Source organism: Metabacillus litoralis (assembly GCF_007994985.1).
Classification (GTDB): domain Bacteria; phylum Bacillota; class Bacilli; order Bacillales; family Bacillaceae; genus Metabacillus; species Metabacillus litoralis.
Genome location: NZ_VOQF01000003.1, coordinates 173,014 through 230,684, shown reverse-complemented (window position 1 = coordinate 230,684; position 57,671 = coordinate 173,014). Strand labels below are relative to the sequence as shown.

Here is a 57,671-nt window from a genome sequence, read left to right as displayed (position 1 = left end):
AAAATCTACCAGCTTTATATGAAAAACTGGCTAGCATTTTTTCAAGAGAAAATAAGTTAACGAAAATGAGTGAAAATGTTTTTAATGAAGAAGCTGTATTTAATGATCTAAAAGATAACAAGTCTTTATCAATAAATTCAACAACAAAACCAGAATCAACAGTAAATGATCTTTTGAATTTAAATAGTCAAAAAGATAATGGTTTAAAATCAAACAAGATAATAGAAGAGCAATTTATTCTAAAGTTAGATAGATTTGTTGTTAACTATCAGGCAGATTCTAATGGTAATCAAAAATCAGAAGCAAATCTTCGTCAGGAGTTTACAAATCAGCTAGTAAATGCCTTTAAAAATAGTAGATTTGGGCAAATGCCTAACGGTGCTAATCAATTGGTCATTAAATTAAATCCAGTACATTTAGGTGCACTAACTGTTAGATTGGTTCAAAAAAATGGAGAGATGATAGCTCGGATTATCACTTCAACTAAGTCAGCAAAGGAATTGCTCGATCATAGTATTCATCAATTGAAACAAGCTTTACCATCAATACAGATTGAAATTGAGCGATTTGAAATTCCCACTGAGCAACAAGCAAAAAACCTGAAAGATCATTCTGAACAAAACCATAAAAATGAAAAAGAACAACAAAAATCGGAGCTAGAAGAACAGCAGGAGAGCGAAAAAAGCTTTATTGATAATTTGAAAGAATTATTAAACAAAACGGTATAAGGAGGGTTAAAAATGACATCAATTGATCCTAGTTTACTTATAGCTAATAAGCCATCAGCTACAAGAACAGGAAGTTCAAATCTTGGAAAAGATGAATTCTTAAAAATTCTAATGACACAGCTCCAAAATCAGGATCCCTTAAATCCCATGGAGGATAAAGAATTTATCGCACAGATGGCACAATTTTCTACACTTGAACAAACAACTAACATGGCAAGTATGATGGAAAAATTCATTAATGTTCAAAATCAAAGTGATTCAATTCTTAAATATTCCGAAATGATTGGTAAAAAAGTTGAGTGGAAGAACAGTGAAGCTGAGACAGGGATTGGTATTGTAAACTCTATTAAGAAGACTGAAGCAGGTATTATGTTAGAACTTGATAATGGTAAAGAAATTTCAAGTGATAATATAGTGAAAGTAACAAAAACTGAGTAAGTGAATAAGAAATGTCTATAAAAATTGACCATTTTCATTACCAGCAAATCAAACCTCAAAACCTGTCAAAAACTCAGAATGATTTTAAACAATTATTAAATAATGAACTTGTTAATTCAGAATTAAAAATTAGTAAACATGCACAAGAACGATTAATAGAAAGACATATAACATTAACTAATGATGAATGGTCATCAATAGAAGCAAAAATGACTGAAGCTAGAAAAAAAGGTGTGCAGGATTCACTAGTGTTAGTTAGTGAAGCAGCTCTAATTATTAATGCTAAAAGTAACACTGTCATAACCGCTATGGATCGTGAAGAAGCAAAAACTCAAATGTTTACTAATATTAATGGGGCAATAATTATGGATTAATGGCTGGACCTATATTGGAGGCCATAAGCTGTGGAATGATAGAAGCAGTTTACTATATGAAACTAAAGGGAGAGAAAAATAAATGTTACGTTCACTATATTCTGGAATCAGTGGGATGAAAAATTTTCAAACAAAGCTAGACGTAATTGGTAATAATATCGCTAATGTAAATACTTATGGATTTAAAAAATCACGTACAACTTTTGCTGACCTTGTTAACCAACAAATCTCTGGTGCTTCAGCAGCGACACAAACTCAAGCAGGTACAAATCCACAGCAAATTGGTCTTGGTTCGAAAATTAATTCAATTGATACTATTCATACATCAGGTTCAACACAGACAACTTCAAGAACATTAGATGTTGCTTTAGCAGGAGATGGATTTATACCAGTTGCTACAATAAATGACATTAGTAAAATCAATATTGATCAAGGAAATCAAGTTGGAAATAACTTAATCATTGGTGCCATTGATGGTGCAGTAGATATGAATTATACTAGATCAGGAAATTTATATTTAGATGATCGAGGCTATCTAGTAACAGCTGAAGGTATGTTAGTTGTTGGTGAAGCAGGTCAAAAGACTGTTCCAACTGCCCAAGCGATCACGAAATCTCAAAATGCATTGAATGGAATAGGTAATTTCACAACACCATTTGGTAATATGACAACAAGTTTAGAAGATATATCAAAGCAAGCCAATGATTTAATGAATGTTTATCAGGAATACAGCGATGCACAATCTAATTACAATAAAAATGAAGCACCTACAACAAATGGTCCTTTATATAACGTAATGGTTAGCTCATATAATGCATTAACTTCAGTATTAGGACAGTTTAACACAGCAGCCACTGGATTTAATACAGTTGCAACAGGATTTCGAACTAGTGTAAATGCTCCTAATCTAAATGGTGCAGTAACTACATTTAATAATGCCCAGCCAACAGGAGCGATCGTTAAAGAATTCACAACAATTGTAAATTCAATTGCTGGGACTTATCCAACTGCTGGACCAGGTCAAGGAAATGTAGTGCCTAATAATACATTAACGCAAATGAACGACTTAATTTCTACTTTAAATAATTACATGGTTGACTTAGAGAAAATCGGTCAAGGTGTAGTAAACTTTGAATCACTTGCTTCAGATCTACAAGATCCAAAATTTTCAAACAAACTTAGTGGTGATGCAGGATTAATTCAAATACCATTAGATGCTCAAAGCTTTAGTATTGGACCAGATGGTACTGTTACATTTGTTAACAAGAAGGGTGAGTTAAACCTAGCAGGACAAATTAGAGTTGCAATGTTTGCAAATCCAGGTGGTCTAGAAAAATTAGGTGGTAACTTATTTAAACAAACAGCAAATTCAGGCTCTATAGATAAAAACAATAACGGAATTCAGCTTAACGAATTAAATATAGCTGGACAAGATGGAGCTGCTTCTATAATTGCTGGTGCATTAGAGATGTCAAACGTTGATTTATCTGAAGAATTCACAGAAATGATTGTCGCTCAACGTGGGTTCCAATCAAATACGAAAATTATTACAACCTCAGACGAGATCTTACAAGAACTAATGGGCTTAAAACGTTAATAAGGGGGAAAGGGGCTGACCTACTTACAACAGTATGAGACAGTTCCCTATAAATCTATGATCCAATTAACTAGATTAAACGGCAAGTCATTTTCCTTAAATGCTTTATTTATAGAAGTTATTGAATCATTTCCTGATACAACGATTACTTTATCAAACAATCATAAGTATGTTGTAAAAGAATCTGAACAAGAGGTATGTAAAAAAATTGCTATATTTTATCATGAGATTAACGTTTTGTCGCTAAGGAAGGACTCGGAGGTATTGGACGATGAATAAGAAGCTTTTAAGTATTATGCTTGTCATTATCGTATCTATTACACTTATTGGGGTAACAGCACTAGTTGTTGTTATGAAATTTTTAGGAGATGAAGATGAGCACAAACAGCCGTCAGCAAAGGAAGTTGTTGAAGCATCTGTAGATATTCCAGAGATCACTACAAATTTATCCAGTGGTAATATAGTACGTTTGTCATTTAAGATTGAAACAGATTCAAAAAAAGCCAAGGAAGAATTAACACAACGTGAGTTCCAAGTTCGCGATATTATTATTTCTGAATTAGGCAACATGACAACTGAACAGATTGAAGGCAAAGAAGGCATGGACAAGTTTAAAGAATTAATTAAACAAAAAATAAATGAATTAATGCAAGAAGGCAAGGTCAATAAGGTTTATACCACTTCCTATATCCTTCAATAGAATATGACAATTATAATAGGAGGTGAAATCTTTGGCGGGTGATATCTTATCACAAAGTGAAATTGATGCCTTGCTGTCTGCTATTTCCACTGGTGAGATGGATGCAGACGAACTGAAAAAAGAAGAAACAAGTAAAAAGGTAAAAGTTTATGACTTTAAAAGAGCTTTAAGGTTCTCAAAAGATCAAATTAGAAGTTTGACAAGAATTCATGATAATTTTGCAAGATTATTAACAACGCATTTTTCAGCACAACTGAGAACTTATATTCAAATAGCTGTTGGATCAGTTGATCAATTGCCTTATGAGGAGTTTATACGTTCAATTCCTAAAATGACTGTTCTTAATGTGTTTGAGGTTCAACCTTTAGAAGGTCGAGTTCTTATGGAAGTAAACCCTAATATAGCATACGCAATGATGGATCGGGTTATGGGGGGGTTAGGTTCTAGTGTTAATAAAATTGAGAATTTAACTGAAATAGAAACAAAGATTATCTCTAATATTTTTGAAAAAGCTTTAGAAAATTATGCAGAAGCATGGGATTCGTTAATTGAAATCGAACCGATGATGTCGGAATTTGAAGTTAACCCACAGTTTCTACAAATGGTTTCACCAAATGAAACGGTCGTTGTTATATCACTCAATATTCAAGTAGGCGAAACTAGTGGAATGATTAATTTGTGTATTCCGCATGTTGTTCTTGAACCTATCATACCAAAGTTATCTGGACATTATTGGATGCAATCTGATAGAAAAGAACCAAAACCAAATGAAATTGAAGCTCTTAAAAAACAAATTCATTTGGCAGATCTTTTGATATCTGCTCAACTTGGCTCATCTGATTTGTCAATACAAGATTTTCTTCAGTTGCAAATAGGAGATGTTATCCAATTAGATAGCACCATCGACCAACCATTAGTAGTTAAAATTGGTGATAAGCCAAAGTTTACTGGACAACCAGGGAAATTAAACAAAAAAATAGCGGTTCAAATTATTGACCACTTATCGAGAGGTGACGAAGATGGTGAGTGATGGAATGTTATCACAGGATGAAATTGATGCTCTATTAAAAGGATCAAGCGATGATAATGACACCCCTGCTGTGACAAGTGAGAATAGTAGCGAAAATGATCAACTTAAAACAGAAGATTATTTTGATGCAATGGAAGAGGATGCTATTGGAGAGATAGGTAATATCTCTTTTGGAAGTTCAGCAACAGCTCTTTCAACACTACTACAGCAGAAGGTTGAAATTACGACTCCAAGTGTATCCGTTGTTCGAAAAAGCAAACTAGGAAAGCAATTTCAGCATCCATATGTTGCGATTGAGGTGAATTATACTGAAGGTTTTTCAGGAAGTAATCTCTTAGTCATTAAGCAAAGTGATGCGGCAATCATTGCTGATCTGATGATCGGTGGTGATGGAACAAATCCTGATGAAATGTTAGGGGAAATTCAGGTTAGCGCAGTCCAAGAAGCAATGAATCAAATGATGGGATCTGCTGCGACGTCTATGTCTACTATTTTTAATAAAAAGGTAGATATATCTCCACCTAGAGTAGAGTTACTTGATGCAAATGAAACAGATAATGCTGAAATACCTGATTCAGATTTGATGATCCAAGTTTCTTTCAGACTTAAAATAGGTACATTAATTGATTCAAATATCATGCAATTATTACCTTTATATTTTGCAAAAGATTTAATTGATCAATTAATTAATCCTAAGCAAGAAGCAGCAACGATAGAAGCTGTTAAAGAAGTTGTTGAAGAATCAACAACTCCACAGGCAGCTTACAGTCAGCAGCAAAATCAGCAAATTCCGCAACAACAACAGCAATATGATCAACAACATATGCATCAACCACAGCACATGGGACAACCTAGTCAGCCTATGTATACAGCTCCTCAGCAGTATACACAAAGAGAGCAACCAACAGTTAATGTTAAGCCTGCTGAATTTGCTTCATTTGAGCCTATGCAATATCAACAGCAGGAAATACAAAACCTTGATATGTTACTAGACATCCCATTAAAGGTGACTGTTGAATTAGGAAGAACTAAACGATCAGTAAAAGAAATTTTAGAATTATCATCTGGATCTATCATTGAATTAGATAAACTAGCAGGAGAACCTGTAGATATTTTAGTTAATAATAAAATAGTGGCAAAAGGTGAAGTTGTTGTTATTGATGAAAACTTTGGGGTTCGTGTAACTGATATAGCAAGTCAATCAGAGCGTTTAAACAAACTTAGATAAATAATTATTATTAGGAGTGGGGATATTATGGCACACAGAATTATGATCGTTGACGATGCAGCATTTATGAGAATGATGATTAAAGATATTTTAACGAAAAATGGTTATGAAGTAGTAGCTGAAGCTGCAGATGGAGCACAAGCTGTTGAAAAATACAAAGAGCATCAGCCGGATTTAGTAACAATGGATATTACAATGCCTGAGATGGATGGAATTCAAGCATTAAAAGAAATTAAACAAATCAATGGTAGTGCAAAAGTTATTATGTGTTCTGCAATGGGACAACAAGCAATGGTAATAGATGCGATTCAAGCCGGTGCAAAAGATTTTATTGTAAAACCATTCCAAGCAGATCGTGTATTAGAGGCTATCGGAAAAACATTAAGCTAAAGGTGGAGTGAAATTGCTTCATAGAATATACCTCATATTGTTGCTATTATCTGTTTTTATTATTTCTCCGCAAACTACAACAGTAGTATTTGCGGAGGAATCATTAGATGAAAGTGTTTTTGATAATATAAAAAATCAAGATACAACTGAAAATAACAATGAAAATAGTACTGTAGATAATAATCAAGAAGTAGAAGATGTTTCTGAAGTTGAAACTAGTGATATATCTGTATCTGCATTTGATTTTATTAAAATGTTTGGTGCTTTGGCCTTTGTTCTTGCGTTAATTTATTTTTTACTGAAATTTGTTACGAAAAGAAATAGGCTTTCTTACCAAGGTCAAGGCATTGTTAATATGGGTGGCACAAGTATTGGTCAAAGTAAATCTATCCAAATGATCAAAGTAGGAAAGCGAATTTTGGTTGTTGGTGTAGGTGAGTCCATTACATTATTAAAAGAGATTGATGATGATGAAGAAAGCCGAGATTTGATTGAAGAGTTTGAACGAAAGCAAGATCAAATGATCGAACCTAAGGATATTATTAATAAAGTTACAACAATTATTTCAACTCATAAAAAAAATCAACCTGAACAAAAATCTAGTCAAACATTTTCATTACAATTTAACGAACAATTGAAAAAGTTAAAGGAAGAAAGAGCGAAACAGCTTGAGGATGTTAAAAGAAAGGGATTAGGCAAGCATGAATGAGTTTATGGAGTTTTTTAATAATAGTGATGCGGAAAATGTCAGTACGTCTGTAAAGTTACTATTATTATTAACAGTACTATCAATTGCCCCAAGTATTTTAATACTAATGACGTGCTTTACGAGAATTATTATTGTTCTTTCGTTTGTTCGTACCTCTTTAGCTACACAACAAATGCCACCAAATCAAATCTTAATTGGTATTGCTTTGTTTTTAACCTTTTTCATTATGGCTCCAACATTTTCAGAAGTAAACGAACAAGCATTAACACCGCTTTTTAATGAAGAAATTGGTTTAGAAGAAGCCTATGAACGTGCAGCAATTCCATTTAAAGAATTTATGAGTAAGCATACTCGACAGAAAGATCTAGCATTATTCCTTAATTATGCGGGGATTGAAAAACCAGCAACAGTAGAAGATATTCCACTAACTGCACTTGTTCCAGCATTTGCTATTAGTGAAATTAAAACAGCCTTTCAAATTGGATTTATGATATTTATTCCATTTTTAGTTATTGATATGGTAGTTGCTAGTGTTTTAATGTCCATGGGTATGATGATGCTACCTCCAGTTATGATTTCATTACCTTTTAAAATTCTTTTATTTGTATTAGTAGATGGATGGTATTTAATCATTAAATCGTTGTTACAAAGTTTTTAGAACGGGTGATAATAAATGAGTTCAGAATTTGTCATTTCACTGGCAGAAAAGGCTGTATATACGACATTAATTATTTGTGGGCCTCTATTATTATTAGCCTTAATTATCGGTCTTGCTGTTAGTATTTTTCAGGCTACTACTCAAATACAGGAACAAACACTTGCATTTATTCCGAAAATTGTCGCTGTTTTACTAGGATTAATCTTTTTTGGTCCTTGGATGCTAACAACACTTGTGTCTTATGCACAAGATATCTTTGGAAACTTAAATAGGTTTATAGGGTAGAAATGATAACTGTATTAGATAACTATCCAGCATTTTTATTAGTATTTATGCGAGTGTCTGCTTTTTTTGTAACTTTACCATTGTTTTCATATCGTAATATCCCTAATATTCATAAGATTGGCTTTGCATTTATGTTGGCATGGATTATGTTTTTTTCTCTGGATCCTCCAATAATTGAATTAGATAGTACATTTATTATGTTGCTTATTAAAGAAGCAATCTTTGGATTATTAATTGGTTTTTCTGCCTATTTTATTTTAGCGGCTATTCAAATAGCTGGTAGCTTCATTGATTTTCAAATGGGATTTGCAATAGCCAATGTTATCGATCCACAAACTGGGGGTCAAAGTCCACTTGTAGGACAATTCCTATACACGTTTGCATTTTTATTAATGTTAAGTACTAATGCACACTACCTTTTGTTAGATGGAGTTTTTTACAGCTATCAATTTGTTCCGATTGACCAGCTAGTACTTCCATTTGGTCAAGAAAACATCGTTGAATTTATTATCCAATCTTTTAATTCAATGTTTATAATAGCTTTTCAAATGTCCATTCCTGTTGTTGGTTCACTTTTTTTAGTTGATATTGCTTTAGGTGTTGTTGCTAGAACTGTTCCACAATTAAACATATTTGTTGTTGGATTGCCATTAAAAATAGGTGTCAGTTTTATTATGTTGATTTTAGTTATGGGCTCGTTGTTTTTATTGATGGAAAAGCTATTTGAAACAATGGCTTATACAATGCGTGGATTAATGCAATTGTTAGGAGGTAGTTAGTGGATGAAGTTATTATCATTAGATTTACAATTTTTCGCTGGTGAGAAAACTGAACAAGCTACTCCTAAAAAAAAGCAGGATGCAAGAAAAAAAGGGCAAGTTGCAAAGAGTGCTGATGTAAATACAGCAATATCGTTATTAACAATTTTTTTATCGTTCATATTCATTGGCGCTTTTATGAGAGATCGTATTTTAAATATGATGAGAGGTACGTTTCAAGATTTTTTACTTTTAAATTTAACAGATCAAAGTGTACATGATTTTTTTCTTACAATGTCATATCAATCTGCAATTATTTTAGCTCCTGTTATGGGAGTTGCGTTAGTAGCTGGAGTGTTGAGTAATTATTTGCAAATCGGTTTTCTTTTTTCTACAGAAGCTGTACAAATGAAACTAAATAAGCTCGATCCGATACAAGGATTTAAAAGAATATACTCGGTTAGGGCAATTGTAGAATTATTAAAGTCCTTACTCAAAATTTCATTTGTAGGTTTTGTTACTTTTGCGGTTCTTTGGTTAGATCTAGACAAAATCTTGATGTTATCTCATATTACAGTTCAGCAATCTTTCGTTTATATTGCACAACTTACAGTTAAGATGGGGTTATTTGCCTCAGGAGCTTTATTACTTCTATCATTACTAGACTATTTATACCAGAGATATGATCATGAAAAGAATTTGAGAATGTCGAAACAGGACATTAAAGATGAGTATAAGAAATCTGAAGGTGACCCACTAATTAAATCGAAAATTAAGCAAAGACAACGTGAAATGGCGATGAGAAGAATGATGCAGGATGTTCCAACTGCTGATGTTGTTATCACAAACCCAACTCACTATGCAATTGCTTTAAAATATGATGATTCAAAAATGGATGCACCATTTGTTGTTGCAATGGGTGTCGATTTAGTTGCTCAAAAAATAAAAGAAATCGCAAATTCACATGATGTAATGATGGTAGAAAATAGACCACTAGCAAGGGCTCTATATGATCAAGTAGAAATTGGACATGCAGTACCTGAAGAATTTTTCCAAGCTATTGCTGAAATTATTGCCTATGTTTATCAAGCAAAGTCTGTTTAAACTTCTAATATATTGCTAATCAATCTGTTAAATAAAAAGTAAACGTATAATTAAAAATAGATTCCCCTATCGTTAATATAGAAAGAATGATTGGTTTTAAGGAGAGAATAAACATGTCTGCAAGAGATTTATCTGTATTACTAAGTGTTATTTTAATCGTAGCGATGCTTATTATTCCATTTCCAGGTTGGTTATTAAGCTTCTTAATTATAATTAATATTTCTCTTGCCTTATTAGTTATTCTTACGTCAATGAATATGAATGAACCGTTGCAATTTTCAATCTTTCCATCATTAATCTTATTGCTAACGTTATTTAGATTAGGTTTAAATGTATCAACTACTCGTGCTATTTTAGCTGAGGGAGATGCAGGAAAGGTTATTGAGACCTTTGGAACATTTGTTACTGGTGGTAATGTTTTAGTAGGTTTTGTTGTGTTTGTCATCTTAATCGTTATTCAATTTGTCGTTATCACAAAAGGTTCTGAACGTGTTTCTGAGGTTGCCGCACGTTTTACACTTGATGCTATGCCAGGTAAACAGATGAGCATTGATGCTGATCTTAATGCTGGGATGATTTCAGAGCAGCAAGCACGTGAACGTCGAGATAAAATCTCAAATGAAGCAGATTTTTATGGAGCTATGGATGGTGCTAGTAAATTCGTTAAAGGTGATGCAATAGCAGGGATTATCATTGTCCTAATTAATATGCTATTTGGTGTTGTTATCGGTATGATGCAATTAGGAATGCCAATAGGAGAAGCTGCAGCACACTTTACGATGCTTACAGTCGGAGATGGTATTGTAAGTCAAATTCCTGCACTATTAATATCTACCGCAACTGGTATCGTTGTAACTAGAGCAGCATCAGAGGGTAACTTAGGTTCAGATATTACATCACAATTATTTGCCTATCCTAAAATGCTTTATGTTGCTTCAGGAACAATTTTTTTATTAGGAATATTTACTCCAATAGGTGTTCTTTTAACACTTCCAATTGCTGCGCTACTGGGTATTGGTGGGTATATGATAACAAAGTCTCAAAAAGAAGAAATACCTGATGAAGAAGTGTTAGAGCAGGAAACAGAAATGGATGAGATGAAAAGTCCTGAAAGTGTTGTTAATCTATTGAATATAGATCCTATTGAATTTGAATTCGGTTATGGATTAATTCCATTAGCTGATACAAATCAGGGTGGAGACCTTCTTGATCGAGTTGTTATGATAAGAAGACAATTAGCAATAGAATTTGGGATTGTTATCCCTGTTGTAAGGATAAGAGATAACATTCAGTTACAACCTAATGAATACCGTTTGAAAATTAAAGGTAATGAATTAGCTAAGGGTGAAATTTTACTAGATCATTATTTAGCAATGGCTCCAGGAATAGAGGAGGATTCAATTGAAGGTATTGATACGATAGAGCCTTCTTTTGGATTACCTGCTAAGTGGATTAATGAGGAAATGAAGGATACTGCTGAAATGTATGGATATACAGTAGTTGACCCACCATCTGTTGTGTCTACTCATATTACGGAAGTTATTAAACAGCATGCACACGAATTGTTAGGAAGACAAGAAACAAAACAATTAATTGATCATTTAAAAGAGTCATATCCAATTCTTGTAGAAGAAGTAACACCATCACCACTTAATATAGGTGATATTCAAAAAGTGCTATCAAAATTACTGCGTGAAAAGGTTTCAATTAGAAATTTACCAATTATCTTTGAAACATTAGCAGACTATGGGAAAATGTCCTCTGATACAGAGTTGTTAGCAGAATATGTTAGACAAGCTCTAGCTAAACAGATCACTTCTCAATATGTTGACCAAGATCAGATTTTAAAAGTCGTAACACTATCTGGGAGAGTAGAAAAACTAATTGCTGAGGGTGTACAACAGACTGAACATGGTAATTACTTATCATTAAGTCCTGATGTATCTCAGCAAATCATCGAATCTGTAGCAAAAGAGGTTGAAATGCTTGCATTACAACAACAAACACCAATTTTGTTGTGTTCTCCTGCAGTTCGTATGTATGTAAGACAATTAACAGATCGTTATTTTCCGCAAGTTCCGGTTTTATCTTATAATGAATTAGAAGCAAATGTTGAAGTACAGAGCATTGGGGTGGTAAATGTCGAATGAAGGTAAAAAAATATATTGCACCATCTATGCAAGAGGCTATGAAAAAGATAAGGTCTGAGATGGGTAATGACGCCGTGATTCTAAATTCAAAAATGATCTATACAGGTGGATTTTTAGGACTTTTTGCTAAGAAAAAGATTGAAGTAATTGCTGCTATGGATCCTGATGTACCTCGAAGAATGAACGAGGATACACAAAAATCTCAACAAGTTAAATCGAAGCTTCCAGAAACAACGAAACAAGAGAAAATAGATGAACAAACAGACTCAAAAGTAGTAACTGAAAATGATTCACTTTTAAATGAAATAATCGAAATGAAAAAGATGATTAAATCAATGTCTTCAAATGAAAAGAATGAATATTATCCAGAACTACTTCAGGATATGTTAAATAAACTGATAATCAGAGATGTTAATCCAGATATTCGAGGACAGATTATGTCAGAGCTTTTAGAATATTGGTATAAACAAAATGGACAGGTTACTAAAGAGCAACTAAGGCTTAAAGAAAATGAGTTATTTATCGAGCTTTTAAAGGATATAGATTTTAGTGGAGTTTCATATAAGAAAAAATATATAAATGTAATAGGTCCAACAGGAGTAGGTAAGACTACAACGTTGGCTAAATTAGCTGCTGAGTGTGTGATTCAGAAGCAAAAAAAGGTAGCGTTTATCACGACTGACACATATAGAATTGCTGCTATAGAGCAGTTAAAAACATATGCAAAAATTCTTAATGTACCATTAGAAGTATGTTATAGTGTTGAAGATTTTATAGCTGCACAAAAGAAGTTTGCTATGTATGATTATATTTTTATTGATACAGCAGGAAGGAATTTTCTTGACTCGCAGTACGTCAATGATCTTCAGAAGCTGATAGATTTTACTGACGAAATGGAAACTTTTCTTGTTTTAGCAGCCACTGCGAAAGCAGCCGATATGCTTGCTGTTTATAAACAATTTTCAGTAATTCCTATTAATAAACTCATCTTTACAAAAATGGATGAAACCTCTACAAGAGGGACTTTGTTTGATGTGATGCTGAAAACGAAAAAAGGAATAGCATATACAACACATGGTCAAAATGTTCCAGATGATATTGAAATGGCAACTAGAGAAAAAATAGTTAATCAAATACTGAGGTAATCATATGGCTAATGATCAAGCAGAACGTTTAAGGGAAAGATTAAAAAGTTTAAAGCTTCGAGCTAAATCGATTGCTGTTATGAGTGGAAAAGGAGGAGTTGGGAAATCAAATTTTTCTCTTAATTTCTCCTTAGCGTTACAAAAAGAAAATAAAAGAGTTTTATTGTTTGATTTAGATATAGGTATGGGGAATATTGACATCCTTATCGGTGAAAGCTCAAATTATTCAATTGTTGATTTCTTTCTAGGAAATCTTTCATTAGTTGATATCATTTCTCATGGTCCAAATGGTCTAGATTATATATCAGGGGGTACAGGTTTAGGTGATATTTTTAAAATGAATGAAGAAAGGTTTCAACAGTTCTTAAATGAGTTAGATTATCTCTTTAAAGCATACGATTTTATTATCTTCGATATGGGGGCAGGCATTTCAGAAGATAGCTTAAGGTTTATCTTATCTGTTGATGAGATTATTGTCATAACAACACCTGAACCCACTTCTATGACAGATGCTTATTCAGCTATTAAGAATATTTGTGTAAATCACCAAACAATGCCTTTTTCAATTGTCGTAAATCGTGCGTTTAACAATAAAGTTGGTGATCAAACCTTTCAGAGATTGTTTCAAACAATGAAACAGTTTTTAAACCGTGATGTTACTTTATTAGGAGTTATACCTGATGATTCTTCAATAATGAAAGCTGTTATAGATCAACAACCAGTTCTTTTATATCAGCCGAGCTGCAAAGCAAGCAAAGCACTATTATTAATTTCTAAGGACTTTTTGACTAGAATTGATAAAAATGAAGATATACCTGAATCAACACCTTTTATATCGAAATTAAAAAGTTTCTTCATGAAAGGTAGGCAAATATAATGGTGAAAATTCGTGTACTTGTTGTAGATGATTCAGCTTTTATGAGAAAACTAATTACTGATTTTCTTAATGAGGATGAAATTATTGAAGTTGTTGGTGTAGCTAGGAATGGTGAAGATGCATTAGTAAAAATTAAGGAATTAAATCCAGATGTAGTAACGCTAGATGTAGAAATGCCTGTTAAGAATGGTCTAGAGGCTTTAAAGGATATTATGAAACAGTTCCCTAGACCAGTGATTATGCTATCAAGTACAACAAAAGAAGGGGCAGAAAATACAATCCTGTCATTACAGTACGGTGCCTTTGATTTCATTGCTAAACCTTCTGGTGCTATTTCATTAGATCTATATAAAGTGAAAGAGGATCTAATTGAAAAAGTTAAATTGGCAAAAAGAGCAAATATATCTAATTCATTACTACAACCAATTTCGAAAAAATATCCCAAAATCCAACAAGGATATAGTAAAATAGACTCAAAGAGTATAGTAAGACCAAAGTCTATCGACAAAATCTCTAAAAATAAATCGTTGGTTTGTATTGGTACATCAACAGGTGGGCCCAGAGCACTACAGCAAGTGTTACCGAAAATCCCTGCAGATATTAATGCTCCAATATTTATTGTACAGCATATGCCTCCAGGATTTACGTTATCATTAGCTAATCGCTTAAATACAGTTTCTTTAATAACTGTTAAAGAAGCTGAAAATGGAGAATTAGTTAAAAATGGAACAGCTTATATTGCACCTGGTGGTTCCCACTTGAAGGTTATAAAATCAGGAACTTCTTTAACGATTAAGATCGATCAATCTGATATAAGAAATGGTCATCGACCTTCTGTAGATGTTATGTTCGAATCCATTTCTGAAATTCCTGAATTTAAGAAGATCGCTGTAATTATGACAGGTATGGGAGCAGATGGTTCTGATGGATTAAAGAAACTTAAAAATACAGGTCTCGTGAAAGCAATATCAGAATCTGAACAAACTTCTATTGTTTATGGAATGCCTAAAGCTGCTGTTGGAACAACTTTTGTTGATAAAATAGAGAATGTTGAAAATATTGCAGCAGCCATTATGGATTACCTAGAGAATCAATAATAATAAAAAACTGTTAAGTATTTATACTTTTATGTGCATTAAGCAGTGTTTTAATTTGATTATACAATTAACAACAGACGAAACTAAGGGGTGTACCTTAATGGAAATGAACCAGTACTTAGAAGTATTTATTGAAGAAAGCAAAGAGCACTTACAAGCTTGTAATGAAAAATTACTAGAGTTAGAGAAGAACCCTAGTGATATCTCTATTGTTAATGATATATTTCGTTCAGCCCATACCCTAAAAGGTATGAGTGCAACAATGGGCTATGAAGATTTAGCAAGCCTTACTCATCAAATGGAAAATGTACTTGATTTAATTAGAAACGAAAAATTATCTGTAACTGCCGATATCTTAGATGTTGTATTTGCTTCTGTAGATGACTTAGAGGAGATGGTATTCTCAATTGCTGAAGGTGGAGATGGTAAGAAGGATGTATCAAAGGTGGTTGAGCTACTTAAAAAGATAGAGAAGGGTGAAGATTTAACTTCTGAATCAGCGCCACAAGCAGTTGTTAAAAATGATCAACTCAATCAATCTAGTAGACTAATTGAAGACTATGATGATTTTGAATATACAGTAATTAACCAATCTAAGGAACAAGGTTTCTCTGCTTATGAATTAACGATCACTCTTAGAGAGGATTGCTTGTTAAAAGCTGCTAGGGTTTTCATGGTATTTGAAATACTTGAGAACTCTGGAGAAGTAATTAAATCAATTCCATCAGTTGATTTACTAGAAGAGGAGAAGTTTGATTCTAAGTTTACAGTCGCTTTTGTTACAAAGGAATCTAGTGAGGATATTAAAAATAAAGTGATGAAGGTTTCAGAAATTGAAGATGTCCAAGTACATATCATTGACACTTCAAGAACTAATCATATTCAAAATCAGTCACAATCTTCAACTCAGGAAAATGAAGTTCTTCTAAATGACACCAACCTAACTAAGGTTCAAGAACAAGAAGTGAAAACAGCCTCAAAGCAGGTTGCAGCAGCTGCTACAAGTTCTAAAACAATTCGTGTTAATATTGAACGTTTAGATATTCTGATGAATCTTTTTGAAGAGCTGGTTATAGATCGTGGTAGATTAGAGTCAATATCAAAAGAGCTAAATAATAATGAATTAGATGAAACAGTAGAAAGAATGTCTCGAATTTCAGGAGATCTTCAAAATATCATCTTAAATATGAGAATGGTACCTGTTGAAACAGTATTTAATCGCTTCCCAAGAATGATTAGACAATTAGCAAAAGATTTAAATAAGAAAATTAATCTTGAAATTGTCGGTGCTGAGACAGAATTAGATAGAACAGTAATAGATGAAATTGGTGATCCACTTGTTCATCTTTTAAGAAATGCAATAGATCATGGCGTTGAGATGCCAGATATTAGAATGAAAAATGGTAAGCCTGAAGAAGGAAATGTTGTTTTAAGAGCATATCATAGCGGAAACCATGTCTTTATTGAAATTGAAGATGATGGTGCAGGGATAAGTAGAGAACGAGTGTTAAATAAAGCAATCGATCGAGGAATTGTTACACCACAGGTTGCTTCTACATTGACTGATAAACAGGTTTATGAGCTTATATTAGCTTCAGGCTTCTCTACAGCTGATAAAATTTCTGATATATCTGGACGAGGTGTAGGATTAGATGTTGTTAAGAGTACAATAGAATCACTTGGTGGGACAGTGGATATTGATGCTCAAGAAGGAAAAGGTTCACTATTTTCAATTCAACTGCCATTAACTTTATCTATTATTTCAGTCATGTTAGTTGAACTACAAAATGAGAAATATGCTATTCCTTTATCTTCTATTATTGAAACTGCCGTTATTAAAAAAGAAGAAATTCTTCATGCTCATAATCAAAAGGTAATTGATTTTAGAGGGAAAATAGTACCGTTAGTCTTTTTATCAGAGGTATTTGAAATGGAAGATACTGTGAGAAATGAAGACTTTGTTTCATTAATAATTGTCCGTAAAGGAGAAAAAATGGCCGCTTTAGTTGTTGACTCTTTCATTGGTCAACAGGAAATTGTACTAAAGTCACTTGGAAACTATTTAAACTCCGTTTTCGCTATTTCTGGAGCAACAATTCTTGGTGATGGACAAGTGGCATTAATTGTAGACTGTAATTCATTAATTAAATAAACTACTTTTTAAGAAGGAAAGAACTTAATAGATAAATTGATTTGAGGTTCCTATTATAAGATTATTTAGCAATAAAAATTAGATAATAGGAACAATGGTCAATTGAATATTAGTAAGGTAATAATAAACTATTTATTTCAACAAATAGAAGTGCTTATTAGAAAGGGGTTTATAAGATGAGTGAATTTCAATCAAATGATGTAAAAGTTATTGTTTTTCAATTAAAGGATGAGGAATATGGAATTCCTGTTGAACAAGTTCGATCAATTGAAAAAGTCCAACATATAACGAGAGTTCCAAAAACATCTTCTTATATTAAAGGAGTTATTAATTTACGAGGTGTTGTTACACCAATAATTGACTTACGTAGACGTTTTGATCTTGAAGAAGTTGAGAACTCTGATAGTACTAGAATGATCATTGTTTCAAGGGAAGATATTGAAGTTGGATTTATAGTGGATGCTGCAAATGATGTTATTGATATTAACCAAGATTTAATAGAACCAGCACCAGAAGTTGTGGGATCTGTTCAGGCGGAGTATATCCAGGGTGTAGCAAAATTAGATAAAAGATTAATTGTAATGATTGACTTAGCACAGGTGTTAAAAGCAGAAAATGTGCCTTCTAAGCTAAGTGTATAGGAGTTAATGTATGGATTTTATCGGAGGTATATCGCCTGAGCATTTAGATATTTTAAAAGAGGTTGGTAATATTGGAGCAGGTCACTCTGCTACATCTCTTTCGAAACTATTAAATAAAAAAATAGATATGAATGTACCTGATGTAAAAGTGGTTTCCTTTAATGAATTAATGGAACGTTTGGGTGGACCTGATGTTGTTATTGCCAGTGTGTTTTTAAGAATGGAAGGAGATATACCTGGTTCTCTCTTTTTTGTTCTAAGCATCGAACAAGCAGAAAGGTTTATTCAACAGTTGATTATGGATCCAAGCTTCTCATTTTCGTCGCAAACAAGTGAAAATGAACTAGGATTATCAGCATTTCAAGAACTAGGTAATATTCTAACGGGATCATATCTTTCTTCATTGTCTGATCTAACGAATCTTACTATATATCCTTCTGTACCTGCATTTACTGTTGACATGTTTGGGGCTGTTATTAGTCACGGATTAATTGAACTATCTCATGTCAGTGATTATGCAATAATAATTGACACGGTTATAAAAGAAGAAGATCAGCTTGAAAGTGATCTAGTAAAAGGTCATTTCTTCCTTCTACCAGATCCAGATTCATTTAATAAATTATTCAAAGCACTGGGTGTAACAAATGAAGCTTGAATCATTAGAGATAATTAAAGTTGGTATCGCAGATTTAAATATAGTGAAAATGCCAAATCATATCCGCACATCAGGATTAGGTTCTTGTGTAGGTCTTATTTTATTTGACAAAATTAATAAAATTGGTGGTTTAGCTCATATTATGCTACCTGATTCTTCACTTGCTAATAAGAACGATTTTAATCATGCTAAGTATGCAGATACTGCTATTCCAATGTTAATTAGTCAGTTAGCTGATGCTGGAGCAAAAATAAGGTCTCTTCAAGCTAAAATGGCTGGAGGAGCTCAGATGTTCCAATTCCAATCTGCCAGTGACATGATGAGGATAGGGCCAAGAAATGTCGAAGCTATAAAACAAATTCTACATTCTAACCATATTCATCTTCTGAGCGAAGACGTTGGAGGAAATAGTGGTCGTACAATTGAATTTAATCCGGCAACATGTGAATTAATGATTCGAACAGTCAATCAAGGTACAAAAGTGATTTAATAGTTTGGCTATGTTTATCTTTTTTAATAGTAGTTTATAACATAGCCAATAAATTTAAAAATCATGATGAGGGGGATTGAAATGTCACAAATAACTTTAACTGAAGAACAAGTAATATGGCAAAAATGGATAGATGTTCGTGACTCTTATGCAGGTGATGTTCTAATAAAAAAGTATATGCCCCTTGTTTCTTATCATGTTCAACGGATTTCGGTAGGTCTTCCCAAAAGTGTTAACAAGGACGATTTAATGAGCCTGGGTTTATTTGGGCTATACGATGCTTTAGAGAAATTTGATCCAAATCGTGACCTTAAATTTGATACTTATGCTTCTTTTAGAGTAAGAGGTGCGATTATTGATGGTCTTCGTAAAGAGGATTGGCTTCCTAGAAGTTCTCGTGAACGAGCAAAAAAGGTTGAAGCAACCATTGTTAAGCTTGAACAAAGGCATATGAGAAATGTAACTCCTCAAGAAATTGCGACTGAACTAGGTTTATCCGAAGGTGAAGTTGTTAATGTTATAAATGAAGGTTTTTTTGCTAATGTTCTGTCAATAGATGATCAAATGTTTGATCAGGATGACGGTGAAACATTAGGATTTACTATTAAGGATGATAACCAAGAAACTCCAGATGAAAAATTAATTAAAGAAGAGTTAATTGAAAAATTGTCAGAAGTGATTACTCAGTTAAGTGAAAAAGAACAATTAGTTATTAGTTTTTTCTATAAAGAAGAATTAACACTAACTGAAATTGGTCAAGTGATGAATTTATCAACTTCTAGAATTTCACAAATCCATTCGAAGGCATTATTTAAGTTAAGAAAAATACTTGAAAATGTTGTTCATTAGTATAAAATCACATGCAAAAAACAAAGGAATAGATTACTAGGATCATTCAATCTTATGTAGGTACCATTGTTTGCTAAACACCAGGATAATAAAAATAACACCAAGATATAAAGAATGAGTATGGACATACAGAGACTAAAGGGTGTGATTCATTCTGAGTTTCAAAAGTATTGAAATGCAAATTGCTCTTCCTCGTACACATGATGCTGGAAAGATACAGGAGCAATTAAATCAAAGAGGTCAAATAAGCCAAGACCAGCTTGCAAATTCCCTCCAAAAACAAGTAGAATTGCAGAGAACCCAAGTTCAAGAGAATGATGAAAGTGCAAAATTGCTCTTAAAGAAGGAGCAATCTAATCATCAAAGTAAAGATCAAAGAAGAAATAAAGAGGAACAAACAGAAGAAGAGAATCCCGATCATCCTTATAAAGGAAAAAACATAGATTTTTTTGGATAAGAGAGGATGTTTATTACGACTATATTAATTTTGATAAGTTTACTACTTCATGTAGTAGCTTTTTATTTTATTGTAGTTCTTTATATGAAATATTCTACAATGAAAAGTTTAACAGATAACCAAAGAAAAATTCTAGAAGATACAGAAAACTCGATGACAAGCTTTTTAATTGAGATGAAAGATGAAAATGATCGATTGATAGAGCAATTAACTAACAATTCTTCATTGATTCCTCAAGAAGTAGCTCCAAAGGACAATAAGAATGCCAAAGTAAATAACATAGCAGCTAAAGCTAGTAGTTATGACATCGACAAGATGAAAAAAAGTAAAAAAGAAGAGAATGAGAATGAGAATGAGGATGAGGGTCTACCAAAGCATCTAAGTCAAATAGACGAAGTAAAAGATACGATTGAAATTAGTGAATCAACATTAGCCGAAATAGAAACGTTACCATTTGAAATCGAAGCTATAAATCTTTATGAAAATGGCTATAGTATAGAACAGATTGCTAGAAAATTTAATAAAGGAAAAACTGAGGTTGAGCTTATCTTAAAATTTCGTCAATAATATGAAGATGACAGTACCATATCGACAATTAATTACAAAAGAAGTTTAACTTAAACCTTGATTGTCATATTTCGATATGGTATATTAATTTTTGGTGTTAATACACACGCTTATAGATTTAGGCATTGGTGCTGTTTTTTGCAAAAAGTAAATTAACAGTTTTGTTTAAAGATGATATAAGCGGAGGAGATCAAAACCATTAGGAGGAACAAACACATGTCAGTAATATCAATGAAGCAATTGCTTGAAGCTGGTGTTCACTTCGGTCATCAAACACGTCGTTGGAACCCAAAAATGAAACGTTACATCTTCACAGAGCGTAACGGAATTTATATCATCGACCTTCAAAAAACTGTTAAAAAGGTTGAGGAAGCTTACAAATTCGTTAAAGAACTTGGAGCTGAAGGCGGTACAATCCTATTCGTAGGTACGAAAAAACAAGCACAAGATTCTGTTAAAGAAGAAGCAGAACGTTCTGGAATGTACTTTGTAAACCAACGTTGGTTAGGTGGTACATTAACAAACTTTGAAACAATCCAAAAACGTATTAAGCGTCTTAAAGATATTCAAAGAATGCAGGAAGATGGAACTTTTGAAGTTCTACCTAAAAAAGAAGTTGTACAACTTAAAAAAGAGCTTGAGCGTCTTGAAAAATTCCTAGGCGGAATTAAAGACATGAAGCAATTACCAGATGCATTATTTATTATCGATCCTCGTAAAGAGCGTATCGCAGTAGCAGAAGCTCGTAAATTAAACATTCCGATCGTAGGTATCGTTGATACTAACTGTGATCCAGATGAAATTGATTACGTAATCCCTGCAAACGATGATGCAATCCGTGCTGTTAAGCTTCTAACTGCAAAAATCGCAGATGCAATTTTAGAATCTAAACAAGGTGAAGAAACTACACCTGCTTAATGTGCAAAAGGTGATAAGGGGGAATAGCCTTTTATCACCTTTTTTTAAAGTAAGCTACATATGATTTTTTAGGGTAACATTTTTTGAGTAACTATTGTTTTGGATATAATATATGAGAAGCAATAGTGAGATTTTTACATTAACCTTTTAAATAGGTAGATGATGTACATTAGTTATCCCTTGCTAATTTACAAATGTTAAATAAATTTAATTGACTTTAAGGAGGAATACCGTTATGGCAGTAACTGCACAAATGGTAAAAGAATTACGTGAGAAAACAGGCGCAGGAATGATGGATTGTAAAAAAGCGTTAACTGAAACAAACGGAGATTTAGATCAAGCAATTGATTATCTTCGTGAAAAAGGAATTGCAAAAGCAGCTAAAAAAGCTGATCGTATTGCAGCAGAAGGTTCTACTTTAGTTAAAGTTAGTGGTAATGAGGCAGTTATTTTAGAGGTTAACTCTGAAACAGACTTTGTTGCAAAAAATGAAGGTTTCAAAGAATTAATTAACGGATTAGCAGATTTCTTATTGGCTAAGAAGCCTGCTGATGCTGAAACAGCTTTAACTGAAACAATGGATAATGGAACAATAGTTGCTGATTACATTAATTCTGCAATTGCAAAAATTGGTGAAAAAATCACTCTTCGTCGTTTCACTATCGTTTCTAAAACAGACAATGATTCTTTCGGTGCATACTTACACATGGGCGGACGCATTGGTGTGTTAACTTTATTAGAGGGAACTACTGATGAAGCTGCTGCTAAAGATGTTGCTATGCATATAGCTGCAGTTAATCCTAAATATGTTTCTCGTGACCAAGTATCTGCTGAAGAAGCTGAGCATGAGCGTAAAATCTTAACTGAACAAGCTCTTAACGAAGGAAAACCTGAAAATATCGTAGCTAAAATGGTTGAAGGTCGTTTAGGGAAGTATTTTGAAGATATTTGTTTATTAGACCAAAGCTTTGTTAAAAATCCAGATCAAAAAGTAAAGCAATTTGTTGAATCAAAAGGTGGTACTGTAAATACATTCATCCGTTACGAAGTAGGAGAAGGTATCGAAAAGCGTCAAGACAATTTTGCTGAAGAAGTAATGAGCCAAGTTAAGAAATAACTTTCATTTTTTCAAAAAAATTCAAGTTATTTACACTTGATGCTAAAATTGTAAAAAAGGGAACACAGTTGTGTGTTCCCTTCTTTTGAAGATAAACAGAGAAATTTTACTAAAAAAATATAAGCTGCCCATTAATAGAAGGTTAAATCACCTTCTATTAATGAACCGCTTATCCGATCTAAGGCTATAGCGAGCCGTTAACGCTTTAACTAGAAGCGGAACTAGAGTTGGAGGTAAATATGAGTAAACCAAAATATCAACGTATTGTACTTAAATTAAGTGGTGAAGCACTAGCAGGTGATAATGGATTTGGTATTAATCCATCTGTCATTCAATCAATAGCAAAACAAGTAAAAGAAATAGCTGAGTTAGATGTTGAGGTTGCTGTAGTTGTAGGCGGTGGAAACATATGGCGAGGTAAAATTGGTAGTGAGATGGGCATGGACCGTGCAACTGCTGATTACATGGGTATGCTTGCTACAGTAATGAATTCTCTTGCTTTACAAGATAGTCTTGAAACACTTGGTATTCAAACTAGAGTACAAACATCTATTGAAATGAGACAAGTGGCCGAGCCTTACATAAGAAGGAAAGCAATTCGTCATTTAGAGAAGAAACGTGTCGTTATTTTTGCAGCAGGAACAGGAAATCCATACTTTTCAACTGATACAACAGCAGCTTTACGTGCTGCTGAGATTGAAGCTGATGTCATTTTAATGGCTAAAAACAATGTTGATGGAGTTTATAATGCTGATCCTAGATTAGATAAAGATGCGGTAAAATATGAAACGTTATCTTATTTAGATGTATTAAAAGAAGGATTAGCAGTAATGGATTCAACTGCTTCATCTTTATGTATGGATAATGATATTCCACTAATTGTATTTTCAATTATGGAAGAAGGTAACATTAAACGTGTAGTTGTCGGTGAAAATATCGGTACAATCGTAAGGGGGAAATAAACGTGGCTAAAGAAGTATTGGCAAACACTAAGGATAAGATGGAAAAGGCAGTTAGTTCTCTAAGTCGGGAGTTAGCATCAATTAGAGCTGGGCGAGCTAGTGCTAATTTACTAGATAAATTATCTGTTGATTATTATGGTGCTCCTACTCCAGTTAATCAACTTGCTTCTATAAGTGTTCCAGAAGCACGTCTATTAGTAATTCAGCCTTATGATAAATCAGTTTTAGGAGATATTGAAAAAGCTATCCAAAAATCTGATTTAGGTATAACTCCTTCTAATGACGGGTCTATTATTCGTTTATCAATTCCTGCTCTTACAGAAGAAAGACGTAAAGAGCTTGTGAAATTAGTAAAGAAATATGCCGAAGAAGCAAAAGTTGCTGTCCGTAATGTTAGAAGAGATGGTAATGATGATTTGAAAAAACTTGAAAAAAATGGTGAAATTACTGAGGATGAGCTAAGAGGTAACACAGAAAACATCCAAAAGTTAACAGATGAATTTATTGTTAAAGTAGACAGTGTTGCAAAAGATAAAGAAAAAGAAATCATGGAAGTTTAACAAAAAAATATGTACAATAAGTAAAGAAAGACCCTCTAACGTTTACAGGGGGTTTTTTTGTTAATACTGTTAAAATAATCATGGTATAAAGAGATCATGAATTATTGGGTGATGGAGGAATCACATGCTCAAACTACTTAAAAAGTTAAAGGGATCTCCTCAGCCTTTTGACAAACAAACATTCAGTAAAGAGGAAATAATAAAGGGTGACATACCAAATCATATTGCTATCATCATGGATGGTAATGGGAGATGGGCAAAGAAACGTGCACTTCCACGAATTGCAGGTCATCATGAAGGTATGAAGGTAGTCCGCAAAATTACTAAACAATCGAATGAGCTTGGTGTTGAAGTGCTTACGCTATATGCCTTTTCCACAGAAAATTGGAAAAGACCAAAAACGGAAGTCGATTATCTGATGAAGCTTCCTGAAGAGTTTTTGAATACCTACTTACCTGAATTAATTGAGGAAAATGTACAGGTTAGAATAATGGGAGACAAAAGTAAACTCCCGAAGCATACATTTAATGCTGTAGAAAAGGCAATCAAAGAAACAGAACATAATAATGGACTTGTATTAAACTTTGCATTAAATTACGGTAGCCGTGCAGAAATAATTACTGCTGTTCAAAACATTTCAAAAGATGTAGCAGAGGGGAATTTAGAAAGCAAAGCCATTGATGAAGATGTTTTATCATCATATTTAATGACACGATCATTGGTTGATCCTGATTTATTAATTCGCACAAGTGGAGAAATCAGATTGAGTAACTTTATGCTTTGGCAGCTTGCTTATACTGAGTTTTGGTTTACAGAAGTACTATGGCCGGACTTTAATGAACAATGTCTTTTACAAGCAATATATACATACCAACAACGCGGAAGAAGATTTGGTGGTATTTAAAAGGTGATGAACTAAAAATGAAACAACGAATTTTAACCGCAATATTAGCTGCAGCTCTTTTTCTTCCATTTGTTATTTATGGAAAGCTTCCATTTACTATATTTGTTTACCTGCTAGCATCAATTGCGTTACATGAATTGTTAAAAATGAAAAAAATATCTTTATTTAGTTTCCCAGGGCTAGTCAGTTTATTAATATTATGGGTTCTATTAATACCAAATACTTATATAACAGTATTATTAGAAGGTTTTTCTAAATCTGAGTTTGCATTATTAGCTTTACTTTTATTATTAACTTATACTGTCGTAACGAAAAATAAATTTACGTTCGATGATGTAGGTTTCGTTGTTATTGCAATTTTTTATTTAGGCATAGGTTTTTATTTTCTTATTGAAACTAGAAATTCTGAGTTACAAGGTGGTCTAGAGCTGGTCTTTTATGCATTATTATTGATATGGGTGACTGATTCTGGAGCATATTTTATAGGACGTGCAATGGGTAAAAATAAACTGTGGCCTGAAATAAGTCCCAATAAAACAATTGAAGGTGCTGTTGGTGGTGTTTTATTTGCAGTAATATTTGCTTGTATCTATCACTATTTTACAGGTATTTTAGATAATTTATTTGTGGTTATTGTTATGACAACTTTACTTTCGGTCTTTGGACAAATCGGTGATCTTGTTGAATCTGCTTTAAAAAGACATTATCATGTGAAAGATTCTGGAACAATCTTACCCGGTCATGGCGGTATTTTAGATCGATTCGATAGTTTGCTATTTGTTTTGCCGCTTTTACATTTTATGTTGATCCTTTTTAACTAATGGCTGTTTTCGCAAACTTTGTTGCTTTTAAATACTCGAAGCAATCAGCTCTGCATTACGTCTAGTGGCATCTTTTCTTCATAAAATGGTATTTTTATAGTGGAAAACACTGTTTTCACTCCAAATTTTGGTTATATAGTAACAATCGTTCAGAAAAGAGCCTAACTAATTGTTTAGAAGCTTATATTTCAAGATTTCGGACGTTGGGATATTTGGAATATATAGTTTGAGTAGTGTTCAAAGCAGAATTATTTTTAAATGTGTTATTTATTTCAATAGGAACTGCTTGTAACAGAAATCTTAACAGTTCCTAATGTTAAAATGGACGCGTATCTTACGCATTCTTATTGATTGGAAGTGAACTTGTGAAAAAAATTAGCTTATTAGGTGCGACAGGTTCGATAGGTATCCAAACCTTGGATGTCATTGAATCACATCCTGAACATTTTAAACTTCTGGCAATGTCTTTTGGAAGTAACATTAAAACAGGTGTAGATATTATCTCTAAATTTAAACCTGCATTTGTAGCTGTAAAAGACAAAGAAACATATGAAAAGCTTAAATTTGAATTTTCAAGTAACGACATTAAATTTGGATATGGGGATAATGCTCTTATAGAAGCAGCAGTTTATGATAGAGTAGATTGTCTAGTTAATGCAGTAGTGGGAAGTGTCGGGTTAGTTCCAACATTAAGAGCCATTGAGAATAACATCACTATTGCTATAGCAAACAAAGAGACTCTTGTTACAGCGGGACATTTAGTGACGGAGCATGCTGCAAAGTATAATGTGAAGTTATTACCCGTTGATAGTGAACACTCTGCTATATTTCAATGTCTTCAAGGAGAAAATGAAAAAACAATTGATCGGTTAATTGTTACAGCCTCAGGCGGTAGTTTCCGTGATAAGAAAAGAGAAGAACTACATGAAGTAACGGTAGAGCAAGCACTCAATCATCCAAACTGGTCTATGGGTGCTAAGATTACCATTGATTCAGCTACAATGATGAATAAAGGCTTAGAAGTTATTGAAGCACATTGGTTATTTAATATTCCTTATGAAAAAATTGATGTATTACTACATAAAGAAAGCATTATTCACTCTTTGGTAGAGTTTCAAGATCGTAGTATAAAAGCACAATTAGGTACACCAGATATGAGAGGGCCCATTCAATATGCTTTAACATACCCTGATAGACTGCCTTTAGAAAAATCTAAGAGACTTGAATTATGGGAATTTGGAAAGCTTCATTTTGAAAAAGCTGATTTTAACAGATATAAATGCTTACAATTTGCATATGATTCAGGTAAAATAGGTGGAACAATGCCTACAGTTTTGAACGCAGCAAATGAAGAAGCTGTCGCTAGTTTTTTGAAGGGTAAAATTAAGTTTCTCCAAATAGAGGAATGTATTGAAAGAGCAATGGATAAGCATGAGAGCATCGCACATCCAGGTTTAGAGCAGATTCAAGAAGTTGATCAACTAACAAGAAATTTTGTACAAACATTAATCTCATAAGGGTGGTCATACAGTATGAATACAGTGATAGCTTTTGTTCTTATTTTTGGTGCTCTTGTATTTTTTCATGAATTAGGGCATTTAATATTTGCAAATCGTGCAGGAATACTTTGTCGGGAATTTGCTATTGGTTTCGGTCCCAAAATATTGTCATTTAAAAAAAATGAAACAATTTATACCATTCGCTTACTACCTATAGGTGGTTTTGTTCGAATGGCAGGTGAGGATCCCGAAGTAATTGAAGTTAAGCCTGGTCATAACGTTGGCTTACTTTTTAACAAAGAAAATCAAGTGGAAAAGATTATCTTGAACAATAAAGAAAAGTATCCTAATGCTCGTGTAATTGAAGTAGAAAATGTTGATTTGGAACATAACATGTTCATTTCAGGTTACGAACACGGTGAAGAAGAATTTATAAAGCGTTTTGATGTTAGTGAAACCTCTTACTTTATTGTAGATGGTCAGGAAATACAAATTGCACCATACAATCGTCAATTTCAGTCTAAAACGGTAAGACAAAGAATTGCAGCGATATTTGCTGGGCCAGCAATGAACTTTTTATTAGCTTTTGTCATTCTTTTTTCATTAGGACTTCTTCAAGGTGCTCCTGTTGATGACCCAAAATTAGGACAGTTAACTGATGATGGATCTGCAAAAGAATCAGGGTTACAAGAAGGAGATGTTATTCATTCCATTGAAGGAGAATCAACATCTTCATGGGCAGAAGTCGTTAAAATTATTCAGCAAAATCCAGAAACCGAATTAACATTTGAGGTAGAGCGTCAAGGAGATATTTTAAGTTATGAAGTAGTACCTGATGCTGCTAAAGTTGGTGAAGAAACGATTGGTAGAATTGGGGCGTATAATCCAGTTGATAAATCCTTTGTAAGCTCACTTAAGTATGGTTTCGTTGAAACATACACTTGGACTAAAGAGATTTTAATAGGGTTTGGAAAATTAGTCACTGGGCAGTTTTCGATTGATATGCTTTCAGGTCCAGTTGGGATATACGATATGACAGATCAAGTAGCAGAATCTGGTACAACTAATTTACTAAGATGGGCTGCTCTTCTAAGTATTAATTTAGGTATTGTCAATTTGTTACCTATCCCTGCTTTAGATGGTGGACGACTACTCTTCTTATTTGTAGAAGCATTAAGAGGAAAGCCTATTGATCGACAAAAAGAAGGTATCGTTCATTTTATTGGATTTTCTTTACTTATGCTATTAATGCTTGTAGTTACTTGGAATGATATTCAACGATTATTTTTATAAAATTAAATACTGATTACTTAAACTAAATTGATCTGTGAAAAGCAGTTTATTATTGTATGATTAAAATATAACTATATATTAAACAGGTACATTAGAATTATTGCAGTAAATTTGTTTCCGTGAGATCTAGAGGGTTTCCGGAGATTTTCAAGAAGTTTGATAAGATAGAGGTGCTCGTTATGAAACAAAGTATGATGTTTATTCCTACTCTAAGAGAAATTCCAGCTGATGCTGAGGTCAAAAGTCACCAGCTTATGCTACGAGCAGGATTTATTAGACAAAACACAAGTGGTGTTTATAGCTACTTACCATTAGCTCATAAAGTTCTTAAGAAAATTGAACAAATTGTTCGAGAAGAAATGAATCAAGCAGGTGCATCTGAATTACTAATGCCTGCATTACAACAAGCAGAGCTTTGGCAGGAATCGGGACGCTGGTATTCTTATGGTCCTGAATTGATGAGACTTAAAGATCGCCATAACCGAGATTTTGCACTTGGGGCAACTCATGAAGAAATGATCACAAGCCTTGTCCGCGATGAAGTGAAGTCATATAAGAGGCTACCACTTGCATTATATCAAATCCAAACAAAGTTCCGAGATGAAAAACGACCACGTTTTGGCGTATTACGTGGACGTGAATTTATTATGAAGGATGCGTACTCATTTCACTCAACGAACGAAAGTCTTGATGAAGGTTATACAAAGATGTTTGAAGCGTATCAAAATGTTTTTTCACGTTGTGGCTTGAATTTTAGAGCTGTTATCGCTGATTCAGGTGCAATGGGTGGAACTGATACTCATGAATTTATGGTACTGTCAGAAATAGGTGAAGACACAATTGCTTACTCTGATAGCTCACAATATGCAGCTAATGTTGAAATGGCACCAGTTATTGCAGAATATGAGAAAAGCAATGTAGCAGAAAATGAGCTAGAAAAAATTGTAACACCTAATCAACGTACAATTGAAGAAATTTCTTCTTTTTTAAATGTTTCCAAAGAAACTTGTGTAAAGTCTATTTTGTTTAAAGTAGATGAGAAATTTGTTTTAGTATTAGCTCGTGGTGATCATGAAATAAATGATATAAAAGTGAAAAATCTTTTCAGTGCTTCTGTTGTCGAACTGGCAACTGCAGACGAAACGAAAGAAGTATTAAATTGTGTGCCTGGTTATGTAGGACCAATAAACATTCCAAATGAAATTGAAGTTGTAGCAGATCAAGCTGTTTCAGTCATTATTAATGGTGTTTGTGGTGCTAATGAGGAAAATCACCATTATAAGGGTGTTAATCTTGACAGGGATGCTAAAGTCTCTCAATATGCTGATCTTCGCTTTATTCAAGAGGGTGATGTATCACCAGATGGTAAAGGGTTAATTCAATTTGCAAAGGGGATTGAAGTTGGTCATGTATTTAAGCTAGGAACTAGATATAGTGAAGCTATGAATGCGACATTTTTGGATGAAAATGGTCGTGCTCAACCTATGATTATGGGATGTTATGGAATTGGAGTTTCTAGAACATTAGCTGCGATTATTGAACAACATAATGATGAAAACGGTATTGTATGGCCTGAAAATATTGCACCTTTTACTATTCACATTATACCGGTTAATGTAAAAAATGATTCACAAAGAGAACTTGCTGAAAACCTATATCATGAGCTTAATACAAAGGGCTATGAAGTACTTTTAGATGACCGCCAAGAACGAGTTGGTGTAAAATTTGCTGATTCAGATCTTATTGGATTACCTGTACGAATAACCGTTGGTAAAAAAGCTGATGAAGGTATTGTAGAGGTTAAATTACGCAAATCAGGAGAATCATTTGAAGTTAATCTTAATGATCTTACTGAAAAATTAACACAAATTTTAGGTTTATGATAATAGTTGAATGAAGGATCTTAAAATAATATTTAATAGTTCCGCTTAAATTCAGATATTATAAAAAGCTTACAGTAACTATAAAAGCATGTTAAGATAGATAAATATAAGACGAGAAGAGGCTGACTCGAGTGAATGGACATATGTATGATGTCTATAAAAATGAGGCAGCCTCTTCAGTTGTGATTACTAATATGTTTTAGTAGATATTACCTTCATGGAGAGGGGAAAAGATAATGGAGAATCAGACAACACAAATCGAGCGATTTCAACTATTGCTACAACAAATAAATTTAACTGAAGATGCAGCTGTTGTTCACTTTAGAAATGGTTCTATTGCAAAATTAACTGTTCATAAAGAAATTAAAAAATGGCATTTTCATTTTCAATTTGAAAAGATCCTCCCTTTTAATATATATCAGTTATTTTATTCAAAAATAACTAAAGCTTTTTCTCATATTGCAGATGTGACATTTTCCTTTGAAACTATAGACCAAGCATTTGATGAAAAGTTAGTGCAAGATTATTGGTCAACTTGTATTCAGCAAATGGATGGCATTTCTCCACCAATGCTTTCATTGTTAAATGAACAAAAACCAACTGTTCAAGGTATCAAAGTTATAATCAAAACAAGAAACGATACAGAATCAATGACAATTAAGCGTAAATATGCTTCATTAATTCAAGATAGCTTCCAACAATTTGGCTTCCCACCTTTTCAAATGGAAACAACTGTCGCTGTAAGCGAAGAGGAAGTTAAACAATTCCAAGAACAAAAGATGCAAGAAGACAAAGAACGTGGCTTCCAAGCATTAACAGATATGGAGAATGCGGAAAGAGAAGAATCATCCATGCCTGAACTTTCAGGTCCACTAACAATTGGATATACGATTAAAGATGATGAAGACATTCGGACTCTTGTCTCTATTGAAGATGAAGAAAGAAGAATTGCTATCCAAGGGTATGTTTTTGATGCTGAAACAAGAGAGTTACGTAGTGGAAGAACATTACTAACCTTCAAAATTACTGATTATACAAGCTCAATACTTGTAAAGATGTTCGCTAGAGACAAAGAAGATGCTGCATTAGTTCAAGCTGTTAAAAAGGGAATGTGGTTAAAGGTAAGAGGAAGCATTCAAAATGATACTTTTGTTCGTGATTTGGTTATGATCGCAAATGATATTAATGAAATTTCTCCAAGGGAAAGAAAAGATAAGGCACCAGAAGATGAAAAAAGGGTGGAGCTTCATTTACATTCACCAATGAGTCAAATGGATGCTGTAACATCTGTTAGCAAGTATATAGAGCAAGCAAAAAAATGGGGTCATAAAGCGATTGCTTTAACAGATCATGCTGTTGCACAATCCTTTCCTGAAGCTTATTCAGCTGGTAAAAAGAATGGTGTTAAGATTTTATATGGTGTAGAAATTAATCTTGTAAACGATGGTGTACCTATAGCTTATAATGATGAACATCGGTTCCTACCTGATGAAACATATATAGTTTTTGATGTTGAGACTACGGGACTTTCTGCAGTTTATGATACGATAATTGAGCTTGCTGCAGTTAAAATTCGTGGTGGAGAAATTATCGATCGGTTTGAATCCTTCGCTAATCCACATCATCCATTATCAGCAACCACTATAGAGTTGACAGGTATTACTGATGATATGGTAAGAACAGCACCAAATGTAGATGAGGTGTTACGAAAGTTCAAGGATTGGATAGGTCATGATATTTTAGTTGCTCATAATGCCAGTTTTGATATGGGATTTTTAAATGTAGGTTACAAAAAGCTTCTAGGAGAAGCAAAAGCTAAAAATCCTGTTATTGATACACTTGAATTAGGTCGTTTTCTATACCCAGAAATGAAAAATCACCGTCTAAACACATTATGTAAGAAATTTGATATTGAATTAACACAGCATCACAGAGCAATTTATGATGCTGAGGCAACAGGCTATCTTTTAATTAAGATGTTAAAAGATTCTGCTGAAAAGGAAATTGAATATCACGATCAGTTTAATGATAATATGGGAAAAGGAAATTCTTATCAACGTTCACGACCATATCATGCAATTGTTTTAGCAAAAAATGAGACAGGCTTAAAAAACTTATTTAAACTTGTTTCTATTTCTCATATAAACTATTTTTACAGAGTTCCTCGTATTCCTCGTTCACAGTTAAATAAGTATCGAGAAGGACTTTTAGTAGGCTCTGCTTGTGATAAAGGTGAAGTGTTCGAAGGTATGATGCAAAAGTCTCCAGAGGAAGTTGAAGAGATCGCCTCGTTTTATGATTATCTAGAGGTTCAACCACTAGAGGTATATAATCATTTAATTGACTTGGATTATATTAGAGATGAAGTTGCGCTTCAAGAGATCGTTTCAAATATTGTGAAACTTGGTGAAAAGCTAGAGAAACCAGTAGTTGCTACTGGTAATGCTCATTATTTAAATCCTGTCGATAAAATCTACCGAAAGATTTTAGTAAGCTCTCAAGGTGGGGCTAATCCTTTAAATCGACATGAGCTTCCTGATGTTCATTTTAGAACAACCGATGAAATGCTGGACTGTTTTTCATTTCTTGGTAAAGAGAAAGCAAAGGAGATTGTAGTTGATAATACAAATAAAATAGCAGATATGATCGATGAAATTAAACCTATCAAAGACGATCTTTACACTCCAAAAATTGAGGGTGCTGATGAAGAAGTCAGAGAGATGAGTTATTCAAGAGCAAGAAGCATATATGGAGAAAATCTCCCTGAACTTGTTGAGGCTAGACTAGAAAAAGAGTTGAAAAGTATTATTGGTCACGGATTTGCTGTTATTTATCTGATTTCTCATAAACTTGTAAAAAAATCGCTAGATGACGGTTATCTAGTAGGATCTCGTGGATCTGTTGGTTCTTCTTTTGTAGCAACAATGACAGAGATAACAGAGGTTAATCCATTGCCCCCACATTATGTTTGTCCAGATTGTCAGCATTCAGAGTTTTTTAATGATGGTTCAGTTGGTTCTGGATTTGATTTGCCGAATAAAGAATGTCCACATTGTGGTGGTCAATATAAAAAAGATGGACATGATATTCCTTTCGAAACGTTTCTTGGGTTTAAAGGTGATAAAGTACCTGATATCGATTTGAACTTCTCTGGTGAATATCAGCCAATAGCTCATAATTATACAAAAATTCTTTTTGGTGAAGATAATGTTTTTCGTGCAGGAACGATAGGTACGGTTGCTGAAAAAACAGCTTATGGATATGTAAAGGGTTATGCAAATGATCGCAATATTGTTCATAGAGGTGCAGAAGTTGACCGCCTTGTGCAAGGATGCACTGGTGTTAAAAGAACAACTGGACAACATCCAGGTGGAATTATAGTTGTTCCTGATTATATGGATATCTTTGATTTTTCGCCAATCCAATTTCCAGCTGATGCAACAGGTTCTGAATGGAAGACAACACACTTTGATTTCCATTCTATACACGATAATTTACTAAAACTTGATATACTTGGGCATGATGATCCAACAGTTATACGTATGCTTCAAGATTTAAGTGGGATAGATCCGAAGACGATTCCAACAGATGATCCAGAAGTGATGAAAATCTTTAGTGGAACTGAATCATTGGGTGTCACTTCAGAACAAATTATGTGTAAAACTGGAACATTAGGTATTCCTGAATTTGGTACGAGATTTGTTCGACAAATGCTTGAAGATACGAAGCCAACAACATTTTCTGAGCTAGTGCAAATTTCTGGACTCTCACATGGAACAGATGTATGGCTGGGAAATGCTCAGGAATTAATCCATAATAATATATGTACCTTAAGTGAAGTTATTGGTTGTCGAGATGATATTATGGTATACCTTATATACCAGGGGCTAGAGCCTTCATTTGCTTTTAAAATAATGGAGTCTGTTCGTAAAGGAAAAGGTTTAACAGATGAAATGGAAGAAGAGATGAAAAAACAAGAGGTTCCAGATTGGTATATCAACTCTTGCTTAAAAATAAAATACATGTTCCCAAAAGCTCATGCTGCAGCATACGTATTAATGGCTGTTAGGATTGCTTATTTTAAAGTACATCATGCTTTGCTATATTATTCTGCATATTTTACCGTACGTGCAGATGATTTTGATATCGACACAATGGTTAAAGGATCCACACCAATAAAAGCTAAAATCGAAGAAATAAATGTTAAAGGGCTAGATGCATCTCCAAAAGAGAAAAATCTTTTAACAGTTCTTGAATTAGCACTAGAAATGTGCGAAAGAGGGTACTCATTCCAAAAAGTTGATCTTTATCGTTCAAGTGCATCAGAATTTTTAATTGACGGAAATAGTTTGATTCCGCCATTCAATTCAATCCCAGGGTTAGGGACAAATGCTGCCATCAATATTGTAAAAGCTAGAGAAGATGGTGAGTTTTTGTCAAAAGAAGATCTTCAACAAAGGGGAAGAGTGTCTAAAACAATCATTGAATATTTAACAACACATGGTTGTTTGGATGAACTACCAGATCAGAATCAATTGTCTTTATTTTAGGCTCTTTTCTGAACGATTGTTGCTAGGTAACAAAGTTTGGAGTGAAAACAGCCTTATTTTAAATTTCATGATTGTAAACATTAGAATCCTTAGGTATACAGCTTTCTGACTCAATCAATAAAATGTTTCATTTCAGAGTTAACACCTTTGCTATTCTGGGTAAGGATAAATTTGCATAAAAATGATGGTTATGTTATGCTTTTAATGGAAATGCTAACGATAAGCAGAGGAAAAAGAGTGGGGAAACCCGCTCTTTCGTATTGTATTGCCTCATTTTCGGATAGTGTTGTACATACTCATTCCCTGCTCAAAAGGCAGGGTTTTTCAGCAACTAATAAAGGTAGTATCATATTACTTCTGTTAGAAATGACAAGCTCTAGTGTTGTACCTTATTTTATTTTAGATTCTAGCTTTTTACATTGTCTGTTTTCAATACTTTGTACTTTAATACTAAAAGTAAACAGTACTTACTAATGCTAGTGCGATCTTTTCTTTATACAATGACACCTATTATAAAATATAACAATTGTTCACCGTCAATTTGTAACTACTATTAGAAAAGAGTAAAGGGCTAAAATAAAAATAACGAAAGCACTTGCGCTTTTCTTAGCAAGGAGGAAGAGAATGAGCAAAAAAGTGACAGAAACAGTAGAAGAAATAGTCGTACCAATTTTAGATGATATGAATCTTGAGCTAGTAGATATCGAATATGTTAAAGAGGGTTCAAATTGGTTTCTACGTTTGTTCATCGACTCGGAAAAAGGTATTGATATTGAAGAATGTGGTGTAGTAAGTGAAAGACTAAGTGAGAAGTTGGACGAGTTAGATCCCATTCAACACAACTACTTCTTAGAGGTTTCCTCTCCTGGAGCTGAAAGACCACTAAAAAAAGAGTCAGATGTAACAAAAGCAATTGGAAAACAAGTTCATGTTAAAACATATGAACCGATTAATGGAGAAAAAACATTTGAAGGTGTTTTAACTGATTTTGATGGTCAAATTCTTACAATTACTGTAACGATTAAGACTAGAAAAAAACAGATTGAAATTCCATATGAGAAAGTAGCAAAAGCTAGATTAGCGGTTACGTTCTAGAAGAAAAGAAATGTAAGTTTAAGACAACTTGTAAGCAAAATAGGTTTTTCTTCTTTAATCTGTCTATTACAAGAAGCTATGTTGAAATCTGCATTGCCATCACAAAAGCTATATGCAGGAAAAGTTCATTTTGGGGAATTTTAAATTTTGTTTTTTAATCCCTGGAGCCACTTTTAAGAAGTGTGTTTCTGACAGTAATCAACCACTAGTTTACTTCAAAGAAGATAAAGAAGAAATATGTATTGAGCTTATTTTTAAGGGGGAAACCGTTAAAATGAGTAGTGAATTATTAGATGCCTTAACAATTTTAGAAAAGGAAAAAGGCATTAGTAAAGAGATCATTATCGAAGCTATTGAAGCTGCACTAATTTCTGCTTATAAACGAAACTTTAATCAAGCACAAAATGTTCGTGTTGATTTAAATCGTGATACAGGAACTATGAAGGTTTTTGCTCGTAAAGATGTTGTTGACGAGGTTTATGACCCTCGCCTAGAAATATCAATTGGTGAAGCACGTGGCATTAATCCAAACTATGTTGTAAATGATGTAATTGAGATGGAGGTAACTCCAAAAGATTTTGGGCGAATTGCTGCACAAACAGCAAAACAAGTTGTTACTCAACGTGTCCGTGAAGCAGAGCGCGGTGTGATCTATAGTGAATTTATTGATCGTGAAGAAGATATCATGACTGGTATTGTACAGCGTATAGACTCGAAATTTATCTATGTAAGTTTAGGTAAAATCGAAGCATTACTTCCTGTTAGTGAGCAAATGCCAAATGAAACTTATAGACCACATGATCGGATAAAAGTTTTCTTAACTAAAGTAGAAAAGACTACAAAAGGACCACAAATATTTGTTTCAAGAACTCATCCTGGTCTTTTAAAACGTCTATTCGAAATTGAAGTTCCTGAAATCTATGATGGAACAGTTGAAATAAAATCTGTTTCTCGTGAAGCTGGAGATCGCTCAAAAATCTCTGTTCACTCTGACAATCAAGAGGTAGATCCTGTTGGATCTTGTGTTGGACCAAAAGGACAACGAGTACAGGCAATTGTTAATGAACTAAAAGGTGAAAAAATTGATATTGTGAAATGGTCACAAGATCCAGTTGAATTCGTTGCAAATGCTTTAAGTCCATCAAAAGTAGCTGAAGTTCTTGTAAATGAAGATGAGAAGTCTACTACTGTTATTGTTCCTGATTATCAGTTATCATTAGCAATTGGTAAACGTGGACAAAATGCCCGTTTAGCTGCAAAGCTTACAGGATGGAAGATAGATATCAAAAGTGAGTCAGATGCTGAAAAAGCAGGGATTTATCCTTTAGAGAAGAAGGAATCTGATTATGATGACAATGACGAACCACTTTTAACGAGTATACATGAACCTGAGTTAAGTGAATAAGAGGTGAGATCTATGAGCAATCGCAAAATTCCTTTACGTAAATGTGTTGCAACAGGAGAGATGAAAACAAAAAAAGAACTTGTCCGAGTTGTTAGATCAAAGGAAGGCGATGTTTCTGTAGACCTAACTGGCAAAAAAAATGGGCGTGGCGCTTATATTACTCTTAATAAAGAGTGCATTTTACAAGCGAAAAAGAAAAATATTCTTGCCAATCATTTAAAGGCAAAGATTGAAGACTCTTTATACGATGAGTTACTTCAATTAGCTGAAAAGGAGCACTAATTATTAACATGAATCAGCAGCAACAAAAATGGATGTCCTTATTGGGCTTAGCAAATCGAGCACGAAAAGTTATTTCGGGAGAGGAACTTGTTGTTAAAGAAATAAGACAGCAAAAAGCTAAGCTTGTTCTTCTTTCAAAGGATGCATCGGCTAATACAATGAAGAAGGTTTCGGATAAATGTAAGTTTTATGAGACTCCATTTATTTTAGTAGAGGATCGCTACTTATTAGGTAAGGCAATTGGGAAAGAAGCAAGAGTTGTCGTAGCGATCAGTGATGCAGGCTTTGCTGCAAAGTTGAAAACCTTGCTCGATTAATATTCTTGGGGGTGAACGTATGACAAAAATGCGAGTATATGAATATGCGAAACAAACAAATGTATCAAGCAAAGATATTATCTCTACGTTACAAGAAATGAATGTTGAAGTTAGTAATCATATGTCAACTATAGAAGATAATGTCATTGTAAAACTAGATCAAAAATTCAAACCAGCTTCAGCATCAAATGATCAAAAAACAAATAACGAATCAACAAAGAAACCGGGGAAACAAGTGACTAATAATTCTAAACCAAACAATAACTCAAATACAAAGCCAAATAATAATAATAATAAGCCTTTTAACCAAAATAAAGGGAAAAAGAATACCAATACTAATAACAAGAAAAGCAAAAATACCTTTCAACAGCCTGCTCAACCTAAGCCTAAAAAAGAGCTACCAAGTAAAATAACGTTTTCTGGCAGTTTAACTGTTGGAGAATTAGCTTCAGAGCTAGGTAAAGAGCCATCAGAAATCATCAAAAAGCTTCTTCTTTTAGGAACTATGGCAACTATTAATCAAGATCTTGATAAAGATTCGATTGAATTGATTGCTGGTGAATATGGTGTTGAGGTAGAAGAAGAAATTATCTTTGAAAAAACTGAATTTGAAAAATATGAAGAAGAAGACAAAGAAGAGGACTTAGAGATTCGTCCTGCTATTGTGACAATCATGGGACACGTTGACCATGGTAAAACAACACTTCTGGACTCGATTCGTAATACAAAGGTAACAGCTGGTGAAGCTGGTGGTATTACTCAGCATATCGGAGCTTATCAAATTGTTGCAAATGATCAAAAAATTACTTTCCTTGATACACCAGGACATGCTGCTTTTACTACAATGCGTGCACGTGGTGCTAAGGTAACAGATATTACAATCTTAGTTGTTGCTGCTGATGATGGGGTTATGCCTCAAACAGTAGAAGCAATTAACCATGCAAAAGCTGCAGAAGTACCTATTATTGTTGCTGTAAATAAAGTGGATAAACCAGCTGCAAATCCAGATCGTGTTATGCAAGAATTGACAGAACATGGATTAGTTCCTGAAGCTTGGGGTGGGGATACTATCTTTGTACCGGTTTCAGCATTAACTGGTGAAGGTATTGAAGATATCCTTGAAATGATTCTCTTAGTAACAGAAGTAGAAGAACTTAAAGCTAACCCTAATCGTCGTGCTACTGGAACAGTTATTGAGGCTCAATTAGACAAGGGTCGTGGATCTGTTGCAACATTACTTGTTCAAAACGGTACATTACGCGTAGGTGATCCAATTGTAGTTGGTAACACATTTGGACGTGTTCGTGCAATGGTAAATGATCTTGGACGACGTGTTAAAGAAGCAGCACCATCTACACCAGTTGAAGTTACTGGTTTAAGTGATGTTCCTCAAGCTGGAGATCAGTTTATGGTGTTTGAAGATGAGAAATCAGCTCGTCAAGTAGGTGAAGCAAGAGCTCAAAAGCAAATTGATGCTCAGCGAAGCGAAGGATCTAAACTTAGTCTTGATGATTTGTTTGAACAAATTAAACAAGGGGATATTAAAGATATCAATTTAATTGTTAAAGCAGATGTTCAAGGTTCTGTTGAGGCATTAGCCGCTGCTTTACAAAAGATTGATGTTGAAGGTGTCCGTGTTAAAATTATTCATACAGGTGTAGGAGCAATCACAGAATCTGATATTATTTTAGCATCAGCATCAAATGCAATTGTTATCGGATTTAACGTTCGTCCTGATGCAGGTGCTAAGAAAACAGCTGATGTTGAAGAAGTTGATATCCGTTTACACCGTATTATTTATAAAGTTATTGAAGAAATTGAATCAGCAATGAAAGGTATGCTTGATCCTGAATTCCAAGAAAAAATTATTGGGCAAGTGGAAGTACGTACAACTTTCAAAGTATCAAAAATTGGTACAATTGCTGGTGCATATGTAACAGAAGGTAAAATAACTCGTGATAGTGGAATAAGACTTATTCGTGACGGTATTGTTATTTTTGAAGGTGAAATTGATACACTTAAACGTTTCAAAGATGATGTGAAAGAAGTAGCACGAAATTACGAATGTGGTATCACAATTAAAAACTACAATGATGTTAAAGAAGGCGACATTATTGAGGCATATGTGATGGAAGAAATCGAACGTAAATGATCGGATATGTTGATTGTGAATGCATAGTATACGACTCACAGTCATTAAAAGAAAAAAGAGCCGTTTTACAACGAGTTCTGACCAGAACCAAGCAAAAGTTTAATGTTTCTATTTCAGAAATAGACTTTCAAGATTCATGGCAACGTACAAAATTCGGGATTGTTGCTGTTAGCTCGGCGAAAGTACAAACAGAAAGAGAATTAAATCAGGTATTGAGATTTCTTGATTCCTTTCCTGAAATTGAAAGAACCATTACATCATTTGAGTGGTTTTAATTTGAAGAGGTGATTGGCATGAGCTTAAGAGCAAACCGTGTCGGTGAACAAATGAAAAAAGAGTTAGGCGATATAATAGGCCGTAAGATTAAAGACCCACGTATCGGATTCGTAACTGTAACAGATGTTAGTGTTTCAGGTGATTTACAAATTGCAAAAGTATTTATCTCTGTTCTGGGTGATGAGGAACAAAGAGAAAATACATTAAAGGGCTTAGCAAAAGCAAAAGGATTTATTCGCTCTGAAATTGGTCAAAGAATTCGCTTGAGAAAAACACCTGAAATTCATTTTGAATTTGATGAATCTGTTGATTACGGAAATCGAATCGAAACTCTTATTCATGAGTTAAATGCTCAAAATAAACAGGAGGAATAAACTCCTTTAAAGGGATAGACACCTTCGTCTATCCCTTTACTTTTTGTAAAGAATTTTACTGATATCTTTTTTAAAAGGACTTTCAAAGTACAACAAAACTTATTGCAAGGTTAAATACAATAGCTATTTTACATTGATAGAATTAATAAATCACTTACCATTGAGCTTCAAAAAGACTTTCTTTACAAAGTAGACAAGAGCCCTGGCACCATTACACTAAGAAGTTATATAACTATTCTTCAAAAGTAACCAGATCTTTAAGATAGGGTATGTTATAGCGGTTGATATTATAGTCATTGTTGATTGGAGGAAAAGGACTGAGGCGCCTGCGGGAGAGCGTGTCAAAGGAAGACCCCACAGGCACTTAGCTTAAGCTTACGAGGAGATCCCCGGACATCGGAATAAAAATGAACATATTTTTTCCCGCAGTAACTGAAATCAACAACAAATTTAACAACACCTTAAGATAAAGTTAATTGGTGATATTTTAAGGTGATTCATGAGGAGGCGTTAAGAATGGAAGGGGTTTTATTATTAAATAAGCCAGCTGGAATGACATCACATGATTGTGTGGCAAAAATGCGCAGGTTGGCAAAAACAAAAAAAGTAGGTCATACAGGAACACTAGATCCTGATGTAACAGGTGTATTACCAATCTGCATAGGAAGAGCAACGAAGATTGTAGAATACCTAACTGCATCATCAAAAACATATGAAGCTGAGGTAACGATTGGTTTTTCTACAACTACTGAAGATGCATCAGGAGAAATTGTTGAAAGAAAACCAGTTGACCGTTTAATTAAAAGTGAGGAAGTAGAAAATGTTCTATCCTCAATGGTAGGAACATTAGAACAAACTCCGCCTATGTACTCAGCTGTTAAAATTAATGGCAAAAAGCTATATGAGTATGCAAGAGCAGGTATAGAAATAGAAAGACCATCACGTACAATTACAATACATGATTTTGTATTATTAGGTGATGTGAAAAACGGAAACAATAACGTAACATTTCGTTTTCGCGTAACGTGCTCAAAAGGAACGTACGTCCGTACATTGGCGGTTATGATTGGAGAACAACTGGGCTACCCAGCTCATATGTCTCATTTAGTCCGAACAAAATCAGGTGTTTTTGATTTAGACGATTGTATGACGTTTGAAGAAATTGAGAAATCGATTGAAGACAATACATTTCATAACTCACTTATATCAATTGGTGAAGCGTTAAAAGATTTGCCGAAACTAATTATCCATGATAACCTAGCAGAGAAAGTTAAAAATGGCGCTGTTCTAGAATTACCTAATGAGTTTGAGCAACTTGAAATTGGAGCTCCTATTGCTGTTTATAATAAGAATAGTCATTGTATCGCGATCTATGCTAAGCACCCTACTAAACAAACTTTAATGAAACCAATTAAAGTTTTATTGATTTGAGCTAGGTTAAGGTGTAGTGTTCTTAAAAAGTATGGTGTTATAAGTGAGAAAAAGGTGAATTAACTATGAAACTTATTAAACTGTCTTATCCACATAATTTTAAAAAAAATGAATTTGATGAAATGGTGCTAGCACTTGGATATTTCGATGGTGTTCATAAAGGTCATCAAAAGGTCATTTTAAAAGCAAAGGAAATTGCTGACAAGATGGGTGTTAAAAGTGCAGTGATGACATTTAATCCACATCCATTAGTTGTACTTCGGAAAGAAATAGGTATTGATTACATCACACCTTTGGAAGATAAAATTCAAACTATAGAAAATTTGAATGTAGATATATTATTTATTGTAGAATTTACAAGAGAATTTGCAGCACTATTACCACAACAATTTGTAGATGAATTTATCATTAACTTAAATGTCAAGCATGTTGTTGCAGGTTTTGATTTTACATATGGTCATTTAGGAAAGGGAACGATGGAAACAATTCCTTTTCACTCAAGAGAACAGTTCTTACATACAACTGTTGAAAAACAAACGGATCATGATCGGAAAATAAGCTCTACTTTAATTCGCGAAGTAATTAGAAGTGGGGATGTTGCTTATGCTCAGACATTGATTGGCAGGCCTCACTCAACCAAAGGTAGAGTGATTCATGGTGATAAAAGAGGACGAACAATCGGTTTTCCAACAGCAAATGTAGAAGTATTTGATGACTATATTATTCCACCTACAGGTGTTTATGCAGTAACAATTAACATAAAAAAGCAAGTATACGAAGGTGTATGTAACATTGGTTATAAACCAACTTTTCATGAAGAAAAACCTCTGAAACCAAGTGTAGAAGTTCATATTTTTAACTTTAATAATGAAATTTACGGTGAAAATGTAACAGTTTTTTGGTTTAAACGTATAAGAAGTGAACAAAAGTTTCATAATGTAGAAGAACTCATTGAGCAAATCAAGCTAGATAAAGCAGCTACAATACAATTCTTCGAAAAAAAACTTGTTTAGTTCTTGCTTTATGATGAGAAAAATAGTATTCTAATTAATGTAACTTAAAACCATTGCTTGGCAAATCGATTCACCAACGATTGCTCGGTAACTGGGGTTTTGTAAAATTAAGGAGGTGAAAAGGATGGCTATCACTCAAGAACGTAAAAATGAACTAATCGCTCAGTATAAAACACATGAGTCTGATACTGGATCACCAGAAGTTCAAATTGCTATCCTTACAGAGGACATCAATAGCTTAAATGATCATTTACGTGTTCACAAAAAGGACCACCATTCACGTCGCGGTCTTTTAAAAATGGTAGGTAAACGTCGTAACTTATTAACGTACCTACGTAATAAAGACGTAACTCGCTATCGTGAGTTAATCAACAAGCTTGGTTTACGTCGTTAATTACTTTAGAAGCGGGATTTTTCCCGCTTTTTTAGTGTATTTAAATTTGAATATCACAAAAATCTATTTACATATAAAAATGAAATTGATATGTTCAATTTAAATGGTCAATACTAGTACATAAAGCAATTAAATTAGAGAAGGAGTTTTACATATATGGCACAAGAAAAGCAAAAGTTTTCCATAGACTGGGCTGGCCGTAAACTTACTGTTGAGATTGGTCAACTAGCTAAGCAAGCCAATGGAGCTGTTTTAATTCGATATGGTGATACAGCTGTATTAAGTACCGCTACTGCTTCAAAGGAACCAAAGCCTCTAGATTTCTTTCCACTAACAGTTAATTATGAAGAGCGTTTATACGCAGTTGGGAAAATTCCAGGTGGGTTTATCAAAAGAGAAGGGCGTCCAAGTGAAAAAGCAATCTTGGCTAGTCGTTTAATTGATCGTCCGATTCGACCATTATTTGCAGATGGTTTTAGAAATGAAGTACAAGTTATCAGTATTGTAATGAGTGTAGATCAAAATTGTTCTTCAGAAATGGCTGCAATGTTTGGATCTTCATTATCATTATGTGTATCTGATATACCATTTGAAGGTCCAATCGCAGGTGTAACTGTTGGACGTATTAATAATGAATATGTTATTAATCCAACGGTCGAACAAGCTGATCAAAGCGATATTCACCTAGTTGTTGCAGGAACAAAAGATGCAATAAACATGGTTGAAGCTGGTGCAGAAGAAGTACCTGAAGAAACGATGCTTGAAGCTATTATGTTTGGTCATAATGAAATTAAACGATTAATTGAATTCCAAGAAGAAATTGTAGCAGCAGTAGGGAAAGAAAAAACACAAATTGAGCTTTTTGAATTAGATGCAGAACTAGAAAAAGAAATTCGTGAAATGGCTGAAAAGGATTTACTTCAAGCAATTCAGGTTCAAGAAAAACATGCTAGAGAAGCTGCAATTAAAGATGTAAGAAATGCAGTTGTTGCTGAGTATGAAAATAAAGAAGCTGACGAAAGCACGTTAAAACAAGTAAAACAAATTCTTTCTAAAATTGTAAAAGGTGAAGTTCGCCGTTTAATAACAGAAGAAAAAATCAGACCTGATGGCCGTGGTGTAGACGAAATTCGTCCATTATACTCTGAGGTTGGTTTACTTTCTAGAACTCATGGATCTGGATTATTCACACGTGGACAAACACAAGCTTTAAGTATTTGTACATTAGGTGCTTTAGGTGATGTTCAGATTTTAGATGGCTTAGGAATTGAAGAATCAAAACGTTTCATGCATCACTATAACTTCCCACAATTCAGTGTAGGTGAAACAGGTCCAATGAGAGGGCCAGGTCGTCGTGAAATCGGACATGGTGCTTTAGGAGAAAGAGCTTTAGAACCAATCATTCCTTCTGAAAAAGATTTTCCTTATACCATTCGTCTAGTATCAGAAGTGCTTGAGTCAAATGGATCTACATCACAGGCAAGTATTTGTGCTAGTACTTTAGCTATGATGGATGCAGGTGTTCCAATTAAAGCACCAGTTGCTGGAATAGCAATGGGTCTTGTTAAATCTGGAGAGCATTACTCAGTATTAACAGATATCCAAGGTATGGAAGATGCATTAGGTGATATGGATTTTAAAGTTGCTGGAACTGAAAAAGGTGTTACAGCTTTACAAATGGATATTAAAATTGATGGTCTTTCTCGTGAAATCCTTGAGGAAGCATTACAACAAGCCAAAAAAGGTCGTATGGAAATTTTAAAATCTATGCTTGATACAATTCCTATGCCAAAAGGTGAGCTTTCTGCTTATGCACCGAAGATCTTAACGATGGCTATTAACCCAGATAAGATTAGAGATGTTATTGGACCAAGCGGAAAACAAATAAATAAAATTATCGAAGAAACTGGTGTGAAAATAGATATAGAACAAGATGGCACTGTCTTTATTTCATCAGTTAATGAAGAGATGAACCAAAAAGCTAAGAAAATTATCGAAGACATTATTCGTGAAGTTGTTGTTGGACAAATGTACTTAGGTAAAGTTAAACGTGTTGAGAAGTTTGGAGCTTTTGTTGAAATCTTTAATGGGAAAGATGGCTTAGTTCATATTTCTGAGTTAGCTGAAGAGCGAGTAGGTAAAGTAGAAGATGTTGTTTCTATTGGTGATGAACTACTTGTTAAAGTAACTGAAATAGATAAACAAGGCAGAGTGAACTTATCTAGAAAAGCGGTTCTGAAAGAGCAAAAAGAACAACAGGAAAAGTCAGAACAAAAAGGTTAAAAAGAAGTCCGGCTTTGTACCGGGCTTTTTTCAATTTACATAACAATACTGATTTTTTTCTGCAAGTTTCTTTCATTCTTTATGCTGGTGTTTGCAAGAGAATAAATCTGTCTTCGGTGAGTGAATGAGTCTATAATATGTGAAAAGCTACATAGTATGCAGAAAACAGCAAATAATTAATAATCTGCGTTAAGTACATTTACTTTAAAGAATTAGTTTCGTATGATATGGTACAAAAGAGATAGTTGTTTCCTTTTACCTAGATAAACAGGAGATAAAGATTTGCATTTTTCAACTAGTATTTGAAGAAACACCCACTGACTTTTATTTTTACACATTATCTACACTTCTTATTTGAGTTATCAGACCTTTTCTTGTTCTACCTTGTCCTCTTTTTACATATTTTTTAGTAAAAAGGGGGATATTTAATGCAAAGGAAAATCATTCATTTCATTGGGTTTGTCTTAATTTTAACAGTCAGTATTGGATTTATTGAAAATCCATTTACTTCTTCTTATGTTGATCAGATGAAACATGCAGATATTACTGTAATGAAACATCAGGACAGTTTACATAAAGAAATTGTTGAGAAAGCTAAGAATTATCATATCCCTGCTCAAAATGCAGAAGTTCATAAAGTATGGAAGGCTACTCCAGGTTATAACGGATTAGAGGTTGATGTTGAAGAATCATACAAAAAAATGAAGGTAAAAGGAGAATTTAACGAAAAACTCCTTGTTTTTCGTCAAATATCGCCTGAAGTTCATTTAGAAGATTTACCAGCAGAACCTATGTATCGTGGTCATCCGGATAAACCAATGGTATCCTTTTTGATTAATGTTGCATGGGGAAATGAATATATTCCTGATATGCTCGAAACATTAAATAAATACCATGTGAAAGCAACTTTCTTTTTAGAAGGTAGATGGACCAAAGAAAACCCTGAAATGGCAAAAATGATTGTGGATGCAGGGCATGAAGTAGGAAACCATTCGTATACACACCCTGATATGAGTAAGCTATCAACAGTAGATATCAAAGAACAGCTTTCAAAAACAAGTGAAGTCATTAAATCTGTTACAGATGTAACTCCAACATGGTTTGCTCCACCAAGTGGAAGTCTCAGAGACGAAGTAGTAAAAATAGCAGATCAAATGTCAATGAATACTGTCATGTGGACTGTTGATACAATCGATTGGCAGCGTCCAGAGCCTCATGTGTTAGTAGAAAGGGTAACAAGTAAGGTGCATAATGGTGCTTTAATCTTAATGCATCCAACTTCACCTACGTCCGAGAGCCTTGAAACTCTAATACTGTCTATAAGGAAAAAAGGCTACTCATTCGGATCTATTTCAATGATGGCTGATGAAGAGAGATTAGCAACAAATGAGAAAAAGAGCGATGAATAAGCAGCATCTATGAAGGAGGAGCTAATTTGATCAAAAAATATACTTGCCAAAATGGAGTAAGAATTGTATTAGAAAATATACCTACTGTTCGCTCAGTCGCTATTGGAGTTTGGATTGGTACAGGATCTAGAAATGAGAACGAGCATAACAATGGAATTTCTCACTTTTTAGAACATATGTTTTTTAAAGGGACAAAAACAAGGACTGCCCGAGAAATTGCTGAATCCTTTGATAGTATTGGTGGTCAAGTAAATGCATTTACATCTAAAGAATATACTTGTTATTATGCAAAAGTGTTGGATGAGCACGCACAATATGCATTAGATGTCTTATCAGATATGTTTTTCCATTCAACATTTGATGAAGAAGAATTAAAAAAAGAAAAAAATGTAGTTTACGAAGAAATCAAAATGTATGAAGATACGCCTGATGATATAGTTCATGATATTTTAAGTCGGGCTACATATGGTAATCACCCACTTGGTTATCCAATACTAGGTACGGAAGAGATTTTACAATCCTTTAATGGTGACACATTAAGAGAGTATATGAATTCTCATTATACACCTGATAATGTAGTCATTTCTGTTGCGGGAAATGTGTCAGAAGATTTTATTAAAAATGTTGAAAAATTATTTGGTTCTTATGAAACTGGTTCAACAAAACGTACTTTTGAAAAGCCTGGGTTTATGGATCAGAAATTTTCTAGACAAAAAGATACAGAACAAGCACATCTTTGTTTAGGGTTTAATGGATTAGAGGTAGGACATGAAAATATCTATAGTTTAATTGTTCTAAATAACATTCTGGGTGGAAGTATGAGTAGTCGTTTATTTCAAGATGTAAGAGAACAAAAAGGCTTAGCTTATTCAGTCTTTTCCTATCATTCCTCATATGCAGATAATGGCTTGCTTACTATATATGGTGGTACTGGAAGCAATCAGCTTAATCAATTGTATGAAACAATCGAAGAAACCTTAGCTACTTTAAAGGGAGAGGGAATTACTTCTAAAGAATTAGCTAATAGTAAAGAGCAAATGAAGGGTAGCTTAATGCTAAGTCTCGAGAGTACAAATAGCCGAATGAGTAGAAATGGAAAAAATGAACTTGTTCTTGGTCGACACCGTTCTTTAGACTCAATAATTGAAAAAGTAAATGAAGTAAGTGAAGAAAGTGTAAATGCATTAGCAAATCAACTGTTTACTGATTCGTATTCTGTTTCGTTGATTAGTCCTGATGGTAAGCTTCCGAGCAAACTTCAATAGAGGAAGTTCTAAAAGTCCGGGAAAAAAAGCTTTCGAATGTCGTCGTCAGTTCGCTGTTGTATGCTTATGTCTGAAAAGTATACACTACAACTATCAATAGCTGTATCTAAGTTATAAATTAAGAATAAAAAATGTCTGCAATTGAAAATTGTAGGCATTTTTTTATGTTTAGTAACGATATGATAGTAGTAAGGGGGAATGGACATGAGGTTAAGTGAATTAAGTGGAAAAGAAATTGTGGATGTAAAACGTGCTGAGCGTTTAGGGGTATTAGGTCAAACTGATCTTGAAATTAATGAACAAACGGGGCAAATAACAACTCTTATTATTCCTTCATTAAAATGGTTTGGATTAAGAAAGCAAGGAAATGAAATAAGAGTTCCTTGGCAACACATAAAAAAAATTGGAACTGACATGATTATCTTAGATATCCCTAATGAACAAATTGAAAAGATTGATTCCTAATATTAAAAAAGCGATTAGCAAAAGCTAGTCGTTTTTTTATGATCTTCTACTTTTTTCCTATAAACGTCATAGTGTATTTTTGTTACATGTGATTGTTTTCTATTAATAAGGCCATCAGCAATCCACTTACTGATCTTCAAAAGCTTAGTTCAGGAGCCTAAACGCACATGTTTACTGTGCATCTTGAATTTCAAATTCTAAAGTTTCTGAAAAAGAGGTATAAAAAATCAACAAACCTCTTTATAAAACACATCTCAAAATTCCTTCAGTTCATTCACCTATAATAGATTACCTACATAGAATGTTGAAGTAAGTTATCCTGATAGCTTAAAAAATCTATATAGATAACATTGCCAAAAAAGAAGGTGAAATTTTATTATGTTAACAGGATTGAATATAGCTGTAATCGGTGGTGATGCCCGTCAGCTAGAAGTTATCCGGAAATTAACGGAATTAGAGGCAAAACTATCCCTGATAGGCTTTGATCAATTAGATCATGGATTTACAGGTGCTACAAAAGTAAAAATTGAAGATGTTCAATTTGAAGAAATAGATGCGATTATTCTACCAATCCCTGGGACGGATAAAGAAGGGATTATAGATACTGTTTTTTCCAATATTGAAATTAAATTTAGTGAAGATCTACTAAAAAGAACACCAGATCATTGTGTTATCTATTCTGGTATTACGAATGATTATCTAAATAGTCTTGTTGAAAATACAAATAGAAAATTAATTCAATTGTTTAAACGTGATGATGTAGCAATCTACAATTCTATTCCTACTGTTGAAGGAACAATTATGATGGTCATTCAACACACTGATATTACAATTCACGGATCAAATATTGCTGTATTAGGTCTTGGAAGGGTTGGAATGAGTGTTGCAAGAACTTTTGCTGCATTAGGAGCTAATGTAAAAGTAGGGGCAAGAGATACTGCACATTTAGCAAGAATTAGTGAAATGGGTCTTACACCATTTCAGCTAAATGATATTGAAGATCATGTTTCAGAAATTGATGTGTGTATTAATACCATTCCACATCTTGTTGTAACTTCTAGTGTTATTTCTAATATGCCTGCTCACACATTAATAGTAGATTTGGCTTCTAAGCCAGGTGGTACTGATTTTCGTTATGCAGAAAAACGAGGAATTAAAGCATTATTAGCTCCCGGTCTACCTGGTATTGTTGCACCAAAAACAGCAGGGCAGATTGTTGCAAATGTTTTAACACAGCTTTTGGAAGAGGTTAAAAAGAATAGAAAGGGGTTTTCTTCATGAAACTTACAGGTAAAAGAATAGGGTTTGGAATCACTGGCTCTCATTGTACGTATGAAGAAGTATATCCACAAATCAAATCTCTACTTGACGAAGGTGCTGAGGTTGTACCAGTCGTTTCACATACGATGAAAAATACGACAACACGTTTTGGTGAAGCTGGTGAATGGGTAGAAAAAATTGAAAAGCTAACAGGCAATGAGGTTGTTGATTCTATTGTATCAGCAGAACCACTTGGACCTAAGCGCCCTCTAGATTGCATGGTAATTGCTCCTTTAACAGGGAATTCCATGAGTAAATTTGCAAATGCCTTGACAGATTCACCAGTGTTAATGGCTGCTAAAGCAACGTTAAGAACTCATCGACCAGTTGTGTTAGGAATTTCAACAAATGATGCATTAGGCTTAAATGGTGTGAATTTAATGAAATTAATGGCAACTAAAGATATTTACTTTATTCCATTTGGTCAGGATGCGCCTGATAAAAAACCAAATTCTATGGTTGCTAGAATGGAATCATTACTTGATACAGTGTTAGCAGCTATGGCTGGAAAACAATTTCAACCAGTTGTTGTAGAGAAATTCAAAGATCTTGAGAAATAATGTAACAATTCAAATAAATTATAAAAAATTTTTCAATCAATACGACTAGTAATGTGATAGAATAATACGTAAAAGATTTGAAGCTATAATTTATGTTTAATTATAGCTGGAAGGAGATAGAGTTTAATGGAAGCAAGAGGTTATCATGTAGCAGTAGTCGGAGCAACGGGAGCAGTTGGGCAACAAATGCTCAATACTTTAGAAAAACGTAATTTTCCAATTTCAAAATTAACATTGCTTTCTTCTGAACGTTCAGCTGGTAAGAAAGTGACGTTTAGAGATGAAGAATATACAGTTCAAACAGCAACACCTGATAGCTTTGAAGGTGTTCAAATTGCATTATTTAGCGCAGGTGGAAGTGTGTCAAAAGAGCTAGCACCAGAAGCTGTTAAACGTGGCGCAATTGTTGTAGATAATACGAGTGCATATCGTATGGATGAAAATGTACCATTGGTTGTTCCTGAGGTTAATGAAGAAGCATTGAAAAACCATAATGGAATTATTGCAAACCCTAATTGTTCAACGATTCAAATGGTTGTAGCACTTGAACCTCTTCGTAAACAATATGGCTTAAGTAAAGTGATTGTATCAACTTATCAAGCTGTGTCAGGAGCAGGTGCTGCTGCAATAAATGAATTAAGAGAACAATCACAGGCTATTTTAAATGGGGATTCATTTTCTCCTGAAATTTTACCTGTAAAAGGTGATGAAAAACACTATCAAATTGCCTTTAATGCAATTCCACAAATTGATAAATTCCAAGACAATGGCTTTACTTTTGAAGAAATGAAAATGATTAATGAAACTAAGAAAATTATGGATATGTCTCAATTACATGTGGCAGCAACTTGTGTTCGTTTGCCTGTTGAAACAGGACATTCTGAGTCTGTTTATGTTGAAATTGATGATTTAAATGTTTCTGCAGAACAGGTTAAACAGCTATTAAAAGAATCTGACGGTATTACTTTACAAGATGATCCATCACAGCAGTTATACCCGATGCCAGCAGATTGCGTAGGGAAAAATGATGTATTTGTTGGTAGAATCCGTAAAGATCTTGATCGTGATAATGGTTTCCATATGTGGATTGTTTCAGACAATCTTTTAAAAGGTGCTGCATGGAATTCTGTTCAAATTGCGGAAAGTCTGGTTAAGTTAAAATTAGTTTAATCTTTATTTGGAAGAGAGCATGGGGTAATTCCGGCTCTCTTCTCTCACGTCTATAGTAGAGGTGTTTTAATTTGAAAATTATAGTTCAAAAATTTGGTGGTACTTCTGTAAGGGATGATGATAGTCGTCAGATGGCACTTTATCATATTCAAGAAGCACTTGGAGAAGGATATAAAGTAGTTGTCGTAGTTTCAGCAATGGGTCGTAAAGGAGATCCGTATGCAACTGATACATTAAACGATCTTCTATACGGTGGCATAGAAAATATATCGAATCGTGAACAAGATATGCTTCTGTCATGTGGAGAGGTCATTTCCTCTATTGTTTTTTCAAGTATGTTAAATCAACAAAACATTAATGCAACTTCCTTAACAGGAGCTCAAGCTGGTTTTATTACTAATGAAGAACACACGAATGCAAAAATCCTTGAAATGAATTGTGAGAGATTGTTAGAAACACTCTCATCCCACGATGTTGTAGTAGTAGCTGGATTCCAAGGAGCTTCTATCAAAGGAGATACAACAACAATTGGTAGAGGTGGAAGTGATACTTCAGCAGCAGCATTAGGAGCAGCATTAGGAGCAGAGTTTGTTGACATTTTCACAGATGTTGAAGGTGTGATGACAGCAGATCCAAGGATTGTGGAAAATGCAAAACCTCTTTCAAAGGTAACATATACTGAAATAGTTAATCTTGCTTATCAAGGTGCAAAGGTGATCCACCCTCGAGCAGTTGAAATTGCTATGCAAGCAGAAGTGCCTATTCGTGTAAGATCAACCTATTCAAAATCAGAAGGAACACTTGTCACGTCTAATTCTTCTGCTAATAGAGGTAGTGATGTATGTGAACGACTTATTACCGGTATCGCTCATGTATCAAATGTTACCCAAATAAAAGTTCAAGCAAAAGAAGGACACTATGATGTACAGACAGAAGTTTTTAAAGCGATGGCAAATGAAGGAATTAGTGTAGATTTCTTTAATATAACGCCAAAAGCGGTTATCTATACTGTAATAGATAAAGAGACAGATCATGCCATCAACATTTTACAGGACCTAGGTTATGACCCAATTGTAAACAGACATTGTGCAAAAGTATCTACAGTAGGCGCAGGGATAATGGGTGTACCAGGTGTTACAGCAAAAATAGTTACTGCATTATCCGAAAGAGGAATACAAATTCTTCAATCAGCTGATAGCCATACAACAATTTGGGTACTTGTAAAAGAAGAAGATATGATAAAATCAGTTAATGCTTTACATGAGGCGTTTAATCTATCAAAATAGAGTAGATCAGTTTTTTATTGGATTTATAAATATAAATAAAGCTTCTCATAAGCTTTAATTAGTTAGATTGCAACAAAAGGAGTGAAGGTAATGTGTCATTTTGGTAAACTTTCTACAGCTATGGTAACTCCCTTCGATAAGAACGGAAATATTGATTTTCAGAAAACATCTACTTTAATTGATTATCTGATTAACCATGGTACGGAATCGTTAGTAGTAGCAGGAACAACAGGTGAATCACCTACATTAAGTACAGAAGAAAAAATTGCTTTAATTAAACATACAGTAAAAGAAGTAAATGGGAGAATCCCTGTAATTGCAGGAACAGGAAGTAATAACACTGCAGCTTCAATAAAATTGACTAAACAAGCAGAAGAAGCAGGCGTAGATGCTATAATGCTTGTAACACCTTATTATAATAAACCTAGTCAAGAAGGAATGTACCAACATTTCAAATCTATAGCAGAATCAACGAAGCTTCCAATTATGTTATATAACATACCTGGACGTAGTGTTGTAAATATGTCGGTTGATATGATTGTTCGTCTTGCAGAACTACCTAATGTTAAGGCTATTAAAGATGCTAGTGGTAATCTTGATGCAATGGCAGACATCATTGCTAAAACTAGTGATGATTTTCACTTATATTCTGGAGATGACGGATTAACAATTCCTGTCCTATCTATAGGTGGAACTGGTGTCGTTTCTGTAGCATCTCATATAATTGGTAAAGAAATGCAAGAAATGATCTCATCATTTGAGAACGGAGATCATGCTGGTGCTTCTAAACTGCACCGGACACTTCTACCAATCATGAAGCAATTATTTGCTGTTCCTAATCCTGGCCCTGTTAAAACGGCACTTCAAGTTAAAGGATTAGATGTAGGATCTGTTCGTTTACCATTATTACCATTAACAAGTGCTGAACGTATAGAACTAATGGAAACAATCGATCAAAATTTAAGATAAGGTTTTATAAAAATAAGAGCAACACTTACAAGATATCAAGTTATTCATGACTCTGGATAACTAGTGATATGTAGTAAGTGTTGCTCTATTTTTGTTTTATTGCAAATCTTTAGTAGTAGAAGCTGTTGCTGTTGTGATTTGCATTACATTCACTGTTTCTAACAGGTATATAGGTTAATTTGTAACAAACTTTCAATAAGAGAATTAGTAAAAATATTATACGGTGAAAATTTCCTTGTATTCCATTTCTTTCATCAGTTATAATATCTCTAAGTGACGGTGAACGGGTACTTCAGCGGGGAGGATTTATTAAATCATGGAAAAGACAGAAAAAATTAAATTAATCGCTTTAGGCGGTGTTGGTGAAGTCGGTAAAAATATGTTTGTTGTGGAAATTAATTCAGATATTTTTGTTGTAGATTCAGGATTAATGTATCCAGGAGATGAAATGCTTGGTATTGATATGGTCATACCAGATATCACGTATCTTAAAGAAAATAAAGATCGAGTAAAAGGTATATTCCTTACTCATGGACATGATGAAAGTATCGGAGGAATTTTCAATCTGCTACATCATATCCATGTACCTATTTACGGTACTAAGTTAACATTAGCATTAGTCGGTGAGAAATTAAAAGAAAATCGTATGAGTCAATCTGTTTTAGTTAAAGAAATAAATAATGAAACTGTTTTATCATTCTCAAGCACAAAAGTAACTTTTTTCAAAACAAACCATAGTATTCCTGATTCAGTCGGAATTAGTTTTTCTACATCAATGGGCGCAATTGTTCACACAGGTGATTTCAAATTTGACCAAACTCCAGTTGGTGATAATTATATGGATATTGGTAAAATTGCTAGAATAGGTGAAGAAGGTGTTCTGTGTCTACTATCAGATAGTATAAATGCAGAAAAACCAGGCTACTCTGGCTCAGAAGCACTCGTTGGTGAAGAAATCTCTGATGTTATGTACAATGCAGATGGAAGAGTGATTGTTGCTGTTTTCGGTTCAAATTTGCATAGAATTCAACAAGTTATTAATGCAGCTGTTAAGAATAACAGAAAATTAGCTGTTGTTGGTAAAAATATGAGAAATATTTTAAACTTGGCAATTAACTTAGGATATATTGATGTTGAGGATGAATTATTTATCTCTATTAATGAAATAGACAAGCATCCACAAAAAGAAATAGCTATTTTAACAACTAGTAACAAAGGTGAGCCACTAGCAGTTATATCAAGAATGGCGAAACAAACTCATAAGCAAGTTAATGTTCGAAGTGGAGACACTGTTTTAATTGCTGCTACACCTATGCCTGGACATGAGTTAGTTTTCTCAAGAACAATAGACTTACTATTTAGAGCTGGAGCAAATGTTGTATTTGGTGAGAAGCAAGTTCATGTATCTGGACATGGACATCAGGAAGAATTAAAAATAATGCTTAATTTAACAAAACCTAAATATTTTATTCCAATACATGGTGAATTCAAAATGCAGAAAGCACATGCAAAATTAGCAAAACAAATTGGATTGGAAGATAAAAATATATTTTTAGTTGATAAAGGTGAAGTTATTGAGTTTAAGGGTAACCATGTTTATACAGGTGGCAAGGTACCGTCTGGTAATGTTTTAATTGACGGTCTTGGAGTTGGTGATATAGGAAACATTGTATTACGAGATCGACGATTATTATCTCAAGATGGAATTTTGATTGTTGTTGTTACACTTGATAAACAACGTAAGAAAATAAACTCTGGACCAGAAATTATTACAAGAGGCTTTGTTTATGTCCGTGAATCAGAAGAGCTTATTGCAAATGCAACAAAAGTTGTTTCTAATGTTGTGGAAAGAAGTATGCGTGAACAAGCTATTGAGTGGTCACAGATAAAGTTAAATATTAGAGAATCTTTAAATCAGTTCCTTTACGAGAAAACGAAAAGAAGACCAATGATTCTTCCAATTATTATGGAAGTGTAAGGGTTTATTTGGACAAATAATAGGCTAACTCACATTTATTTATATTGAGTTAGTCTTTTTATTTTACGCTCTACTAAATTTTTCTGTTGAGTTTTGTTACATGTATTCGTTTTTTACTAAGAATGAAATAGCTCTACATTCATCATTTTTAAAAAGGCAATTCCTCTCAGCTAGAAATCAACATTAAGCCTTTATTTCATGCAATTACCTATTCTAAGTTTTCATTTGCATGAAATAGCCACCCTTGTAAATACTAAGAAACAGAATGATTATGAAAGGGTGGCTTACGTGGAAAATAATGATCGTTACATACAGGGTGAAGGCACTGAAAAACAAGAAGGTAAGGAAAGCTCAATAGTTGAAAAAATTCAACAGTTAGGTCAAACAAATGTGCCGCAAATGGGCAGTGATTCTAAAATCCATTGTTTAACAATTGTAGGTCAAATAGAAGGACATATACAGCTACCACCACAAAATAAAACAACTAAATATGAACATGTTATTCCGCAAATTGTTGCTATTGAGCAAAATCCTAATATTGAGGGTTTATTAGTTATTCTAAATACTGTTGGCGGAGATGTTGAAGCTGGTTTAGCCATTGCTGAAATGCTTTCATCTTTATCAAAGCCAACTGTTTCAAT

Annotated in this window: 56 protein-coding genes (2 of these 56 only partly in view); all 56 read left to right on the top strand. The window is 33.8% G+C overall.

The features are described 5' to 3' along the window. Positions 1-728, top strand: partial view of a flagellar hook-length control protein FliK gene (locus FS935_RS06130; protein WP_146946702.1) — the 3' portion only. It extends 1,795 nt beyond the left edge of the window; the window shows 728 of its 2,523 coding nt (coding positions 1,796-2,523); its start codon lies beyond the left edge, outside the window; the stop codon is at positions 726-728. A 12-nt stretch (positions 729-740) separates the two neighbouring features. Next, the gene (gene flgD, locus FS935_RS06125; protein WP_146946701.1) at positions 741-1,166 is read left to right on the top strand and encodes a flagellar hook assembly protein FlgD; all 426 of its coding nucleotides are present in this window, start codon (positions 741-743) and stop codon (positions 1,164-1,166) included. An 11-nt stretch (positions 1,167-1,177) separates the two neighbouring features. After that, positions 1,178-1,540 carry a TIGR02530 family flagellar biosynthesis protein gene (locus FS935_RS06120; RefSeq protein ID WP_146946700.1) on the top strand — a complete coding sequence of 121 codons (363 nt, stop codon included), beginning with the start codon at positions 1,178-1,180 and terminating at the stop codon, positions 1,538-1,540. Between the two features lie 82 nt (positions 1,541-1,622). Beyond that, positions 1,623-3,137, top strand: coding sequence for a flagellar hook-basal body complex protein (locus tag FS935_RS06115; RefSeq protein WP_146946699.1), 1,515 nt, complete (start codon positions 1,623-1,625; stop codon positions 3,135-3,137). Between the two features lie 57 nt (positions 3,138-3,194). Further along, positions 3,195-3,416, top strand: a complete 222-nt coding sequence (locus FS935_RS06110) for a flagellar FlbD family protein (RefSeq protein ID WP_146946698.1) — start codon at positions 3,195-3,197, stop codon at positions 3,414-3,416. Continuing rightward, a complete protein-coding gene (fliL, locus tag FS935_RS06105; RefSeq protein WP_146946697.1) occupies positions 3,409-3,837 on the top strand; it encodes a flagellar basal body-associated protein FliL in 429 nt (142 codons plus the stop codon). The genes FS935_RS06110 and fliL overlap by 8 nt, the downstream gene beginning before the upstream one ends. Before the next feature lie 31 nt (positions 3,838-3,868). Beyond that, on the top strand, positions 3,869-4,867 hold the full coding sequence (gene fliM / locus FS935_RS06100) for a flagellar motor switch protein FliM (RefSeq protein ID WP_146946696.1): 999 nt from the start codon (positions 3,869-3,871) through the stop codon (positions 4,865-4,867). After that, positions 4,857-6,095, top strand: a complete 1,239-nt coding sequence (gene fliY, locus FS935_RS06095; RefSeq protein WP_146946695.1) for a flagellar motor switch phosphatase FliY — start codon at positions 4,857-4,859, stop codon at positions 6,093-6,095. The genes fliM and fliY overlap by 11 nt, the downstream gene beginning before the upstream one ends. 27 nt (positions 6,096-6,122) lie before the next feature. Further along, on the top strand, positions 6,123-6,485 hold the full coding sequence (gene cheY / locus FS935_RS06090; RefSeq protein ID WP_146946694.1) for a chemotaxis protein CheY: 363 nt from the start codon (positions 6,123-6,125) through the stop codon (positions 6,483-6,485). 13 nt (positions 6,486-6,498) lie between these two features. After that, the gene (locus FS935_RS06085; RefSeq protein WP_146946693.1) at positions 6,499-7,194 is read left to right on the top strand and encodes a flagellar biosynthetic protein FliO; all 696 of its coding nucleotides are present in this window, start codon (positions 6,499-6,501) and stop codon (positions 7,192-7,194) included. Continuing rightward, positions 7,187-7,852 (top strand): flagellar type III secretion system pore protein FliP, encoded by a 666-nt coding sequence (gene fliP, locus FS935_RS06080; RefSeq protein WP_146946692.1) that lies wholly within the window; start codon positions 7,187-7,189, stop codon positions 7,850-7,852. The genes FS935_RS06085 and fliP overlap by 8 nt, the downstream gene beginning before the upstream one ends. Positions 7,853-7,867: 15 nt before the next feature. Continuing rightward, the gene (gene fliQ, locus FS935_RS06075; protein ID WP_146946691.1) at positions 7,868-8,137 is read left to right on the top strand and encodes a flagellar biosynthesis protein FliQ; all 270 of its coding nucleotides are present in this window, start codon (positions 7,868-7,870) and stop codon (positions 8,135-8,137) included. A 2-nt stretch (positions 8,138-8,139) separates the two neighbouring features. Further along, positions 8,140-8,916 carry a flagellar biosynthetic protein FliR gene (gene fliR / locus FS935_RS06070; protein ID WP_146946690.1) on the top strand — a complete coding sequence of 259 codons (777 nt, stop codon included), beginning with the start codon at positions 8,140-8,142 and terminating at the stop codon, positions 8,914-8,916. Positions 8,917-8,919: 3 nt separating this feature from the next. Then, entirely contained in the window at positions 8,920-9,999 is a 1,080-nt protein-coding gene (gene flhB / locus FS935_RS06065; RefSeq protein ID WP_146946689.1) for a flagellar biosynthesis protein FlhB, read from the top strand. 113 nt (positions 10,000-10,112) lie between these two features. Then, positions 10,113-12,149: a flagellar biosynthesis protein FlhA gene (flhA, locus tag FS935_RS06060; protein ID WP_146946688.1), complete on the top strand. Its 2,037-nt coding sequence runs from the start codon at positions 10,113-10,115 to the stop codon at positions 12,147-12,149. After that, a complete protein-coding gene (gene flhF / locus FS935_RS06055; RefSeq protein WP_146946687.1) occupies positions 12,146-13,294 on the top strand; it encodes a flagellar biosynthesis GTPase FlhF in 1,149 nt (382 codons plus the stop codon). Before flhA ends, flhF begins: the two co-directional genes overlap by 4 nt. A 4-nt stretch (positions 13,295-13,298) precedes the next feature. Next, complete coding sequence (locus FS935_RS06050; RefSeq protein ID WP_146946686.1) at positions 13,299-14,171, top strand: MinD/ParA family protein; 873 nt, start codon at positions 13,299-13,301, stop codon at positions 14,169-14,171. Then, on the top strand, positions 14,171-15,268 hold the full coding sequence (locus FS935_RS06045; protein WP_146946685.1) for a protein-glutamate methylesterase/protein-glutamine glutaminase: 1,098 nt from the start codon (positions 14,171-14,173) through the stop codon (positions 15,266-15,268). The genes FS935_RS06050 and FS935_RS06045 overlap by 1 nt, the downstream gene beginning before the upstream one ends. 100 nt (positions 15,269-15,368) lie before the next feature. Further along, positions 15,369-17,420, top strand: coding sequence for a chemotaxis protein CheA (locus tag FS935_RS06040; protein WP_146946684.1), 2,052 nt, complete (start codon positions 15,369-15,371; stop codon positions 17,418-17,420). Positions 17,421-17,596: 176 nt separating this feature from the next. Further along, on the top strand, positions 17,597-18,061 hold the full coding sequence (locus FS935_RS06035; protein ID WP_146946683.1) for a chemotaxis protein CheW: 465 nt from the start codon (positions 17,597-17,599) through the stop codon (positions 18,059-18,061). Between the two features lie 10 nt (positions 18,062-18,071). Continuing rightward, entirely contained in the window at positions 18,072-18,716 is a 645-nt protein-coding gene (locus FS935_RS06030; RefSeq protein ID WP_146946682.1) for a chemotaxis protein CheC, read from the top strand. Then, positions 18,706-19,206 (top strand): chemotaxis protein CheD, encoded by a 501-nt coding sequence (locus tag FS935_RS06025; RefSeq protein ID WP_146946681.1) that lies wholly within the window; start codon positions 18,706-18,708, stop codon positions 19,204-19,206. The genes FS935_RS06030 and FS935_RS06025 overlap by 11 nt, the downstream gene beginning before the upstream one ends. 81 nt (positions 19,207-19,287) lie before the next feature. Beyond that, a complete protein-coding gene (locus FS935_RS06020; RefSeq protein WP_146946680.1) occupies positions 19,288-20,055 on the top strand; it encodes a FliA/WhiG family RNA polymerase sigma factor in 768 nt (255 codons plus the stop codon). 175 nt (positions 20,056-20,230) lie between these two features. Continuing rightward, entirely contained in the window at positions 20,231-20,512 is a 282-nt protein-coding gene (locus FS935_RS06015) for a hypothetical protein (RefSeq protein WP_146946679.1), read from the top strand. A gap of 84 nt (positions 20,513-20,596) precedes the next feature. Further along, on the top strand, positions 20,597-21,079 hold the full coding sequence (locus tag FS935_RS06010; RefSeq protein WP_158638551.1) for a hypothetical protein: 483 nt from the start codon (positions 20,597-20,599) through the stop codon (positions 21,077-21,079). A 216-nt stretch (positions 21,080-21,295) separates the two neighbouring features. Then, positions 21,296-21,997 (top strand): 30S ribosomal protein S2, encoded by a 702-nt coding sequence (gene rpsB / locus FS935_RS06005; protein ID WP_146946677.1) that lies wholly within the window; start codon positions 21,296-21,298, stop codon positions 21,995-21,997. Positions 21,998-22,232: 235 nt separating this feature from the next. Then, entirely contained in the window at positions 22,233-23,114 is an 882-nt protein-coding gene (tsf, locus tag FS935_RS06000; protein WP_146946676.1) for a translation elongation factor Ts, read from the top strand. Positions 23,115-23,353: 239 nt separating this feature from the next. After that, entirely contained in the window at positions 23,354-24,076 is a 723-nt protein-coding gene (gene pyrH, locus FS935_RS05995; protein WP_146946675.1) for a UMP kinase, read from the top strand. 2 nt (positions 24,077-24,078) lie between these two features. Next, positions 24,079-24,636, top strand: coding sequence for a ribosome recycling factor (gene frr / locus FS935_RS05990; RefSeq protein WP_146946674.1), 558 nt, complete (start codon positions 24,079-24,081; stop codon positions 24,634-24,636). Between the two features lie 124 nt (positions 24,637-24,760). Then, positions 24,761-25,540 (top strand): undecaprenyl pyrophosphate synthase, encoded by a 780-nt coding sequence (gene uppS / locus FS935_RS05985; protein WP_146946673.1) that lies wholly within the window; start codon positions 24,761-24,763, stop codon positions 25,538-25,540. A 17-nt stretch (positions 25,541-25,557) separates the two neighbouring features. Then, positions 25,558-26,361, top strand: a complete 804-nt coding sequence (locus tag FS935_RS05980; protein WP_146946672.1) for a phosphatidate cytidylyltransferase — start codon at positions 25,558-25,560, stop codon at positions 26,359-26,361. A 365-nt stretch (positions 26,362-26,726) separates the two neighbouring features. Further along, complete coding sequence (gene dxr, locus FS935_RS05975) at positions 26,727-27,878, top strand: 1-deoxy-D-xylulose-5-phosphate reductoisomerase (protein WP_146946671.1); 1,152 nt, start codon at positions 26,727-26,729, stop codon at positions 27,876-27,878. 15 nt (positions 27,879-27,893) lie between these two features. Beyond that, positions 27,894-29,153 (top strand): RIP metalloprotease RseP, encoded by a 1,260-nt coding sequence (rseP, locus tag FS935_RS05970; RefSeq protein ID WP_146946670.1) that lies wholly within the window; start codon positions 27,894-27,896, stop codon positions 29,151-29,153. A 179-nt stretch (positions 29,154-29,332) separates the two neighbouring features. Next, entirely contained in the window at positions 29,333-31,036 is a 1,704-nt protein-coding gene (locus tag FS935_RS05965; RefSeq protein WP_146946669.1) for a proline--tRNA ligase, read from the top strand. A gap of 236 nt (positions 31,037-31,272) precedes the next feature. Beyond that, positions 31,273-35,586: a PolC-type DNA polymerase III gene (locus FS935_RS05960; protein ID WP_146946668.1), complete on the top strand. Its 4,314-nt coding sequence runs from the start codon at positions 31,273-31,275 to the stop codon at positions 35,584-35,586. 624 nt (positions 35,587-36,210) lie between these two features. Continuing rightward, positions 36,211-36,681, top strand: coding sequence for a ribosome maturation factor RimP (gene rimP, locus FS935_RS05955; RefSeq protein ID WP_146946667.1), 471 nt, complete (start codon positions 36,211-36,213; stop codon positions 36,679-36,681). A gap of 274 nt (positions 36,682-36,955) precedes the next feature. After that, complete coding sequence (gene nusA, locus FS935_RS05950) at positions 36,956-38,086, top strand: transcription termination factor NusA (protein ID WP_146946666.1); 1,131 nt, start codon at positions 36,956-36,958, stop codon at positions 38,084-38,086. A gap of 12 nt (positions 38,087-38,098) precedes the next feature. After that, a complete protein-coding gene (gene rnpM / locus FS935_RS05945) occupies positions 38,099-38,368 on the top strand; it encodes an RNase P modulator RnpM (protein WP_146946665.1) in 270 nt (89 codons plus the stop codon). A gap of 8 nt (positions 38,369-38,376) precedes the next feature. After that, on the top strand, positions 38,377-38,685 hold the full coding sequence (locus FS935_RS05940; protein WP_146946664.1) for a YlxQ family RNA-binding protein: 309 nt from the start codon (positions 38,377-38,379) through the stop codon (positions 38,683-38,685). 19 nt (positions 38,686-38,704) lie between these two features. Continuing rightward, positions 38,705-40,837 (top strand): translation initiation factor IF-2, encoded by a 2,133-nt coding sequence (gene infB, locus FS935_RS05935; RefSeq protein WP_146946663.1) that lies wholly within the window; start codon positions 38,705-38,707, stop codon positions 40,835-40,837. After that, on the top strand, positions 40,834-41,112 hold the full coding sequence (locus tag FS935_RS05930) for a DUF503 domain-containing protein (RefSeq protein ID WP_146946662.1): 279 nt from the start codon (positions 40,834-40,836) through the stop codon (positions 41,110-41,112). Before infB ends, FS935_RS05930 begins: the two co-directional genes overlap by 4 nt. 18 nt (positions 41,113-41,130) lie before the next feature. After that, positions 41,131-41,487: a 30S ribosome-binding factor RbfA gene (rbfA, locus tag FS935_RS05925; protein ID WP_146946661.1), complete on the top strand. Its 357-nt coding sequence runs from the start codon at positions 41,131-41,133 to the stop codon at positions 41,485-41,487. A gap of 516 nt (positions 41,488-42,003) precedes the next feature. Then, complete coding sequence (gene truB, locus FS935_RS05920) at positions 42,004-42,918, top strand: tRNA pseudouridine(55) synthase TruB (protein WP_146946660.1); 915 nt, start codon at positions 42,004-42,006, stop codon at positions 42,916-42,918. 65 nt (positions 42,919-42,983) lie between these two features. Further along, positions 42,984-43,931 carry a bifunctional riboflavin kinase/FAD synthetase gene (gene ribF, locus FS935_RS05915; protein WP_146946659.1) on the top strand — a complete coding sequence of 316 codons (948 nt, stop codon included), beginning with the start codon at positions 42,984-42,986 and terminating at the stop codon, positions 43,929-43,931. A gap of 124 nt (positions 43,932-44,055) precedes the next feature. Beyond that, positions 44,056-44,325, top strand: a complete 270-nt coding sequence (gene rpsO, locus FS935_RS05910; RefSeq protein ID WP_146946658.1) for a 30S ribosomal protein S15 — start codon at positions 44,056-44,058, stop codon at positions 44,323-44,325. A gap of 156 nt (positions 44,326-44,481) precedes the next feature. Further along, complete coding sequence (pnp, locus tag FS935_RS05905; protein WP_146946657.1) at positions 44,482-46,608, top strand: polyribonucleotide nucleotidyltransferase; 2,127 nt, start codon at positions 44,482-44,484, stop codon at positions 46,606-46,608. A 428-nt stretch (positions 46,609-47,036) separates the two neighbouring features. Continuing rightward, on the top strand, positions 47,037-48,017 hold the full coding sequence (locus tag FS935_RS05900; RefSeq protein WP_146946656.1) for a polysaccharide deacetylase family protein: 981 nt from the start codon (positions 47,037-47,039) through the stop codon (positions 48,015-48,017). 26 nt (positions 48,018-48,043) lie between these two features. Further along, positions 48,044-49,282 (top strand): M16 family metallopeptidase, encoded by a 1,239-nt coding sequence (locus tag FS935_RS05895; RefSeq protein WP_146946655.1) that lies wholly within the window; start codon positions 48,044-48,046, stop codon positions 49,280-49,282. Between the two features lie 204 nt (positions 49,283-49,486). Continuing rightward, positions 49,487-49,747, top strand: a complete 261-nt coding sequence (locus FS935_RS05890) for a YlmC/YmxH family sporulation protein (protein WP_146946654.1) — start codon at positions 49,487-49,489, stop codon at positions 49,745-49,747. A gap of 378 nt (positions 49,748-50,125) precedes the next feature. Beyond that, entirely contained in the window at positions 50,126-51,028 is a 903-nt protein-coding gene (gene dpaA / locus FS935_RS05885) for a dipicolinic acid synthetase subunit A (protein ID WP_146946653.1), read from the top strand. Beyond that, complete coding sequence (locus FS935_RS05880) at positions 51,025-51,627, top strand: dipicolinate synthase subunit B (RefSeq protein ID WP_146946652.1); 603 nt, start codon at positions 51,025-51,027, stop codon at positions 51,625-51,627. Before dpaA ends, FS935_RS05880 begins: the two co-directional genes overlap by 4 nt. Positions 51,628-51,753: 126 nt before the next feature. After that, a complete protein-coding gene (asd, locus tag FS935_RS05875; protein ID WP_146946651.1) occupies positions 51,754-52,797 on the top strand; it encodes an aspartate-semialdehyde dehydrogenase in 1,044 nt (347 codons plus the stop codon). Between the two features lie 71 nt (positions 52,798-52,868). Next, positions 52,869-54,083, top strand: coding sequence for an aspartate kinase (dapG, locus tag FS935_RS05870; RefSeq protein ID WP_146946650.1), 1,215 nt, complete (start codon positions 52,869-52,871; stop codon positions 54,081-54,083). A 90-nt stretch (positions 54,084-54,173) separates the two neighbouring features. Further along, a complete protein-coding gene (dapA, locus tag FS935_RS05865) occupies positions 54,174-55,052 on the top strand; it encodes a 4-hydroxy-tetrahydrodipicolinate synthase (RefSeq protein ID WP_146946649.1) in 879 nt (292 codons plus the stop codon). Positions 55,053-55,368: 316 nt separating this feature from the next. After that, a complete protein-coding gene (locus FS935_RS05860) occupies positions 55,369-57,030 on the top strand; it encodes a ribonuclease J (protein WP_146946648.1) in 1,662 nt (553 codons plus the stop codon). A gap of 288 nt (positions 57,031-57,318) precedes the next feature. Next, positions 57,319-57,671, top strand: partial view of a ClpP family protease gene (locus FS935_RS05855; protein WP_240050831.1) — the beginning only. 385 nt of this gene lie beyond the right edge of the window; only the first 353 of its 738 coding nucleotides appear in the window; the start codon lies at positions 57,319-57,321; its stop codon lies beyond the right edge, outside the window.

Bases quoted from the DNA above. Each gene is read 5' to 3' on its own strand.
- flgD (WP_146946701.1), top strand. From the start codon at position 741: ATGACATCAATTGATCCTAGTTTACTTATAGCTAATAAGCCATCAGCT.
- FS935_RS06120 (WP_146946700.1), top strand. From the start codon at position 1,178: ATGTCTATAAAAATTGACCATTTTCATTACCAGCAAATCAAACCTCAA.
- FS935_RS06115 (WP_146946699.1), top strand. From the start codon at position 1,623: ATGTTACGTTCACTATATTCTGGAATCAGTGGGATGAAAAATTTTCAA.
- FS935_RS06110 (WP_146946698.1), top strand. From the start codon at position 3,195: ATGATCCAATTAACTAGATTAAACGGCAAGTCATTTTCCTTAAATGCT.
- fliL (WP_146946697.1), top strand. From the start codon at position 3,409: ATGAATAAGAAGCTTTTAAGTATTATGCTTGTCATTATCGTATCTATT.
- fliY (WP_146946695.1), top strand. From the start codon at position 4,857: ATGGTGAGTGATGGAATGTTATCACAGGATGAAATTGATGCTCTATTA.
- cheY (WP_146946694.1), top strand. From the start codon at position 6,123: ATGGCACACAGAATTATGATCGTTGACGATGCAGCATTTATGAGAATG.
- fliP (WP_146946692.1), top strand. From the start codon at position 7,187: ATGAATGAGTTTATGGAGTTTTTTAATAATAGTGATGCGGAAAATGTC.
- fliQ (WP_146946691.1), top strand. From the start codon at position 7,868: ATGAGTTCAGAATTTGTCATTTCACTGGCAGAAAAGGCTGTATATACG.
- fliR (WP_146946690.1), top strand. From the start codon at position 8,140: ATGATAACTGTATTAGATAACTATCCAGCATTTTTATTAGTATTTATG.
- flhB (WP_146946689.1), top strand. From the start codon at position 8,920: ATGAAGTTATTATCATTAGATTTACAATTTTTCGCTGGTGAGAAAACT.
- flhA (WP_146946688.1), top strand. From the start codon at position 10,113: ATGTCTGCAAGAGATTTATCTGTATTACTAAGTGTTATTTTAATCGTA.
- flhF (WP_146946687.1), top strand. From the start codon at position 12,146: ATGAAGGTAAAAAAATATATTGCACCATCTATGCAAGAGGCTATGAAA.
- FS935_RS06050 (WP_146946686.1), top strand. From the start codon at position 13,299: ATGGCTAATGATCAAGCAGAACGTTTAAGGGAAAGATTAAAAAGTTTA.
- FS935_RS06045 (WP_146946685.1), top strand. From the start codon at position 14,171: ATGGTGAAAATTCGTGTACTTGTTGTAGATGATTCAGCTTTTATGAGA.
- FS935_RS06040 (WP_146946684.1), top strand. From the start codon at position 15,369: ATGGAAATGAACCAGTACTTAGAAGTATTTATTGAAGAAAGCAAAGAG.
- FS935_RS06035 (WP_146946683.1), top strand. From the start codon at position 17,597: ATGAGTGAATTTCAATCAAATGATGTAAAAGTTATTGTTTTTCAATTA.
- FS935_RS06030 (WP_146946682.1), top strand. From the start codon at position 18,072: ATGGATTTTATCGGAGGTATATCGCCTGAGCATTTAGATATTTTAAAA.
- FS935_RS06025 (WP_146946681.1), top strand. From the start codon at position 18,706: ATGAAGCTTGAATCATTAGAGATAATTAAAGTTGGTATCGCAGATTTA.
- FS935_RS06020 (WP_146946680.1), top strand. From the start codon at position 19,288: ATGTCACAAATAACTTTAACTGAAGAACAAGTAATATGGCAAAAATGG.
- FS935_RS06015 (WP_146946679.1), top strand. From the start codon at position 20,231: ATGCAAATTGCTCTTCCTCGTACACATGATGCTGGAAAGATACAGGAG.
- FS935_RS06010 (WP_158638551.1), top strand. From the start codon at position 20,597: ATGAAATATTCTACAATGAAAAGTTTAACAGATAACCAAAGAAAAATT.
- rpsB (WP_146946677.1), top strand. From the start codon at position 21,296: ATGTCAGTAATATCAATGAAGCAATTGCTTGAAGCTGGTGTTCACTTC.
- tsf (WP_146946676.1), top strand. From the start codon at position 22,233: ATGGCAGTAACTGCACAAATGGTAAAAGAATTACGTGAGAAAACAGGC.
- pyrH (WP_146946675.1), top strand. From the start codon at position 23,354: ATGAGTAAACCAAAATATCAACGTATTGTACTTAAATTAAGTGGTGAA.
- uppS (WP_146946673.1), top strand. From the start codon at position 24,761: ATGCTCAAACTACTTAAAAAGTTAAAGGGATCTCCTCAGCCTTTTGAC.
- FS935_RS05980 (WP_146946672.1), top strand. From the start codon at position 25,558: ATGAAACAACGAATTTTAACCGCAATATTAGCTGCAGCTCTTTTTCTT.
- rseP (WP_146946670.1), top strand. From the start codon at position 27,894: ATGAATACAGTGATAGCTTTTGTTCTTATTTTTGGTGCTCTTGTATTT.
- FS935_RS05965 (WP_146946669.1), top strand. From the start codon at position 29,333: ATGAAACAAAGTATGATGTTTATTCCTACTCTAAGAGAAATTCCAGCT.
- FS935_RS05960 (WP_146946668.1), top strand. From the start codon at position 31,273: ATGGAGAATCAGACAACACAAATCGAGCGATTTCAACTATTGCTACAA.
- rimP (WP_146946667.1), top strand. From the start codon at position 36,211: ATGAGCAAAAAAGTGACAGAAACAGTAGAAGAAATAGTCGTACCAATT.
- nusA (WP_146946666.1), top strand. From the start codon at position 36,956: ATGAGTAGTGAATTATTAGATGCCTTAACAATTTTAGAAAAGGAAAAA.
- rnpM (WP_146946665.1), top strand. From the start codon at position 38,099: ATGAGCAATCGCAAAATTCCTTTACGTAAATGTGTTGCAACAGGAGAG.
- FS935_RS05940 (WP_146946664.1), top strand. From the start codon at position 38,377: ATGAATCAGCAGCAACAAAAATGGATGTCCTTATTGGGCTTAGCAAAT.
- infB (WP_146946663.1), top strand. From the start codon at position 38,705: ATGACAAAAATGCGAGTATATGAATATGCGAAACAAACAAATGTATCA.
- FS935_RS05930 (WP_146946662.1), top strand. From the start codon at position 40,834: ATGATCGGATATGTTGATTGTGAATGCATAGTATACGACTCACAGTCA.
- rbfA (WP_146946661.1), top strand. From the start codon at position 41,131: ATGAGCTTAAGAGCAAACCGTGTCGGTGAACAAATGAAAAAAGAGTTA.
- truB (WP_146946660.1), top strand. From the start codon at position 42,004: ATGGAAGGGGTTTTATTATTAAATAAGCCAGCTGGAATGACATCACAT.
- ribF (WP_146946659.1), top strand. From the start codon at position 42,984: ATGAAACTTATTAAACTGTCTTATCCACATAATTTTAAAAAAAATGAA.
- rpsO (WP_146946658.1), top strand. From the start codon at position 44,056: ATGGCTATCACTCAAGAACGTAAAAATGAACTAATCGCTCAGTATAAA.
- pnp (WP_146946657.1), top strand. From the start codon at position 44,482: ATGGCACAAGAAAAGCAAAAGTTTTCCATAGACTGGGCTGGCCGTAAA.
- FS935_RS05900 (WP_146946656.1), top strand. From the start codon at position 47,037: ATGCAAAGGAAAATCATTCATTTCATTGGGTTTGTCTTAATTTTAACA.
- FS935_RS05890 (WP_146946654.1), top strand. From the start codon at position 49,487: ATGAGGTTAAGTGAATTAAGTGGAAAAGAAATTGTGGATGTAAAACGT.
- dpaA (WP_146946653.1), top strand. From the start codon at position 50,126: ATGTTAACAGGATTGAATATAGCTGTAATCGGTGGTGATGCCCGTCAG.
- FS935_RS05880 (WP_146946652.1), top strand. From the start codon at position 51,025: ATGAAACTTACAGGTAAAAGAATAGGGTTTGGAATCACTGGCTCTCAT.
- asd (WP_146946651.1), top strand. From the start codon at position 51,754: ATGGAAGCAAGAGGTTATCATGTAGCAGTAGTCGGAGCAACGGGAGCA.
- dapA (WP_146946649.1), top strand. From the start codon at position 54,174: ATGTGTCATTTTGGTAAACTTTCTACAGCTATGGTAACTCCCTTCGAT.
- FS935_RS05860 (WP_146946648.1), top strand. From the start codon at position 55,369: ATGGAAAAGACAGAAAAAATTAAATTAATCGCTTTAGGCGGTGTTGGT.